Source organism: Sedimentimonas flavescens, assembly GCF_025154035.1.
GTDB classification, from domain to species: Bacteria; Pseudomonadota; Alphaproteobacteria; order Rhodobacterales; family Rhodobacteraceae; genus Rhodobacter; species Rhodobacter flavescens.
On the sequence record NZ_JAOALJ010000001.1, the window covers coordinates 114059 to 169916 of the forward strand.

Consider the following 55858-nt stretch of genomic DNA (forward strand, 5'->3'; position numbering starts at 1 on the left):
CTCGCCCAAGCGCTATTACATGGAAATCCGGCTGCAGAAGGCGCGCAACCTGCTGATGCAGACCGAGATGAGCGTGATCAACGTGGCGCTCGCCTGTGGCTTTGCCTCGCCGTCGCATTTCTCGAAATGCTACCGCGCGCACTACCAGACCACGCCCTACCGCGAGCGTGGAACCTCGGGCGGCGCAGTTGAAGAAATCGAGGGCGACTCTGTCTTCGACGGGATCGATTTCGACGACGAAGATTTCGAATAGTCCAACCCGGCGGGGCGCGGCATCGAAGATTCTTGCGTTGCAGTCGCATGAATCTGCAGAAAATTGCCCAGCCGGTCGATTCCCTGCGTCATAAAGCAACTCAGCCCTATTTTCTTTTGTGATCCCTCGCTCTAATTTTGCCGGGGCTCTGTTCCAACATGGGAGTGAACAAATGAAAAAGCTGCTTCTGGCTACTGCCGCCGCCGCGCTGACCGCAGGTGGTGCATTCGCCGAGGATGTAAAGCTGGGTATCTCGCTGGGCTTCACCGGTCCGCTCGAATCCATGTCGCCGGCAATGGCGCAGGGTGCCGAGCTGGCGATGAAGGAAGTCTCGGATTCGGGCAAGTTCATGGGCGGCGCGGCTGTCGTTCCGGTGCGCGGCGACTCGACCTGCGTTGACGCGGCTGCGGCAACCGCCACCGTCGAACGTCTGGTCACCACCGAAGGCGTGAAAGGTGTTGTCGGCGGCATGTGCTCGGGCGAAACCACCGCCTCGCTGCAAAACGTCGGTATCCCGAACGGCATGGTCATGATCTCGCCGTCGGCCACCTCGCCCGCGCTTTCGACGCTTGAGGACAACGGCCTGTTCTTCCGCACCTCCCCGTCGGATGCGCGTCAGGGTGTCGTGATGACCGAGATCATCATGGAGCACGGCATCAAGTCGGTCGCCGTGACCTACACCAACAACGACTACGGCAAGGGCCTGGCTGACAGCTTCGCCGAAGCCTTCAAGGCTGCTGGCGGCACCGTGACCATCGTCGCAGCCCATGATGACGGCAAGGCCGACTACTCGGCCGAAGTCGGCGCGCTGGCCTCGGCTGGTGGCGAAGCGCTCGTGATCGCGGGCTACATCGACCAGGGCGGCTCGGGCATCCTGCGCGGCTCGCTCGACACCGGTGCATTCGAGACCTTCGTGCTTCCCGACGGCATGATCGGCGATACGCTGCAAAACAACTTTGCCGCTGAATTGGCCGGTTCGTTCGGCCAGATCCCGTCGTCGGAAGGCGCGGGCAAAGAGAAGTTCATCGAAATGGCTTCGGCCGCCGGCTTTGATGGCTCCTCGGTCTACTCGGGCGAGGCCTATGACGCCGCCGCGCTGATCATGCTGGCGATGGCCGCTGCCGGTTCGACCGATCCGAGCGTGTACAAAGAGAAGGTCATGGATGTGGCCAACGCTCCGGGCGAGCCGATTCTGCCGGGCGAGCTGGGCAAGGCGCTTGAGCTGATCGCCGCTGGCACCGACATCGACTATCAGGGCGCTTCCTCGGTCGAGCTGATCGGCGCAGGCGAGTCCGCTGGCACCTTCCGCGAGATCGAAGTCAAGGACGGCAAGATCGAGACCGTGAAATACCGCTGACGCGGCGCGGTTGAAACCGAGGCAGCCCGGAGCAATCCGGGCTGTTTCCTTTGAAAACAAGGCCTAAAATGGCATTCTTCATGTAAAACATGAAGTTAGGGGACTGCATGATCCGGGTTGAAAACCTGCACAAGCACTTTGGCGGCTTCCGTGCCGTCGATGGCGCTTCGCTCGAGATCGCCAAAGGCTCCATCACCGGGCTGATCGGCCCGAACGGAGCTGGCAAATCCACCCTCTTCAACGTGATCGCCGGGGTTCACAAACCGACCTCGGGGCGCGTGACGATGGATGGCGAAGATATCTCTGGCCTCGCGCCGCACGAACTGTTTCACAAGGGGCTTCTGCGCACCTTCCAGATCGCACACGAATTCCCGTCGATGACGGTACGCGAGAACCTGATGATGGTGCCGGGCGACCAGGCGGGCGAGACGCTGTGGAACGCCTGGTTCCAGCGCGGGCGTATCGCGCAAGAGGAAGCAGCGCTTCTGAAGAAAGCCGATGAAGTTCTTGATTTCCTGACCATCTCACACCTCAAGAACGAGAAGGCCGGGAATCTTTCGGGCGGCCAGAAGAAGCTGCTCGAGCTTGGCCGGACGATGATGGTCGAGGCCAAGATCGTCTTCCTCGACGAGGTCGGTGCAGGCGTCAACCGCACGCTTCTGAACACAATCGGCGATGCGATCGTGCGCCTGAACAAAGAACGTGGCTATACCTTCTGCGTCATCGAGCATGACATGGATTTCATCGGCCGCCTCTGCGACCCGGTCATCGTGATGGCCGAGGGCAAGGTTCTGGCCGAGGGCTCGGCCTCCAGCATCATGCAAAACGAGGCCGTGATCGAAGCCTACCTGGGCACCGGCCTCAAGAACAAGGTCAAGGCCGAGAAGGAGGCGCAGGCATGAGTTTCCTCGAAGCTGAGAACATGACGGGCGGCTATGGCGCCGCCGACATCCTGCACGGCTGCACGCTGAAAGTCGAGAAAGGCCAGATCGCGGTCATCGTCGGCCCTAACGGCGCTGGCAAATCGACCGCGATGAAGGCCGTCTTCGGGATGCTGAAGCTGCGCGGCGGTCATGTGAAACTGGATGGCGAAGACATCACCACCCTCTCGCCGCAAGAGCGCGTGCACAAGGGCATGGGCTTCGTGCCGCAGGTCAACAACGTCTTCCCGACCATGTCGGTCGAGGAAAACCTGGAGATGGGTGCCTTCATCCGCCCCGACGATTTCCGCGGCACGATGGAGCAGGTCTATGACCTCTTCCCGATCCTCAAGGAAAAGCGCCATCAGAACGCGGGGGAGCTATCGGGCGGCCAGCGTCAGCAGGTGGCCGTGGGCCGCGCGCTGATGACCCAGCCGAAGCTTCTGATGCTCGACGAACCCACCGCCGGCGTGTCGCCCATCGTGATGGACGAGCTTTTCGACCGGATCATCGAGGTCGCCCGCACCGGCATCTCGATCCTGATGGTCGAGCAGAATGCGCGCCAGGCGCTTGAGATCGCGGACCAGGGCTATGTGCTTGTCCAGGGCGCGAACAAATACACCGACACCGGGGCCGCGCTGATGGCCGATCCCGAAGTCCGCCGCACCTTCCTGGGGGGCTGAGATGGATTTTCTGAACGCGATCGTCGCGATCCTCAACTATGTCTTCGTGCCAGCCACCGCCTATGGCGCGCAGCTGGCGCTTGGCGCGCTTGGCGTCACGCTGATCTACGGCATCCTGCGATTCTCCAACTTCGCCCATGGCGACACGATGGCCTTCGGCACCGCGATGACGATTCTCGTCACCTGGGGGCTGCAAAAGCTGGGCCTGCACTTTGGCCCGCTGCCGACGGCGCTGATCGCCCTGCCCTTCGGCATCGCGATCACGGCGGCTTTCGTGCTGGCCACCGACCGCGCGGTCTATGCCTATTACCGCAAGGTGCGCGCGGCGCCCGTGATCCTCGTCATGGTCTCGGTTGGTGTGATGTTCGTGATGAACGGCGTCACCCGCTTTGTGATTGGCGTGGATGAGATCCAGTTCACCGATGGCGCCCGTTTCGTCATCTCGGCGAAGGGTTTCCGCGAGGCCACCGGCCTGGCCGAGCCGCTGGCGATCCGCACCACGCAGGTGCTGACGGTGGTCCTGGCGGGGCTGGTCGTCTGGGCGCTGTTCTGGTTCCTCAACAAGACCCGCACCGGCAAGTCGATGCGTGCCTTCTCGGACAACGAGGATCTGGCGCTTCTGTCCGGCATCAACCCCAATCATGTCGTCGCGGTGACCTGGATCATCGCCGCCGCGCTCGCCACTACGGCGGGGGTGCTCTACGGCCTTGATAAAAGCTTCAAGGCGTTCAACTACTTCCAACTGCTGCTGCCGATCTTCGCCTCGGCAATCGTGGGCGGCCTTGGCAACCCGCTTGGCGCCATCGCGGGAGGCTTCATCATCGCCTATTCCGAGGTCGCCGTGACCTATGCCTGGAAAAAGGTCGCCACCTACGCGATCCCCGGCTTCGAGGCCGAGGGCCTGATGCAGCTCCTCTCGACCGAGTATAAATTCGCCGTCAGCTTCGCGATCCTGATCATCGTCCTGCTGTTCAAACCCACGGGTCTTTTCAAGGGGAAAGCGGTATGAGCCAACACCAACCCACCGCCGCAAAGGGTGGCGCGCTGCGTGCGCCGCTGTTCTTCCTGATCATGGCCGGGCTGATCGTGCTTGAGGGGATGACCTCGGGCTGGAACGGCGCGCTTGGCATTCTCAACATGGGCCTGATCTCGGCGATCCTCGCGCTTGGCGTGAACATGCAATGGGGCTACGCGGGCCTGTTCAACACCGGCGTCGTCGGCTTCATCGCACTTGGTGGCCTTGCCCCTGTGCTGATCTCCATGCCCCCCACGCCCGGAGCCTTCTCGGCCGGTGGCTGGCAGATTCTGATCGCGCTCTTGATCGCGGTCGCGAGCCTCGTTCTGACCATCTGGCTGAATGGCCGCCTCAAGGGCAAGGCGCGCGCGCTTGGCGTGATCGCCGTTCTTGTCGCGGGCTTCTTCCTCTACCGTGCGGTCTTCGACCCGGCGGTCGAGGCGGTCCAGGCGATCAACCCCTCGGCCCTTGGCTATCTCGGCGGTCTCGGCCTGCCGACACTCTTCGCCTGGCCTGTCGGCGCGCTTCTTGCTGCGGGCGCGGCCTGGGTTATCGGCAAAACCGCGCTCGGCCTGCGCTCGGATTACCTCGCCATCGCAACGCTCGGCATCGGGGAGATCATCGTCTCGGTCCTGCGGAACGAGGAATGGCTGGCCCGCGGCGTTCTGAACGTGAACGGCATCCCTCGCCCCTGGCCCGTCCCCTATGAGATCGCCGTTCAGGAAAGCCCTGCTTTCGTTGAACGCATGGCGGCACTCGGCGTCGATCCGGTGACAGGCTCGACCGTCCTAGTGAAACTGCTCTATACCGGGCTCTTCGTGATCGTGCTCGCGCTCCTGTTGATCGCTGCCCAACTCGCGCTGAACTCGCCCTGGGGCCGCATGATGCGCGCCATCCGCGACAACGAGATCTCGGCCGCCGCCATGGGCAAGAACGTCACCCGCCGCCACCTGCAGATCTTCGTCATCGGCTCCGCTGTGATCGGTCTTGCTGGCGCCATGATGATTTCGCTCGACGGCCAGATGACACCCTCCAGCTACAATCCGCTGCGCTACACCTTCCTGATCTGGGTGATGGTGATTGTCGGCGGCTCGGGCAACAACTGGGGCTCGGTTCTGGGCGGCGTGCTGATCTGGTATCTCTGGATCAAGGCCGAGGTCTGGGGCCCCAACCTCATGGGTATGATCACCGATCAGCTCTCCGATGGCGCAGTCAAACGGCACCTCGTCGATTCGGCGGCCCATATGCGCCTGATCGTCATGGGCCTCGTGCTGATCCTCGTGCTGCGCTTCAGCCCACGAGGGCTGCTGCCAGAGCGATAAGAACGAGCGAAACGGGGGGCCACGCGCCCCCCTTTCCTTTCTTCTTGGCCCAAATACCTCGGGGGTCCGGGGGCAGCGCCCCCGGCCTCTTGCTTTCCGAACTTTCCCCGCCTATTCCCCGCACATGACCCAGCACCAACGCCTCCTCATCATCGACTTCGGCTCCCAGGTCACGCAGCTGATTGCGCGCCGCCTGCGCGAGTTGAACGTCTATTGCGAAATCCACCCGTACCAGAACGTGACCGACGCGTTCCTGGCTGATTTCGCCCCCAAAGCGATCATCTTCTCGGGTGGACCGGATAGCGTCACCCGTGAGGGCTCTCCCCGTCCGCCGAAATCCGCCTTCACGCTTGGCGTGCCGATCCTCGGGATCTGCTATGGCCAACAGGTGATGATGCAGGAACTGGGCGGCCTCGTGGAAAGCGGTCATGGCACCGCCGAGTTCGGCCGCGCCTTCGTGACCCCCGTGGGCACGAACCTCGCCATTCTGGATGGCTGGTTCACCGAAGGGCGCGAGCAGGTCTGGATGAGCCACGGCGATCACGTCTCGCGCATCGCACCGGGCTTCGAGGTCTTCGGCACCTCGCCCGGCGCGCCCTTCGCGATCACTGCGGACGTGAAGCGCAATTTCTTCGCCGTGCAGTTCCACCCCGAGGTGCACCACACCCCGCGCGGCGCGAAACTCTACGAGAACTTCATCCGCCTCGCGGGCTTCACCGGCGACTGGACGATGGCCTCCTACAAGGATGACGCCATTGCCAAGATCCGCGAGCAGGTCGGCGACAAGCGCGTGATCTGTGGCCTTTCGGGCGGCGTTGACAGCTCGGTCGCGGCGGTGCTGATCCACGAAGCCATCGGTGACCAGCTTACCTGCGTCTTCGTTGACCACGGCCTGATGCGTCAGGGCGAGGCGGGCGAAGTTGTCTCGATGTTCCGCGACAACTACAATATCCCGCTGATCGCCGCCGACGAGTCCGAATTGTTCCTGGGTGAGCTCGAGGGCGTCACCGACCCCGAGGTAAAACGCAAGACCATCGGTCGCCTGTTCATCGACGTGTTCCAGAAATACGCCGACGAGATCGAGGGCGCCGAGTTCCTCGCGCAGGGCACGCTCTACCCCGACGTCATTGAATCGGTCAGCTTCTCGGGTGGCCCCTCGGTCACCATCAAGTCGCACCACAATGTGGGCGGCCTGCCCGAGAAGATGGGTCTGAAACTGGTCGAGCCGCTGCGCGAGCTTTTCAAGGATGAGGTCCGCGCCCTTGGCCGCGAGCTTGGTCTGCCCGAGAAGTTCATCGGCCGCCATCCTTTCCCCGGCCCGGGCCTCGCGATCCGCTGCCCCGGCGAGATCACCCGCGAAAAGCTCGAGATCCTGCGTCAGGCCGATGCGGTCTATATCGACCAGATCCGCAAGCATGGCCTTTACGACGAGATCTGGCAGGCTTTCGTCGCGATCCTGCCGGTGCGCACCGTGGGCGTGATGGGCGACGGACGCACCTATGACTACGCCTGCGCGCTGCGCGCCGTGACCTCGGTCGATGGCATGACCGCCGACTACTACCCCTTCACCCATGAGTTCCTTGGCGAGACCGCCACGCGGATCATCAACGAGGTCAAGGGGATCAACCGGGTCACCTATGATATCACCTCGAAGCCCCCGGGCACGATCGAGTGGGAATAAGCCATCAGGCCCGCGTCGCAAGATGCGGGCCTTTTGCTATGGAGGCGCCGATGACGCTGTATCTTTCCGGTCGTCTGATCTGTTCCGACGCAAAGCAGGCCGAAATCGTGCGCGCGCATCTGCCCGAACATATCCGCCTGACGCATCTCGAACCCGGTTGCCAGAGTTTTCAGGTCACCCAGACCGACGATCCGCTTGTTTGGATGGTCGAAGAGGCCTTCACTGATCGCGCCGCTTTCGAAGCGCATCAGGCGTGCACGCGCGTCAGCGACTGGGGCCATGCCACCACGGACATTCCCCGCGAATACGAGATCCGCGAGGATTAAGCCTTCGCGGCTTTCTTCGCCTCGACCACTTTCTCGGCCAGTTCCTTGGCGATGGCAAAGGTGCCCTTGATCTTGTCGTTGTCCGAGGTCCACTCGCGCTGGATCACCACCTTGTTGCCGTTGATCCGGGCCTGACCGCGCTGCGCCTGAAGAAACTCGACCAGCCCCGCCGGGTTCGGGAACTTGTCGTTGTGGAACTGCACCGTCGCCCCCTTCGGCCCGGCATCGAGCCGCGCGATATGGGCGCGTTTGCACATGCCCTTGATCCGAATGACCAGAAGAAGCGTGTTCACCTCTTTCGGCAACGGGCCGAACCGGTCGATCAATTCGGCGGCAAAGCCCTCCAGCTCGACCTTGGTGGTCAGGCCAGACAGGCGCCGATAAAGGCCAAGCCGCACGTCAAGATCGGGCACATAGACCTCGGGGATCATCACCGGCACACCGATATTGATCTGCGGCGACCATTCGCCATCGTCACCCGCCTCGGTCAGCTCACCCGATTTCAGCTTGGAGATCGTCTCTTCCAGCATCGCCTGGTACAGCTCGTAGCCGACTTCCTTGATATGGCCCGACTGCTCTTCGCCCAGCAGGTTCCCGGCGCCGCGCAGGTCAAGGTCCTGGCTGGCTAGGTTGAAACCCGCGCCGAGGCTGTCGAGGCTGCCCAGCAACCGCAGCCGCTTGGTCGCCTGCGGCGTCAGCGGCAGGCGCGGCTTGGTGGTCAGGTAGCAATAGGCGCGCAGCTTGGCACGCCCGACCCGGCCACGGATCTGGTAAAGCTGGCTCAGGCCGAACATGTCTGCGCGATGCACGATCATTGTGTTGGCGGTCGGAATATCCAGACCGGATTCCACGATGGTCGTGGCCAGCAGCACATCGGCCTTGCCGTCGTAGAAAGCGTTCATCCGGTCGTCGAGTTCCCCCGCCGCCATCTGCCCGTGCGCCACCATGTAGCTGACCTCGGGAACATGGGTTTTCAGGAACTCCTCAACCTCGGCCAGATCCGAGATGCGCGGCACGACGTAGAAGCTCTGCCCCCCGCGATAGCGTTCGCGCAGCAGTGCCTCGCGGATGGTGACGGCGTCGAACTCGCTCACATAGGTGCGGATCGCCAGACGGTCCACGGGCGGCGTGCCGATGATCGACAGATCGCGCACCCCGGTCAGCGACAGTTGCAGCGTGCGCGGAATGGGCGTCGCCGTCAGCGTCAGCACGTGGATCTCGGAGCGCATCTCTTTCAGTCGCTCCTTGTGCTGAACGCCGAAGTGCTGCTCTTCGTCGATGACCAGCAGGCCGAGGTTGCGGAACTTCACTCCCTTGGCCAGCACCGCGTGGGTGCCGATGACGATATCGACCGTGCCTTCGGCCAGCCCCTCGCGGGTCTGGTTTGCGGCCTTCGCGGACACGAAGCGCGAGAGCGGGCGCACGGTGATGGCGGTGCCGCGGAAACGCTCGGCGAAGGTCTTGTAGTGCTGGCGCGCAAGCAGCGTCGTGGGTGCGATCACCGCCACCTGCACGCCGGATTGCGCCGCAACAAAGGCCGCGCGCATGGCGACCTCGGTCTTGCCAAAGCCCACATCGCCCACGACCAGACGATCCATCGGGCGGCCCGATCTCAGATCCTCGACCACATCGTCGATGGCGCCCAACTGATCGTCGGTCTCGGTATAGGGGAAGCGCGCGGCGAAGGATTCCCACTCGTGATGCGGGGCCTCAAGGATAGGTGCTGCGCGCAGAAGGCGCTCGGCCGCGATGCGCATCAGACGGTCGGCAATCTGGCGGATACGTTCCTTCAGCTTGGCCTTCTTGGCCTGCCAAGCACCACCGCCCAGCTTGTCGAGCAGTCCCTCCTCATGCCCGTAACGGCTGAGAAGTTCGATGTTCACCACCGGAAGATACAGCCGGTCGCCGCCGGCGTATTCCAGCAAGACACAATCGAGCGGCGCGCCAAGCGCCTGCACCGTCTCAAGCCCCTTGTAACGCCCCACGCCGTGATCGACATGGACCACCAGATCGCCCGGGCTGAGCGAGGTCGCCTCGGTCAGAAAGTTCTCGGCCTTGCGCTTCTTCTTGGGGCGCGTCACGAGGCGGTCGCCCAGCACGTCCTGCTCCGAGATGACGGTCAGCCCGTCGGCCTCGAACCCCTGATCGAGCGACCAGATCGTAAGGTTGACACCCGGTTTGACCTCGCGCGCATCGCGGATCAGCCGTGCGCCGGTCAGGCCCTCATCTTCCATCAGCCCCTTGAGGCGCTCGCGCGCGCCCTCGGACCATGACGCCAGAACCACCGGTCCAATCGCCAGTTTCGCTTCAACATGGTCTTTCAGCGCACTGAAAAGGCTCACATTTTCAAGTTGCCGTTCTGGCGCGAAGTTGCGGCCGATCCGCGCCTCGGCGTTCAGGATACCCGGGCCTGGGGGTGCGGACAGCACCTGCAGGCGCAGCACCCGGCGCGTGGCCAGCGCGGCATCCCAGGCGGCCTCGGACAGATAGAGCAGTTCGGGCGGTGCGGGTTTATAGACGGTATCTACCCTGTCACGACGGGTCATCGCTTCGCGCCGCGTGTCATACTGATCGGCGATGCTTTCCCAACGCGCATCGCGCTGTGGGTCGATCTGGTCGTCAAGCATGATCGATGCCTCGGGGAGGTAATCGAAGAGCGACTCGAGCCGTTCATGGAAGAAGCCGAGCCAATGTTCCATCCCGGCGTGTTTGCGGCCTGCGCTGACGGCTTCATAAAGCGGGTCTTCTGCCCCGCCCGCGCCAAACTCCACCCGATAGTTCTGCCGGAAGCGCGTGATCGAGGCCTCATCGAGAATAACCTCGGAGACGGGAGCGAACTCGACCACCTTAAGCTGTTCGGTCGTGCGCTGCGTCACCGGATCGAAGCGTCGCGCGCCATCGAGCACATCGCCAAACAGGTCCAGCCGCACCGGCCCGGCCTCGCCCGGCGGATAAATGTCGATAATCCCGCCACGCACGGCATAGTCTCCGGGCTCGGACACGGTCGAGGCGGGCGAGAAGCCCATACGCGCCAGAAACTCGCGCAGCGCCTTTTCGTCGATCCGCCCACCGACCTTGGCGGTAAAACTCGCCCCCGCGACCAATTCGCGCGCAGGCACGCGCTGCATGGCTGCATTGAGCGTGGTCAGCAGCACGAACGGCCCCGGCACACCCGTCGCAAGCGCCGCGAGCGTCGCCATCCGAGCCGCCGAGACATCAGGATTGGGCGAGACGCGATCATAGGGCAGACAATCCCAGGCCGGGAAGTTCAGCACAACGGCCTCGGGCGCGAAAAACGCCAGCGCGGCGCGCATGGCCTCCAGCCGCCGGTCGTCGCGCGCGATATGCACGACGGGCCGCCCCCGTGCCAGTTCCTTGGCGATCAGTTTGCCGTCAAAGCCCTCGGGGGCGCCGGAAAGTACAAGATGCTCCATCGCGCTGAGGTATCCGCCTGCTGCCCGGTGTCAAGAGTGCTTAGCCGAAGGTCCAGAGCCGGAAGTTCTGGATCATGCCCCAAAGCGCCGTCACCACGATGGCGAGGATGCCAATCGCCTGAATCTTGAGCCGGTGATAGGCCAGCGCTTTGGCGATATCGTCTGGGTCAGGTTCGGCCTTGAGCGTCGCTTCAAGCCGGCCCGCCGCGCGCAGGCTCAGCAGCCCCACGCAGGCCAGCGGCAACAGGATCAACACCGTCGCCTGCGCGAATTCGGCGCCATAGCCGAAGCCAAGGATCAGCAAGGTTGTCAGGATGAAGGGCACCATAACCGCCAGCAGCATCCCGCCGTCGCGCCAGATGGTCAGAATGCGCGTGACGCTGACGCGGGTCATCGCCACCAGCTCGGCCCCGGCCTGGCCGCCCTTGCGCCGCGCACGCAGCACCATGTCGAAAGGCACGCCCAACACCCAGTGCGAGGCCGACGACCATGTCACCGCCAGCGCGATCCAATACCACAAATTGGAAAAGGAACGCATGTCGATGACGGAAAAGAGCGTATCGAGAATACTCAAAGGCGCCTCTGCCAATTGCTTTGGCCCGACACTAGACCATCGGGCGGGGCAGTCAAATTCTTAGCGCCGCAGAGCCGACGCTTTGACTTGTTCCGGGGCGCGATCCGTGGCACCTCCTTGAGAAGTCAGAGGAGTGAGAGCCATGAATCCGATCCTTCCGCCCTTCCCGCATACCCGCCTGCGCCGTATGCGCCGCACGCAGGCCCTGCGCGATCTGGCGCAGGAAAACCGGCTGAGCGTCAAGGACTTGATCTGGCCGATCTTCATCACCGATGTGCCCGGCGCGGATGTCGAGGTCTCGTCGATGCCCGGTGTTTTCCGCATGACGCTTGATGGTGCGGTGCGCGCCGCCGAAGAGGCCGCCAAGCTCGGCATCCCGGCGATCTGCCTATTCCCCTACACCGACCCCGCGGTGAAGACCGAGACCTGCGAGATGGCCTGGAACCCCGAGAATATCTCGAACCGGGTGATCCGCGCGATCAAGGCCGAGGTGCCCGAGATCGCGATCATGACCGATATCGCGCTCGATCCCTATAACGCCAACGGCCATGACGGGCTGGTGCGCGACGGCGTGATCCTGAACGACGAAACCGTCGAGTGCCTTGTGAAAATGGCAATCGCGCAGGCCGAGGCGGGTGCCGATATCCTTGGCCCCTCGGATATGATGGACGGCCGGATCGGCGCGATGCGCGCGGCGCTGGAGGCTGCGGGCCATTCCGATGTGACGATCCTGAGCTATGCGGCGAAATATGCCTCGGCCTTCTATGGCCCGTTCCGCGATGCGGTGGGGGCGACAGGTGCGCTCAAGGGCGACAAGAAGACCTATCAGATGAACCCGGCCAATGGCGACGAGGCGATCCGCCTGGTTGCCCGCGATCTGGCCGAGGGCGCGGATATGGTGATGGTCAAGCCGGGGATGCCCTATCTCGACATCTGTCGGCGCGTAAAGGATGCCTTCGGCGTGCCGACCTATGCCTATCAGGTCTCGGGTGAGTACGCGATGCTGATGGCGGCGGTGAAGAATGGCTGGCTCGACCACGACAAGGTCATGCTGGAAAGCCTGATGTCCTTCCGCCGGGCGGGTTGCGATGGCGTTCTGAGCTATTTTGCCCCTGCGGCCGCGCGTCTGCTAGCGCAAGGCTGATCGGCGAAGGCTTGCCGCGGCAGTCAAGAACAAGTGACAACGGCCCGTTTGTGCCCTATAAGTTGTGGCCAACGGGCCACGACAAGGCCCGATTCAAGAGCGGAGCAGCATATGACGAACCTTTCCAGACGCAGCGTCCTTGTGCTTGGCGGAGCGGGGCTTGGCCTTGCCGCCTGCGGTAATGGCATCGGCAGCAGCGGCGCCGCGCGGATCGACGCGCGGGTAGATGCGACGCGCGACTACCTGATCCAGAAATACCCCGGCACGCAGGATCTGATGCGCAAGGCCGTGGGGGTGCTTTACATGCCGCTGATCACCGAGGCGGGCTTTGGCATCGGCGGCTCCTATGGCCAGGGCGCTTTGCGGATCAACAATGTGACGGTCGATTACTACTCGGCGGCCTCGGCATCCTTCGGGTTCCAGATCGGCGCACAGCAATATGCCCATGCGCTGTTCTTCATGACCGAGAACGCCCTTGCCGATTTCCGCCGCGCCGATGGCTGGGAAGCCGGGGCGGATGCACGCTACGCCTTGCCCGACCGTGGCGGCGCGATCGGCGCCGATACGACGACCTCGCTCGCGCCGGTCATCGCGCTGGTCTTCGGTCAGGCTGGCCTGATCGCAGGCGCGACGCTGGCAGGCACCAAATACACCCGGATCATCCCCTGATCCGGGCCCCGGGTGCGCGTTCGTCGCGCGCCCTCAGCTTCCGTAGATGATGCGAACGTAGTTCTTGGTTTCGCGATAAGGCGGCACGCCGCCGTATTTTTCCACGGCCTCGGGCCCCGCGTTATAGGCGGCCAACGCCAAGCGCCAGCTGCCGAAGCGATTATACATCATGCGCAGATAGCGCGCCCCGCCTTCGAGGTTCTGGCGCGGGTCATTGGGATTGACCCCCAGATTTGCGGCCGTGCCGGGCATCAGCTGCGCAAGTCCGCGCGCACCCTTGGGCGAGACCGCATTCGGGTTCCAGCCGCTTTCCTGCTGCACAAGGCGCAGGAACAGATCCTCAGGCACGCCATGGCGGTTCGCGGCGGCGCGGGCGACCGGCATATACTCACCCTTGTAGCGCCCGGTGTAGCGCGGCATCGCGCCCGAGATCTCGGTCAGCAGGTCGGATTTCGGCTTGAGGCGCGTCGAGTTCTCATACTGCGTCGCCGCCCGGCTATCGAGCACGCGGGTCTGATTGCGAAACAGCATGGTGCGGGATTTGGAAGAGCTGCCGGACAGTGAAAGCCCCTCGGCATGGGCAACGGAGATTGTAACCGGCGCCAGACTCACCGTCAGGCACACCGCCATCAGACCGGCCAATTTCCGCATTGGTATCACCGCTCTCTGCCCCATTATGCGCGGCATTATACGCAAAAAGCCTTGCTTGGAAAGCGCGCCGTCAATGCCCTCGGCGGAGGCTGGCCGAGACCGCCTAAGGCGAGGGCGGGTCGCCGGTGCACCCGCCTCTTCTGATCGGGCGGACCATGCTCTATACCCGTTGGGACAAATCAGAATCGCCGCGCCTACTGGGACGCGGCCACCAAGGCGGAGGAATTCATGGCCGGCAGCGTCAACAAGGTCATTCTGGTGGGAAATCTGGGCCGCGACCCCGAGGTGCGCAGCTTCGCGAACGGCGGCAAGGTGTGCAACCTGCGCATCGCGACTTCCGAGACCTGGCGTGACCGCAACTCGGGTGAGCGCAAGGAACGCACCGAGTGGCATTCGGTCGCCATCTTCTCCGAACCGCTGGCGAAAATCGCCGAGCAGTATCTGCGCAAGGGCTCGAAAGTCTATATCGAGGGCCAGCTTGAGACCCGCAAATGGCAGGATCAAAGCGGCCAGGATCGCTACACGACCGAAGTCGTGCTGCGCCCGTTCAGCGGCAACCTGACCCTTCTCGACAGCCGCGACGGCGGCGGTGGTAGCCAGGGTGGTGGCGGCTCCTACGGCGGCGGCCAGGGCGGCGGCTATGATGAAGGCCCGTCCTACGGCGGCTCGTCGGGTAGCTCATCGGGCGGTGGCCGCTCGGATTTCGACGACGAAATCCCATTCTGATCGACGAAATTCAAAGGGGCCCCACGGGGCCCCTTCTCGCATCAGTCGAGCTTGCGCAGCCGTGCCAGCAGCGAGGACGTATCCCAACGCCCGCCGCCCATCTTCTGCACTTCCTTGTAGAACTGATCGACCAGCGCCGTCACCGGCAGGCTTGCGCCGGTCTCATTGGCCGTATCGAGACAGATCCCCAGATCCTTGCGCATCCAGTCGACGGCGAAACCGAAATCGTAGCGGTCCGCCTCCATGGTCTTGTAGCGGTTGGCCATCTGCCAGGAACCGGCGGCACCCTGGCTGATCACCTCGACGACGTCCGAAATCGACAGCCCCGCCTTTTCAGCGAAGTGCAGGCTTTCGGATAGGCCCTGCACGAGGCCCGCGATCGCGATCTGGTTGCACATCTTGGTCATCTGGCCAGCGCCCGACTCGCCCAGACGGCGGCAGATCTTGGCATAGGCGTCGATCACCGGCTCGGCCTTGGCGTAGTCATCCACTGCGCCGCCGCACATCACCGACAGCACGCCATTCTCGGCGCCCGCCTGCCCGCCCGAGACCGGAGCATCCACAAACCCCAGCCCGGCGTCTGCCGCAGCCGCCGACAGCTCGCGCGTGACGGCCGCCGAAACCGTCGTGTGATCGACAAAGATCGCGCCCTTCTTCATGCCTGCAAAGGCGCCGTTCTCACCCAGACAGACCGCGCGCAGATCGTCGTCATTGCCCACGCAAGCCATCACGAAATCGCAATCGCGCGCCGCATCGGCGGGCGTGGCCGCCCATTCGCCCTTGTGATGGCGCACCCAGGCCTCGGCCTTGGCGGCGGAGCGGTTGTAAACCGTCACCTCATGCCCCTTTGCCGCAAGGTGACCAGCCATCGGGAAACCCATCACCCCGAGCCCAAGAAACGCAATTTTCGCCACAGTCACCCCTCCGTTATCCGCGTTGAACATTCGCTTAGCCTGACTTAGTAACGCTGGTGCCTGCGCCGTCAACTGCGGTGACCGGTCTGCCCGATAGCTCTTGCCCCGGAACGCGCCATGTTCACCCTGTTCAGATGGATGGTCCGCATCGTCTCGACCGCGCTGCTTTCGGTCATGCTCGGGGGCTTTTTCATCTGGTATTTCGCCTCGCGCTCGCTGCCCGATTACAATGCGACCTACGCGGTTGAGGGCATCTCGGCACCGGTCGAGATCGTGCGCTCGACCGAGGATGTGCCGCATATCTTCGGCGCCTCCGACCACGATGTCTTCTTCGCGCTCGGACTTGCCCATGCCGAGGACCGTCTGTGGCAGATGACCGTGATGCGCCGCACCGTGCAGGGCCGCCTGTCAGAGGTTTTCGGCGCCGACACGCTGAAGACGGACGAGTTGATGCGTCGTCTTGATCTCTATGGTGCCGCGATCGAGTCCGTTTCAGCGCAGGATGCGGATACGCTGGCCGCGCTGGAGGCCTATTCGGCGGGCGTCAATCAATGGATCGAGCTGGTCAACGAGGGCGCGCGCGGCCGTGGCGCGCCTGAATTCTTCCTCTTCGATGCCCCGATCGCCTATTGGACCCCGGCGGATTCGCTTGCGATCCTCAAGCTGCTCTCGGTCCAACTGGAATCCCAGTTCAACGAAGAGGTGCTGCGCGCCCGCGTCTCGATGCTGGGTCAGGACTGGACCCGCGACATCATGCCCGACATGCCGGGGCAAGGTGTGGCCGCGCTGCCCGACTATGCCGCGCTCTTCCCGACCGTACCGCGCAATGTCCAGACCGCTCTGGCCGCGCCCGACGCTATGTCGCCCTTCCCCCCACGCCATTTCGCCGGGGCATCGAACGCCTTTGCCGCCGCGCCTGAGCGTTCGGCAGCCGGTGGATCCCTGCTGGCCAACGATCCGCACCTTGGGCTGACCGCGCCTTCGGTCTGGTATCTCGCGCGGGTCGAGCTTGCCTCGGGCGGGGTCATCGGCGGCACCATTCCGGGCATTCCACTGGTGCTGACGGGGCGCAATGCCGAGCTTGGTTGGGGCATCACCTCTGCCTATGCCGACACGCTTGACCTTTACATCGAAGAGCTGAACCCCGCCGACCCCGAGCGGTACCGCACCCCGGCAGGATGGGAGGCATTCGCGACCCGCCGAGCGATCATTCAGGTCAAGGACGCCGATCCGGTCACCTTGACCCTGCGCTGGACGACGAACGGCCCCGTGCTGCCCGGCGGCCATTTCAACCTGGCCAGCGTTACCCCGCCCGGCCATGTCGTCTCGCTCAATTGGACTGCGCTGTCGCGTCAGGACAGCTCGATGAGCGCGGGGCTTGCGCTGATGCGCGCGCGCTCGGTCACCGAGGCTGCAACGGCGGGCGAGCGTTACATCGCGCCCGCGCAGAACCTGATCCTTGCCGACCAGACCAGCGTCGGCATGGTTGCGATCGGGCGCCTGCCCGCTCGCGATCCGGGCCACGCAACGCAGGGTCGGATGCCCTCGCCCGGCTGGGAAGCCGCGAACCGCTGGACAGGTTTCCTGCCCTATGACGACAATCCGAAGTTCCTGAACCCCGAGGGCGGGATCGTTATCAACACCAACAACAAGACGGTTGACCGCCCGTTCCCCCGCCATGTCTCCTATGATTGGGGCGACAGCCAGCGCGTGTTGCGCCTGACCCGCCTGATGGGCGAGCGTGAGGTCCATTCGCGCGAAAGCTTTATCGCGGCGCAGCTCGATACCGTATCGCCCGCCGCGCGCGGCCTGCTGCCGCTGGTCGGGGCCGATCTGTGGTTCACCGGAGCCCCCGCTCCCGACGGCACGCCCGAGCGGATGCGCCAGCGCGCACTGGAACTGCTTGCCGCCTGGGACGGCGAGATGAACGAGCACCTGCCCGAGCCGCTGATCTATGCGGCATGGATGCGCGCGCTGCAAAACCGCCTGATCCGCGACGAACTGGGGCCGCTCGCCACCGAGTTCACGCAGCTTGAGCCGCTTTTTGTCGAGCGCGTCTTCCGCAACACCGACGGCGCAGGTCGCTGGTGCGATGTCATGCAATCGGCCCCGGTCGAGACCTGCACCGATATCGCCCGCATGGCGCTGGACGACGCGCTGCTGGAACTGCGCGCGAAATTCGGCACCAAGGTGGAAAGCTGGCGTTGGGGCGATGCGCATGAAGCCTTGCAAGACCATCAGGTTCTGGGCCGCGCGCCGCTGCTTGGATGGGTGACAAATATCCGCCAATCGACCTCGGGCGGCGATTTCACCCTGATGCGCGGCATGACCAAGGGGACGGAACCGAATCCCTTCGCCAACGTCCATGCGGCGGGCTTCCGTGGCGTCTATGACTTCGCCGACCCCGACAGCTCGGTCTTCGTGATCGCAACGGGGCAATCGGGCCATCCGCTCAGCCGCCATTATGACGATCTGTCAGTCCTGTGGCGCCGGGGCGAATATATCCCGATGTCGCTTGACCCCGAACTTGCCCGTGCGGCCGCGGCAGGTATTACCCGGCTGGAGCCCGCAGCACCGGCCGAATGATCAGAGCGCTTTGAAGCGATGGCGCTGGCTTGAGGACCAGTTCACCTCAAGCTGCCAGCCCTCTTCGGTCTCGGTCTCGGCGCGCACCACGTTTTGTTCATGCAGCCAGGCGCGGGCACGTCCGCGCTCGAAGGGCAGCTTCAACACCTCGTCGTAGCGTTCCTCGCCCAAGCGGGTTTCGATGGCCGAGAGCAGGGCGTCCAGCCCCTCGCCCGTAATCGCCGAAACCGCTTGAATATCGTTGCGCCTCGCATCCTGCACCAGAAGCGCGTCGCGCATCTGCGGCGAGAGCGCGTCGATCTTGTTCCAGACCTCAAGCAGCGGAACATCCTCATCCACGCCAAGGGATTCGAGGATCTCACCCACGTCGGCAGCCTGCTCTTCGGTCTCGGGGTGGGCGATGTCGCGCACGTGCAGGATGAGGTCGGCCTCCAGCACCTCTTCCAGCGTCGCGCGGAAGGCCGCAACCAATTCATGCGGCAGGTCCGAGATGAAGCCCACCGTATCCGACAGGATCACCTTGCGCCCCGATGGCAGGGTGATGCCCCGCATCGTCGGGTCGAGCGTGGCAAAAAGCATGTCCTTAGCCATCACGTCGGCGCCGGTCATCCGGTTGAAAAGCGTGGATTTTCCGGCGTTCGTGTAGCCCACCAGCGCGACAATGGGGAACGGCACCTTGCGGCGCGCGGCACGGTGCAGCTCGCGCGTTTTCACGACTTTCGAGAGCTGGCGCTTGATGCGGATCACCTGATCGTCGATGGCGCGACGGTCGGCCTCGATCTGGGTTTCGCCGGGGCCGCCGACGAAACCAAGGCCACCACGCTGACGCTCCAGGTGGGTCCAGGCGCGCACGAGGCGCGTGCGCTGATAGCTGAGCGCCGCAAGCTCGACCTGCAACACGCCTTCCCGCGTGCGCGCGCGATCCGCGAAAATTTCAAGGATCAGGCCGGTGCGGTCGAGCAGTTTGACGCTCCATTCCTTTTCCAGGTTACGCTGCTGCACCGGGCTGACAGGGCCATCGACCAGAACCAGATCGACCTCGCCCTCATCCAGGCGCTCTTTCAGTTCGGCCAGCTTGCCGGTGCCGAACAGATGCCCGGCATGGGGCTTGGGCAAGCGCACCACTTCCGAACCCGCGACCTCGATATTGGGAAGCGCGGCCGCAAGCGATACCGCCTCGGCCAGGCGATGCTGGGGCATGCGTCTTGCATCCGCAGCCTTGAGGTCCGGATGCAAGATATAGGCCCGTGTGGGCCGTTCACGCTGGAAGATCGGGTCGCTCAGTCTTCGCCCTCGTAGAGGGAGATCGGCTGACCCGGCATGATCGTCGAAATCGCGTGCTTGTAGACAAGCTGGCTCTGGCCATCGCGGCGCAGGAGCACGCAGAAATTGTCAAACCAGGTAATCACTCCCTGAAGTTTGACCCCGTTAATGAGGAAAATCGTTACCGGAACCTTGGTTTTGCGAACGTGATTGAGGAAAGCGTCCTGCAGGTTCTGTTTATCGGCTGCCATTCTTATTATGCCTTTGTTCTGTCGCGCGTCTGGATGCTTAGCACTCCGTTTGCTCAGTATGCGAAAGAAATGGATAGATTCCACCCCTAAAAACAGTCCGTTACGGACCTATCCGCAGCGTTTGCAGCGTGCTGAGGGCTCGTTTGCGCTATCCGCGCCAAAGCTCGGGGTTGAAGAGTGCGATGATGGCGAGGGTTTCAAGCCTGCCCAGCACCATCGCCAAGGCGAGAATCAGGCGTGTGGAATCGCTCAGATCGGCCCAGTAGAGAGGCGTATCGGCCGCCACCCCCGCCAGCGGGCCTGTATTCGACAGTGCTGCGATCGACAGGATCGTGGCGGGCTCAAAGGTCAGCCCGGTCAGCGACACCGCCATCATCACCACGGCGATGGACATGGCGAACAGCATGAAGAAGATCCAGGCGATATAGGCACCCTCGCGCCGCAGTCGCCGCGCAATATCGCCGCCGCCCGCGATAGAGGCTGGATGCACGAGCTTGTCCAACTCACGCTCGCCATGGCGCAGAAGTGCGTAGACCCGCAGCAGGCGCACGCCGCCCGCCGTAGTGGCCACGCCGCCGCCGGTAATCACCAGCCCCGCCAGGATCAGACCGGGCGTCCCCAAGCCCGACCAGGCGCGGGCGTCATCCCACACCGCGCTGTCAAAGCCCGTCGTCGTCAGAAACGACAGCGAGGTGAACAACCCGCCCCAGATCGACTTCAGGATCGGCCCAAGCGTCGCGGCGGGCGTTGCCACATCCAGCGCCGCGATCCAATGGCGCAGGAAAAGCACCGACGGCACCAGCACCACGAGGCCCGCAGCCAGGCGCAGCTCCGGGTCGTCGCGCAGCCTCTCGGTCGCGCGCAACTCGCCCCCGCCAGGCCAGAAGCGCCGCGACAGCGCCGGGATGAGGAATACAAAGATCAAGAACTCGCCCACAAGACCCGAGGGCGCGGCCCCTACCCCTCCGATCGGCGAAATCCCCGAGGTCGAGAGTGTGGACATTGCATGGCAGAGCGCCACCAGCGGTTCATCCCCCGCCATCAGAAGCGAGAGCCACAGCATCATTGTCAGGCCCAGATAGGCCGGAAACAGGCGCAGCGTGTAGTAGATGATCCGCTCTCCCGCATCCGCGCTGTCATCGTGCGCCGAGGCCGTCGGCATCGGCCCGCCGCTTGCCCCGCCGGAAAAGAACACCTCGAACCCGCCAAGCCGCATCGGCGCGAGCACCGCGATCGCCATCACCAGCATGAAGAACCCGCCAAGCCAGCCTACCTCGGCGCGCCACAGGTGGACCGAGGGAGCAAGACGCTCGGGCATGTAGAGGGTGGCGCCGGTGGTGGTCAGGGAAGACACCATCTCCCACCAGGCATTAGACAAACCGGTGTCGGCAACGGATTCGTTGAACGGAACGGCAAGCTGGATCGGCAAGATCGTGAATGCCGCAAGCATCGCCAGAAGATGGCTGCGCCCCTGCGGTCCGCGCGGGTTCGCGCCCGAGGCAAGCCCAAGCAGGCCCGCTAGCACCAGAAAGAGCACGGCCGAATAGAAGAACGTGCGCGAGGTATGATAGTCGCGCACGATATAGCCATGTACCGCGGGCAACAGCATCGCCAGCGCGCTGATCCCCATCAGGATGATGATCAGCGGCAGATCCTGAAACTGGCGCAACGCGCGGTCCAGCATGGCCGACCTCAGAAGAAGTCGATGGAGACTTGCAGCAGGCGCTCCACCTCGGGGATATCGGCGGCCAGCGCGAAGAGAACGATGACATCGCCCTCTTCGATCTTGGTGTCGCCCGAGGGCTTGATGACCTTCTCGCCCTTCATGACCGCGCCCAGAAGAACCCCCTCGGGGAATTCGATGTCGCGCACCATGCGGCCAGCCAGCGGCGAGGTTCCCATGACCTGCGCCTCGATCACCTCGGCCTCAGCATCGCCGATCGAGTAGATCGCGCGCACCCGGCCCAGACGGATATGCCGCAGAATCGAGGAGACCGTCGTTGCGCGCGGGTTGATGTAGGCGTCGATGTCGAGCGGCGCCATCAGCGGCACCAGCGTTGGGTCGTTCACAAGACTGATCGCCATCTTGCAGCCCGCCTGCTTGGCGCGCACGGCGACCAGGATGTTGGTCTTGTCGTCGTCGGTGACGGCCAGAACCGCGTCGGCGCGCTCGATATTGGCTTCCTCAAGAAGCTCGGCGCTCATCCCGTCGCCATTTAGAACGATGGTGCGTTCCAGTGCGTCGGCGGCCTTTTCGGCCTGCACGCGGCTGCGCTCGATCACCTTGGCGCGGATACGGTCAGTGCGGGCCTCAAGCGCGCGTGCAACGCCCATGCCGACGTTGCCGCCGCCGATGATCACAACTCGTTCTTGCTTCTTCGAGCCCTTGCCGAAGATCTCGAGCGTGCGCGAGACATCCTCGTTATGTGAAAAAACATAGATCTGGTCATTGGCGAACAGCTGATCACCCGGCTCAGGCGCGAACAGGCGCCCCTCGCGACGCACCCCGACCACAAGCGCGCGCAGGGTCGAGAACAACTCGGTCAACTGCCGCAGCGCAGTGTTCAGGACCGGGCAATCCTCATCGAGCACAATCCCGAGCAGTTGGATCCGCCCGCCCATGAAGCTTTCGGTGTCAAAGGTCGTCGGCGCGGCAAGGCGCTGCAGCGCCGCTTCGGCGACCTCGCGCTCGGGGCTGATGATCACGTCAATCGGCAGGTGATCGCGCCGGTAAAGGTCAGAATACTGCGGGGCAAGATAGGCCTGCGCGCGGATGCGGGCGATCTTGCGGGTAATGCCAAAGACCGATTGCGCGACCTGACAGGTGACCATGTTCACCTCGTCGGAATGGGTCGCGGCGATCAGCAGGTCGCAATCGCGCGCGCCCGCGCGTTCAAGCACATCGGGATGCGAGGCAAATCCCACAACGCCTTGAACATCCAGCGTATCCGAGGCGCGCCGGACCAGTTCGGGGTTCGAGTCGACGATAGTCACATCGTTGCGCTCGCCCGCCAAATGCCGCGCGATCTGCCAGCCAACCTGACCCGCGCCGCAAATGATAACCTTCATGGCACTTCTCCGCGCTGCCCCGGTTCGTTCTATGCTTCCGGCTCGGGGCGGTCAATCGCGCCGCCCCGGCGCGGATCAGAAGTCGTCCTCGGTCCCGTCGAGCGTGGCGACGCGCGCGCCCGCCTTGGTCTGCGTGACCACCCCAAGCGATTTGAGCTTGCGGTGCAGGGCCGAGCGTTCCATGCCGACGAAATTCGCGGTGCGCGAGATATTGCCGCCAAAGCGGTTGATCTGGGTCAGCAGGTATTCGCGTTCGAACAGCTCACGCGCCTCGCGCAGCGGCAGGGTCGCCAGCTGGCCGCCAAGAACGATACGCCCCTCTTCGGCCGGGGCGCTATCGCCCGGCAGTTCGCGCGCCTCGATCGGGCCGGTGCCTTCGCCCAGGATCAGAACGCGCTCGATCACATTGCGCAGCTGGCGGATGTTGCCGGGCCATTCCATCGTTTGCATCATCGCCATCGCATCTTCCGACAACTCGCGCAGCGGCAGGCCCTGGGTGCGGTTGAACGCCTCGATGAAATGCTCGGACAGAAGCGGCACATCCTCGCGCCTCTCGGCCAGCGAAGGCACCGGGATCGGCACGACGTTCAGCCGATCATAAAGCTCCTGCCGGAAGCGCCCGGCGGCAATCTCGGCGCCAAGGTCGCGGGTGGTCGAACTGACGACGCGCAGATCGACGCGCACCTTGTCCGAGCCGCCGACGCGCAGGAACTGCTGATCGGTCAGCACGCGCAGGATCTTGGACTGCGTGCCCAGGGGCATCTCGGCCACTTCGTCGAAATAGATCACGCCGCCATGGGCCTGCTCCAGCAGCCCCTTTTCGATCCCGCGCTCTGAAGTTTCGCGGCCAAACAGCACCTCTTCCATCCGTTCGGGCGCGATCGAGGCGGAATTGACCGTCACGAAGGGCGCCGCGGCGCGGTTCGAATGCTGGTGGATATAGCGTGCAGCGGTTTCCTTGCCCGAGCCCGGCTCGCCTGTCAGCATGATCCGCCCGTTCGACTTGGTGACCTTGTCGAGCTGGTCCTTGAGCTTACGAAACGCCACCGAGTTCCCGAGCATCTCGCCCGAGTGCAGATCGCGCCGGCGCAGGCTGGAGTTTTCGCGCCGCAACCGCGAAGTTTCCATCGCCCGCGAGATCACGACCATCAACTGGTCGATATTGAAGGGCTTCTCGATGAAATCATAGGCGCCCTGCTTGATCGCGGCGACGGCGATCTCGATATTGCCATGCCCCGAGATGATGATGATCGGGATATCGGGATTGTCGCGCTTGACCGTCTTGAGAATGTCGATCCCGTCCATCCGGCTGTCCTTGAGCCAGATGTCGAGGATCATCAGCGCGGGGGCCTCGGAATTGATCGCCTCCATGCATTCGTCGGAGTTCGCCGCCATGCGGGTGGCAAAGCCTTCGTCTTTCAGGATGTCCGCGATCAATTCGCGAATGTCTTTTTCGTCATCAACAATCAGAATGTCAGTCATCTCAATTCACCGGGGGCTCGATTCCCCGCTCCTTGATGGATCTATTGGCCGCACGGGCGCGCGGCAGTCTTATTTCGGCAAGTGCGCCGGGATGAGCACCCTCTGAAAACGCGGGCGCATCGGTCAGGACAAGCGTCCCGCCGTGTTCTTCAATGATCTTCTTCACGATGGAAAGCCCCAACCCGGTGCCTTTCGCCCGCGTCGTTACGTAGGGCTCGAACAGGCGCGTCCGCTCGGGCGGCAGGCCAATGCCGTTATCGGCGATGCGGATGGTGACCTGCGCGGGCGTGGCCTCCATGCTCACGCGTACCTCTGGATCATAACCCTCTGGCGCACCTTTTTCATACAGGCTTTCGATGGCTTCACCCGCATTCTTGATCAGGTTGGTTACGGCCTGCGAGATCATCGTGGCGTCGAGCTCCACAATCACCGGCTCTTGCGGCAGATCGGCCACCAGCCGCGCACCGTGCAACGCGCCGTCTTGCAGCAGCACCGCGTCACGCATCAGATGCGCCAGATCATGGTCGCGCCGGTCGGGTTCGGGCATCCGCGCGAAGCGCGAGAATTCATCAACAATGCGCCGCAAGTCATTGGTTTGGCGAATGATAACTCCAGTCAACTGATCAAGAGCCTCTGCATCCTCTCCCTCGGTCAGGCGTCCGAATTTACGCTTGATGCGCTCGGCCGACAGTTGGATCGGCGTCAGCGGGTTCTTGATTTCATGTGCGATGCGCCGCGCGACATCCCCCCAGGCAGCCATGCGCTGCGCCGAGACCAGTTCGGTCACATCATCAAACGCCACCACATAGCCTTCGGGCGCGCCATCGTCGCCACGCCGAACCGCAACACGAACCAACAGGCTTTCAAGCCGGCCACCGCGAGAGACCCGTACCTCCTCCTGCACAACCTCTTGAATTCCTTCGCGCAAGCGGTTGAAAAGATGCGAGAACTCTGGAACAGCTTCGGTCAGTGTTCGGTCATGATCCTCGGATTGCGACATCTCCAGCAGGCGCAGAGCCGAGCGGTTGATGAAATCCACCCGTCCTTCGGCATCAAGGCCGATGACCCCGGAAGTAACCGAAGACAGAACCGAGTCGAACAGGCGTCGGCTTTCCTCGGTCGCACGGTGGTTCTCAACCAGTGCCGTGCGCTGCCCCTTGAGTTGCCGGGTCATGCGGTTGAAAGCAGCGCCGAGCGTCGCGATCTCATCGTCGCCCTCTGCCTCGATCACCTGCGCGTCCAGATCGCCCGCGCCGACACGTTCGGCCGCCGCCGCAAGGCGCCCGATCGGGCGCGAGAGGCGCTCGGCGAACCACAACCCCAACCAGACCGCGGCGAGGATCAGGATCAGAGCGAAGCCGATATAGACAAGGCCGAACTCGAACAGCACCCGCCCGCGCGTGGCCTCAAGCTGTTGGTAAAGCCGCACCGTTTCGCGCGTGTTGTCGAGTAGCGAGAGGATATCGCCATCCACCGTGCGCGACACGTATAGATAGCGGTCGACGAAGGCGCTCAGCTGGATCAGCGCGCGAAACTCGCTGTTGTCCCAGTCTTCGATCAGAACAACGGCGTTCTTTTGCGACTCGACAAGACGTTCCGGTGCGGGTTCCTCGTAGTCGAACAGGTAGCTGCGCTCGCCGCGGGCGACAATCTCGCCCGCGCCGTCGATGATATAGGCTTCCTTCAGGCCGCGCTGGATCGCGCTTTGGCCCGCTACAAGAAACTCGCGCAGATCGCCGTCCGACATGAAGGTTGCGGCCTGTCGGCGCTGGTTGAGGAAGATGGCCAGCGCCTCGGCGTCCTGCACCAGATCACCGCGGTGCTCCTCCTGATAGGCCTCAGCCGCCGTTAGCGAGGTGCCGACCACCTCGCGCACCCGGTCGGAGAACCAGCCCTCAAGGCCGATATTCACCGTCAGGCCCGCGAACAGCGCGACCAGCACGGTCGGGACCAGTGCGATCCCGGCGAACACCCCCGTCAGGCGCAGCGTCAGCCGCGAGCCGGAGGCCCGCGCCCGCCGCGCCGCCAGCATCTGCACCAATCGCATCACGATCAGCCCGGCCAGCAGCAGGAAGTAGATGAAGTCCGCCAGAAGGATCAGCCGCAGTGCGGTCGAATCCGCGCCCTGCCCCATCGGACCCATGACGAAGAAGGTCGCCAGCGCCAACACCGGCCCGAGCACGACCAACCCAAGCGTCACCGCGTTCTGAAAACGCCGTTGACGCCTGAGGCGCACAAGTTGATCCCATGCGGTACGATGCGCGACGGTTCGCAAGACTTCCCCCGGTCCATGAATTTGCGTCGAATCCGGCAGGCGGAATTGCCACAAATCCCTGTTGCAGGTTTACATCAGCTTGCGGCGGCGTGTCACCTGAATATCCAGATCCGTGATCTTCTTGCGCAAAGTATTGCGGTTGATGCCGAGAAGATCAGCACATCTGGCCTGATTTCCACCCGTCGCATCCAGCGCGATTTCGATCAGAGGGGCCTCCATTTCCCGCAAGATCCGGTCATAAAGCCCCGGCGCCGGAAGGTTGCCGCCATGCAGATCGAAGTAGCGCCGCAGGTGCCGCGCGATAGAGGCCGAGAGTTTCTCCCCCTCGCCGATCTGGCGCAGCGGCTCGATCGCGGGTTGGTTGCCAAGCACGAACTCGACCTCGGAGCGGGTGATCTCTTCTTCGGACGAGGTAACGACCAGTCGGCGAATGGTGTTTTCCAGCTGACGCACGTTGCCCGGCCAGGCATAGGCGCGCACGAGCGCCATCGCCTCGGACGAAAAGCGCCGCACGCCAAGCCCGTCGCGTTCGGCACGGGCAAGGAAATGCTCTGCCAGCAGCGGGATATCCTCGACCCGCTCGCGCAGGCTGGGAACCGCAAGTGTTACACCGCCGATGCGATAGAACAGGTCTTGCCGGAACTTGCCGGCCTCCATCAGCGCGCCCAGATCGACCTGTGTCGTCGCCATGATGCGCGGCGCGGAATCGGGCAGCGCATCGAGCATGCGCACGATGCGGCCCTGCGTCTCTTCGTCGTAATCGCCGACCTCATCGAACACGAGGCTGCCGCTCTTGGCTTTCGCCAGCAGCGTCGAGGGGCCATCGGCGCCCTGAAGATCGGCCGCTTGCGCAACCACGAAGGGCAGCGTGCGCCGGTCGGAAAAGTCATGGATGGCGCGGGCGATCAGCGATTTACCCGTACCGCTTTCGCCAAGGATCAGAACCGGCAGATCGGCATTCATCACCCGCGCGACAAGGCGATAAAGCGCCTGCATCCCGGCGGTGCGACCCACCAGCGGCAGATCTCCGCCCTCGGTGCGCGGCTCGGCGGTCTTGCTCACGACCTGCGCCTTACGCTTTTGGTCCAGCGCACGGGCTGCGCGTTTCATCAGATCGGGCAGATCGAAGGGCTTGGGCAGATAGTCATAGGCGTCAGCCTCGGCCGCCTGGATCGCCGTCATGATCGTGTTCTGCGCCGAGATCACGATCACCGGCAGGCCCGGACGTTCCTGCGCAATGCGCGGCAGGGCCTCCAGCCCGTTTCCGTCAGGCATCATGACATCCGAGATGACCAGATCGCCCTTCCCCTCCTCGACCCAACGCATCAGCGTGACAAGCGAGGCGGTGGCATGAACCTTGCAGCCTGCGCGGGTCAGGGCCTGCGTAAGCACGGTGCGGATCGTGCGGTCGTCATCAGCAACAAGAACGGTGCCGTCCATCGGTCAGGTCTCCTTCGGCGCGACAGGCAGTGAAACGCGGAACACGGTGCGACCGGGCACGGAATCCAGGCTGATCCAGCCGTCGTGCTCGGAAATGATCTTTGAAACAAGCGCGAGTCCAAGCCCCGTGCCGTTCTCGCGGCCCGATACGAAAGGCTCGAAGATCGAGTTCGCGATATCGGGCGGAATGCCGGGGCCGTCGTCCATGATCTCGACCTGCAACGGCACCGACTGACCGCCCCCATCGGCGCGGCGCAGACGCAAGGAATAGTCGTAGAAGGTGTGAATGCGTATCGTCCCGGCACCTTTGGAGGCCTCGGCCGCGTTCTTGAGCAGGTTCAGGAAGACCTGCGTCAGTTGGTCGGCATCGCCAAGCGTTGAGGGCAGCGAGGGGTCGTAATCCTCGGTGATCGTCATATGCGCACCAAAGCCCACGGCAGCCGACTTGCGCGCACGGTCGAGGATATCGTGGATATTGACCGACTTCTTCTCCGGCGGGCGGACGTTGCCGAATTGCTCGACCTGCTCAAGCAGCTTCACGATCCGCCGCGTCTCGTCCACGATCAGGTCGGTCAGTTCGAGGTCTTCGCCAGACAGGCCCATGCTAAGCAGCTGTGCCGCGCCCGCGATACCGGCAAGCGGGTTCTTGATCTCATGCGCCAGCATCTCGGCCATGCCGATGGCCGAGCGCGCCGCCGATTTCACCATGCTCGCCCGGCCCAAGCGGTCGGCGATCTCGCGCGGGCTGATCAGCATCAGGATCGAGTTCGGGTCTTCCCCGATAGGCGCGACCTGAAGGTTGCACTGCACCGGGGCCTTCTCGCCCGTGGTCACGTCCACATCGTTGACGAAAAGCGAGGCGCGGTTGTTGCGCACCCGCGCAAATATCTCCTCGAGCGGCGCGGCAATCGCGAGGCGTTCCAGAACAGACTGGCCGCGCAGCGACCGCGCCGAGAGGTTCAGGAAAAGCTCCGCCGCCGGGTTTACCTCGGCCACGCGATCGGTCTCGTCGATCAGCAGCGCCGGAATGGGCAGCGAGTTCCAGATGATACCGGGAGGAGGCAGGTTCATGCCGCGTACCTTTCGCCGAAAGCCGAGCGGATCAGCGCAAGCGTCGCCTCGGGGCTTTGCGACACCATCATCTCGGCGCGCAGCGGCGCCTCGGCCTGATCGGCGTACCAGCCCAGATGCTTGCGCGCGAGGCGCAGCCCGATATCGCGGCCGTAAAAGGCCAGTATGGCCTCGTAATGCTCGGAAATGAGATCGACGAGATCACTACCCATCGGGATCGTCGGTGCCGCCGTGCCGTGAATATCATGCGCAATCTGCGCCAGCCGCCACGGCGCCCCCTGCGCACCGCGCCCGACCATGACACCCGCCGCGCCGCTTTGCGCAAGGGCCATGCGCGCGCTGGCGGTATCGATGATATCGCCATTGGCGATCACCGGCACCTTCACCGCCTCGACCACCTCGCTGATCGCGCGCCAGTCGGCCTCGCCACGGTAAAACTGCATCCGGGTGCGGCCATGGATGACGATCATCCGCACGCCCGCGTTTTCCGCGCGCCGCGCTATGTCGGCAGCGTTGCGGGTCTCGTCATCCCAGCCAAGCCGCATCTTGAGCGTGACCGGCACCTCGACCGCCCCGGCGACCGCGTCAATCAAGCGCAGCGCGTGATCGGGGTCGCGCATCAGGGCCGCGCCCGAGGCCCCACCCGTCACTTTCTTCGCCGGGCAGCCCATGTTGATGTCGATGATTCTCGCGCCCATGTCGGCCACGATGCGCGCAGCCTCGGCCATCGGCTCGGCCTCGCGCCCCGCAAGTTGCACCGAACAGGGCAAGTCCAGCCCTAACTCGCTACGCGCCTTGGCTCGGACCGAGGGTTTAGCCGTCAGCATCTCGCCCGAGGCGACCATCTCGGAGACGACAAGCCCCGCGCCGAAACGCGCCACCATCCGGCGAAACGGCAAATCGGTGATACCCGCCATCGGCGCCAGCAGAACCGGCGGATCGAGGCGGCATTGATCAATGGCGATGCTCACAAGCGCTTCCTGTCGTCTGGAATAGCTTCGAACTATAGGCTCCGCCGGGGAATCACAATTCTGACCGAGCGCAAAAGGCGTCAAAAATACGCACACGCTTAATTATTGTGCGAAACCCCCTCTGTTTTTGTCACAAAGCTGCCATGCAAGGCGCGGATTGCACCAGGCGCGCGCATGACCTAAGCCTGAGGCAGAAGTTCCCGACCGCACCGAGGAGGCACGATGTCGGTTGCAGTGATCATCGTGGCGGCGGGCCGCGGCACCCGCGCCGGGGGCGACGAGCCCAAACAGTGGCGCGACCTGCTCGGCCGCCCCGTCCTGTCACATACCGTCGCGGCCTTTGCGGGCGTCGGGCGTATCCTCGTGGTGCTGCATCCCGATGACATGGCGCGCGGCGTTGCGCTCTTTGGGGGCGGTGTCACTCTGGTTGCGGGTGGCGCCAGCCGGGCCGAAAGCGTGCGCAATGCGCTTGAGGCGCTTGATGGCAGCGGGATCAGCAAGGTTCTGATCCACGACGGCGCACGCCCCCTGATCTCCGCCGAGGTTATCGACCGTGTGCTTGCCGCGCTGGATGCTGGCCCCGCCGCTGCCCCCGCGCTGCCGGTCTCGGACGCGCTCTGGCGTGGGGTTGACGGCGAAGTCGCGGGCACCCAATCGCGCGAAGGGCTGTGGCGCGCGCAAACCCCGCAGGGCTTTCGCTTTGGCGATATTCTGGCCGCGCACCGCGCCCATGGCGGCGATGCCGCCGACGACGTCGAGGTCGCGCGCGCGGCGGGCCTGCCGGTGCAGATCGTTGCGGGCTCGGACGACAATCTCAAGATCACCTACCCCGAAGATTTCACCCGCGCTGCGGCGGTTCTTCGGTCACGAAAGGAGCGCGCCATGGATGTCCGTCTGGGCAATGGCTACGATGTCCACGCCTTTTGCGAGGGCGACCATGTTATCCTCTGCGGGGTCAAGGTTCCGCACTCCAAGGGCCTGCTGGGCCATTCCGACGCCGACGTCGGGATGCACGCACTGACCGATGCGATCTATGGCGCGCTGGCCGAGGGCGATATCGGGCGGCACTTCCCGCCCTCGGACCCTCAGTGGAAAGGCGCGGCATCGTGGATATTCCTCGACCATGCGGTGAAGCTCGCGGCCTCCAAGGGCTACCGGATTTCTAACGCCGACGTTACGCTGATCTGCGAGCGGCCCAAGATCGGCCCGCATGCGCTGGCGATGGCGGCTGAGCTCGCACGGATCATAGGCCTTGCGCCCGATCGGATCTCGGTCAAGGCCACCACCTCCGAGCGGCTCGGGTTCACCGGTCGCGAAGAAGGCATCGCCGCCATCGCCACCGCGACCCTGATCGGAGACTGAGATGCTGCGCTTCATCAACACCTTCTTCTATACCGGGCTGCTGCGCCCCGCGCCGGGCACCTGGGGATCGCTGGCGGCGCTGGCCGTGGGCTGGGGGATCGAGCGATACCTAGGCTTCATCCCGCTGGTGGTCGCGACCATCGCGGTGACGGCGCTTGGATTCTATACCGTGGGCGAGGAGCTACGCGACCGGCCCGGCGAGGACCCCTCGGAGATTGTGATCGACGAGGTCGCGGGCCAGTGGCTCGCCCTGCTCTTCCCGGCGGCGGGGTTCTGGATGCGCGATATGCCGATGGTCTGGCCCGGCGCCGTGGCGGCCTTTGTGCTGTTTCGCCTGTTCGACATCACCAAGCCCTGGCTGGTCGGGCGTGCCGACCGGCGCGGCGATGCGGCGGGCGTGATGCTTGACGACCTCTGGGCGGGCCTCTTCGCGGGCCTCGTGACGCTGGTTCTGGCCGGGCTCTATCACGGGGTGATGCTGTGATGAGCCCCGAGGAGATCCTTGCCGCGGCCCGCGCCAAGGGCCTGCGCATCGCCACTGCCGAAAGCTGCACAGGCGGCATGGTCGCCGCTGCGCTGACCGACATTCCCGGCTCTTCCGACGTGTTCGAGCGCGGCTTCGTCACCTATTCGAACCTCGCCAAGCAAGAGATGCTCGGCGTGACCGAGACCAGCCTGAGTGCCCATGGCGCCGTCTCCGAGGAGGTCGCCCGCGAGATGGCCGAGGGCGTGCTTGCCCATTCGCAGGCCGATCTGGCCGTGTCGATCACCGGCATTGCCGGCCCCGGCGGGTCCGAGTTCAAACCCGAGGGCCGGGTTTGCTTTGGGCTTGCGCAGCGCGGCCTTCAAACACGCGTCGAGACGATCGAGTTCGGCGCGATCGGCCGAGCGAATGTGCGTCTTGGCGCAAGAAATCACGCGCTTGGGTTGCTTGCCGCTGCGCTGAAGCAGGGTTCGTGAACTGCCTATCGTTTGCCACCAGACCGCCCAAAGCGCCTAATCCTTGGGCGTTCTGGTGATCGCATCAATTTTGAGCGCCTCGCGACGGGCATTGCCTCTTTTCTGACCCCAGCCGCCATGCTCCAGCCCGTTCAGGGACGAACGAAGGAGGATTCGCGGATGAATGGGGCTGATACCGCCTGGATCATGGTTGCGACGGCGCTGGTGCTGCTGATGACGCTGCCGGGGCTGGCGCTGTTCTATGGGGGGCTGGTGCGCGCGCGCAACGTGCTCTCGATCTTCATGCAGTGCTTCGGGCTGGCCGCGCTGATGAGTGTGCTGTGGCTGCTTGGCGGCTATTCCATCGCCTTTGGCGAGGCGAATGCCTGGTGGGGCGGGCTTGCGCGCTTCGGGATGCTGGGTGTCGGCCCGGACACGCTCAAGGGCACCCTGCCCGAGATCTTGTTCTTCGCCTTCCAGATGACCTTCGCGATCATCACCCCCGCGCTCATCATCGGCGCCTTTGTCGAGCGTGTGAACTTCGCCTTCGTCATGCTGTTCTCGGCCCTGTGGATGTTCCTTGTCTATGCGCCGGTGACCCACTGGATCTGGGGTGGCGGCATCATGTCGGACGGCGGCATCTGGGGTGAGGTCGGCACGCGCGACTTCGCAGGCGGCATCGTCGTGCACGAGACCGCCGCTCTGGCCGCGCTGCTGCTGGCCATCATGATCGGCCCGCGCCGTCACCGCACCACCCCGCCGCATAACCCCGGCATGGTCTCCATGGGCGCGGGGCTGCTCTGGGTCGGCTGGTTCGGCTTCAACGGCGGCTCGCAGCTTGCCGCCGATGGCGGTGCAGCGATGGCGATCACCGTGACGCATATCTCGGCGGCGGCGGCTTCGCTCAGTTGGGCCGCGTGGGAGCGCATCAAGTTCGGCCGCTCGTCGCTGGTGGGTATCGTGACCGGCACCATCGCGGGCCTTGCCTCGATCACGCCGGCCTCGGGCTTCGTTGGCCCGCTGGAGGCGCTGGTTATCGGCACCGTCGCGGGCATCCTGTGTCAGGAAGCCGTCGTCCTGATCCGCGAGCGCATCCGCATCGACGATACGCTTGACGTCTTCGCCGTGCATGGCGTGGGCGGCATCTTCGGCACCATCATGGTCGCCGTGTTCGGCCATGGCAGCTATGTTGCGCAACTGGGCGCGCTGGTGATGGTTGGCGTCTATACGCTGGCGCTGACCTGGGTCATTGCCAAGGGCGTCGCGCTGATCTTCCCGATGCGCGTGGACAAGGAAGCCGAGACAAACGGCCTCGACCTTTCGACCCATGGCGAGCGCGCCTACGATATGAACTCGTGATCTGAAACGAAGAAGGCTGCCCACTGGGCGGCCTTTTTCTGGCGCGGGGATCAGGCGCCCTTGCCATACAGCGATATGGCGCGCTCTTCGAAGGCCCGCACGATGCGGCGCATCGCCTCGTCGAAGACCACGCCGATGACCTTTTGCAAGATCGCGTTGCGGAATTCGAAATCCACGAAAAACTCGACATTGCAGCCGCCCTCGGGGCGGTCGGCAAATTGCCACCAGCTCTTGAGATACTTGAACGGCCCGTCGAGATACTCGACCTCGACGCGGTTTTCCTCGGGGTGCAGCGTCGCGCGCGAGCCGAAGCGTTCGCGGAACACCTTGAACGAGATCACCAGGTCGGCCTCGATCACCTCCGACCCCGGCTCGGGCCCCGGCTTGCGAGAGCGCACACGCGCCGCCGAGTTCCACGGCAGGAACTCCGGGTAGCGAGCCACATCCGAAACCAGATCATACATCTGGCGCGCCGAATAAGGCATGACGCGCTTTTCGGAATGTGTCGGCATGGCGCTCCTTCCCAAGGTTCCCTTTCGCCCCTTGTTGCGATAAAGCGGGCAAGTGTTCAAGGCCCCGATCCGAGGAGTTACCGGATGTCGCAACGCCCCTATGTGATTGATCAGATGATCTCCGCCAAGCGTATCGCCGCGCGCGTCGAGGCGCTGGCCGAGGAAATCACGCAAAGCTTCAAGGGAACCGACCGTCTTGTCGTTGTGGGCCTGCTGCGCGGCTCCTTCGTGTTCATCGCTGACCTCATCCGCGAGATCGACCTGCCCTGCGAGGTCGATTTCCTCGAAGCCTCGAGCTACGGCAACGAGACGACCTCATCGCGCGAGGTGCGCATCCTGAAAGACCTGCGCGGCAATATCGGCGGGCGCGATGTGCTGGTGGTCGAGGATATCGTCGATACCGGCCACACGATCTCGAAGGTGATGGAACTGCTGCGTGACCGCGGCCCGCGCCGGATCGAGTGCTGCGCCATGCTCGACAAGCCGTCGCGGCGCGAGGTCGAGGTGCGCGCCACCTGGACCGGCTTTGAAATCCCCGATGAGTTCGTCGTGGGCTACGGCCTCGATTTCGCGCAGGGCCACCGCAATCTGCCCTTCATCGGCAAGGTTACCTTTACCGAAGAAACCAAGGCATGAACCTGATCTGGCTGGTGCGGATGTCGAACTGGGTTCGGCATCCACCCTCCAAGCGCAGGCTCCGGATCGTTCTTGCGGTCGCGCTGATCGTGATCGCGATCGTCGGGCTGGAATGGGCCGGGCTATGGCCCGACTGGGCACAGATGGAGCGCCCGTCCCGCCGCCTGCCCTGATCTTACTCGCCCTCACCCGCCAGAAGCGGTGCGAGCCGCTCGTCGATGACGCGCTGCGTGACGGGGCCCGCAAAGCGGAAGATCACCTTGCCCTCGCCATCGACCACGAAAGTCTCGGGCACGCCGTAGACGCCCCAGTCGAGCGCCATGCGGCCCGCGCGATCCGCGCCGATGCGGGCGTAAGGGTTGCCGAGTTCTTCCAGGAATCCCAGGGCATTGTCGGGCTCATCCTTGTAGTTCACGCCCAGAACCGTCACGCCATCCTTCGACAGCGCCTCAAGGTTCGGATGCTCGACCCGGCAGGGCGCGCACCACGACGCCCAGAAGTTCACAAGCTTGATCTCGCCATCGCGCAGGTCAGCATCGGTGAAGGGCTCAAAACCCGCCATCGGCGTCAACTGTACGGGCGGCGCGTCCTTGCCCGCCAGTGCAGAAGGAAGCTGCTTGGGATCTTCGCGGCTCATCCCCCAGACGAACATGCCCGCGAGAGCTGCAAAGATCACCGGCGGCAGAAACATCAATGGCTTAGCCATTTTTCTTCATCCGTTCTTCCTGGCGCTTGAGCGCCTGTTTGACTTTGCTGCCCCGCCAAAGGGTCAGTGCCACCAGAACCGCCATCGGCAGGATCGTCCCGACGTAGGAAAAGATCACCGTGGCCGCATATTTTCCCAGATCAGGTATCATGCCATGCGCTCCCTCTGCTCAAGCGCCTTCAGACGGCGCGCGCGGATCTCGGTACGGGTGCGCAGCAGTAGTAGCGCGACAAAGAACAGAACGAACCCCGCAATACACAGCAGAAGCGGGAACCAGTAGACATCCGAGATATTCTCTTCCTTGTCGAGCGAGAGCGTCGCGCCCTGATGCAGGCCTTGGTTCCAGAAGTTCACGGCATAGCGGCTGAGGATCGCGAAGACCGAACCAACAAGACAAAGAACGCCGGTCAGATCGGCAGCCGTGTCGGGATTGTCGATGGCTTCCCACAGCGCGATATAGCCCAGGTAGAACAGGAACAAGATCAGGAACGAGGTCAGGCGCGGATCCCACTCCCACCAGGTGCCCCACATCGGCTGGCCCCAGATCGCACCGGTCACCAGCGCGATGAAGGTCATCACAAGGCCGATGGGCGCCGCGGCCTTGGCCGCCAGCGCCGAAACGTGGTGGCGCCGGATCAGCCAGATCAGCGAGGTCACCAGCATCATCACCCAGATGTTGATCGCCATCATCGCCGAGGGCACGTGGACGTAGATCACCTTGACGGATTGCTTGAAATTCTCGGCCTCGGGCGTCAGGAAGAAGCCCCAGTAGAGCCCCACGACAAGACAGACCGCGGCAAGCCCCGTCACCCACGGCAGAACGAGGGACGAGGTCTTCATGAATTTGACGGGGTTGGCGTATTCCCAGATCGACATTGGGTCTTGCTACTTTCCTGTTCGTTCGCGCTCAAGTCACTATTGCGTTTGCCACGAAATGCAACGCGGCAGATTGACGAGGGTCAAGCTAGCGAAGATTCACCCGGATCGCCGCAGCCGAGGCAAAAGGCACCACCGCGATCGTTGCAGCCGTGATCCCGGCGAGCATCAAAAGCGGCATCTGCGTATCCATGCCCGAGGCGCCGCGCCTGACCAGCTCGGCGCCAAAAATCAGCGTGGGCACATAAAGCGGCAGCACCAGCAGCGACAGCAAAAGCCCCCCGCGCTTGAGACCCACCGTCAGCGCCGCACCGAAAGCCCCCAGCACCGACAGCGCAGGCGTGCCAAGGAGCAGTGATACTACAAGCCAGAAATAGGCTGGCCCCGGCAGGTGCAGCAGCACGCCAAAGACCGGCGCCGCAAGAACCAGAGGCAGGCCCGTCGTGATCCAATGGGCGAGCGCCTTGATCGTCACAACTCCCTCCAGCGGAACCGGAGCCGTGGCCAGCAGGTCGAGCGAACCATCCTCAAAATCCAGCGCGAAGATCCGGTCGAGCGAGAGCAGGCAGGCCAACAAGGCGCCAAGCCAGAGCACGCCCGTCGCGATGCGCGCCAGCACGTTGCCCTCGGGGCCGACGCCAAAGGGCACCAGCGTCACCACGATCAGAAAGAACGCGAGGCCGAGGCCAAAGCCGCCCCCTGCCCGCACCGCAAGCCGCAAATCCCGAAGCAACAGCGCGATCATGTGAAAGCCTCGTCGAACGAGCCCTTGTAGCCGCCCTCCTCGGGAGGGAGCGCCTTGAAGGGGGTAAGATCGAGCACGGCGGCCTCATGCAACCCAAGATCGATATGCGTCGCCATCAGTGCAGCCCCGCCCTTGGCAAGATGATCGCGCACCGCATCGGCAAAAAGCGCAACCGAGGCCGCGTCGAGCGACACAGTCGGCTCATCGAGAACCCAGACCGGGCGCCCGGTCACCAGCAGCCGCGCAAGGCCCAGACGGCGCTTTTGCCCGGCAGACAGGCTCATCGCCGGGCGTTCGGCCAACTGGCGCAGGTTCATCCGGTCAAGCGCATGGTCGATCGGGCCGGTGCCATAGACCGACGCCCAGAAGCGCAGGTTCTCGGTCACGCTGAGCGTGGATTTCAGCCCGTCGGCATGGGCCGCATAGGCCATCGTCTCGGGCGGGATAGAGATCGAGCCCGTCAACGCCGGTTGCAGTCCGGCAAGGGTGCGCAGCAGCGTCGTCTTGCCGATCCCATTGGGGCCGCGCAGAACCAGCGCATGGCCTGCCGCAAGCGTGAATCCAAGCCCCTCAAGCACAGGCAGCCCGCCGCGCGTCACGGTCAGGTTCTCGACAGCCAGCAGGGTCATCCGGCGCCGCCTTCGGGCATCGCGATAAGCGCTGCGGCCACGCGGCGGCCCTCGGACAGAAGCACATTGTAGGTGCGTGCGGCCGAGGGGGTTGCCATCGGCTCGCACATCACGCCCACGGCCTCAAGCTCGCGCACGAAGTCCTTGGGCAGGAAGGCAATCTCGGAGCCGGTGCCGACGAACAGCACATCGACCTTTCCCGAAAGGGCCAGGAGCGGCACGCGCTCGTCATATCCGGCCCAGGGCGTGACGCTGCCCGCCTCGACGACGATCCCGCCCCAATACACCTGCCCCGCGACCCGGAAGAACCCCGGACCGTAGCCATCCACCGGCAGTGAGGCGCCGTATTCGGCCTCAGTTATCGGCATCAGCAGTCCCCTCGGTGAAGAACTTGGCAGACGGATCGGCTGGCTTCTTGTCGCGATCGATCCCCAGGAACAGAACGATGTTCTTGGCGACATAGACCGACGAATAGGTGCCGATGATCACGCCCCAGGTCATCGCGAAGACAAAGCCACGGATCACGTCGCCGCCGAGAACCAGAAGCGCGATCAGCGCAAGCAGCGTGGTGCCCGCCGTCAACACGGTGCGCGACAGGGTCTCGTTGACCGAAACGTTCATCACCTCGCGCAGCGGCATGGTCTTGTACTTGATCAGGTTCTCACGCAGGCGGTCAAACACGACGACTGTGTCGTTGATCGAATAGCCCAGGATCGTCAGAAGCGCGGCGATGATCGTCAGGTCGAACTTGATCTGGAAAAGCGAGAAGATCCCGACGGTCACGGTCACGTCATGCACAAGCGCGGCGACGGCCCCGACAGCGAACTGCCATTCGAACCGCAACCAGACATAGATCAGGATCGCGGCCGTAGCACCCAGGATCGACCAGATAGCCGTCCAGATCAGCTCACCCGAGACCTTGGGGCCTACGGATTCGGTCGAGATGAACTTGACCTCGGGGTCAACGGTTTTCAGTGCGGCTTCGATCTGGCCGATGACCTCGGGGGTGATGGCCTCATCACCCTCCTGCGCCTGAACGCGGATCGAGGCGACGTGCTGATCGTCTCGGAAGTTCGGATCGAAGACCTGGGTGATGGCCACATCGCCCATATCAAGTGGCTGCAGAGCGCCGCGGTAGGCCGCGACGTCCAACGGCTGAACCGACTCGGTGCGGATCGTGGTGCCACCCTTGAAGTCGATACCGAAGTTGAGCCCCATCACCACCGAAACGATGATCGAGGCCACGACCAGGAACACCGAGAAACCGAAGGTCGCCCACTGGTATTTGAAGAAGTCAAAATTGGTGTGATCGGGAACGAGTTTGAGCCGGAATGCCATGACGCGCTCTCCTTACAGAACCAGTTGTTTCGGACGACGCCGGGCGAACCACAGCGTGACCATGAGACGTGTCACCCAGATCGCGGTGAAGACCGAGGTCACGATGCCGATCAGCAGCGTCACAGCAAAGCCGCGCACCGGACCCGCACCCAGCACGAACAGGATCAGACCGGTGATGAAGGTGGTCACGTTCGCGTCCACGATCGCCGACATGGCCTTTTCATAGCCAAGCTCGATGGCACGCGCAGGGCCCTTGGCGCTGCGCATCTCCTCGCGGATACGCTCGAAGACCAGCACGTTGGCATCGACCGCGGTGCCCATGGTCAACACGATGCCCGCGATACCGGGAAGCGTCAGCGTGGCGCTGATCATCGACATGAAACCAAAGATCAGTGCGATGTTGATCAAGAGCGCAATCGACGCAAAGACGCCGAACAGCCCGTAAGACGCGACCATGAACCCCACGACGGCTACAAGCCCAACCATCGCAGCCACACGGCCCGCGTCGATCGAGTCCTGCCCAAGCTCTGGGCCGACGGTGCGTTCTTCAAGGAAGGTCATGCCCGCCGGCAGCGCACCCGCACGCAACAGCAGCGCAAGATCGGTTGCCTCCTGCACGCTGAAGCGCCCGGTGATGATGCCCGAGCCGCCCGCGATATGCGCCTGGATCGTCGGCGCCGAGATCACCTTGCCGTCAAGGACGATGGCGAAGGGCTCGCCGATATGGTTGGCGGTGTAATCGCCGAAAGACCGCGCGCCGGTGGCGTTGAAGCGGAAGGCCACGGCGGGATAGCCGTTCTGGTCGGTGTCGGGGCGTGCGTCGGTCAGTTCATCCCCGGTCACGACCGGAACCTTGTCGAGCACGTAGTAGACGCCCTGCTCATCGGCGGCAGGCAGGATCTCGTTGCCCGAGCCGGGGTTGGCGTCGGGGTTCGAGCCACGGCTGATCACCGGCTGGAAGGTCAGCTTGGCGGTGGTGCCGATCAGCGCCTTCAATTCGGCGGCCGAGCCGATACCGGGCACCTCGATCAGGATGCGGTCAGTGCCCTGACGCACGATGGTCGGTTCACGCGTACCGGCGGCGTCCACGCGACGGCGCACGATTTCAAGCGACTGCTGCATGGTGCGGTCGTCGGTCGCGACGCGCTCGACCTCGCTCAGACGGATGACGATAGTGTCGCCCTGCCCCGTCACTTCGATGTCGTTCTGACCGACCCCGGTCAGCGTCACCACCGGGCTTGCCAGCGTTCGCGCGATCTCGACCGCGCGGGCAATTTGCGACGGCTCGCCGATCTGGATGCGCAACTCGTCATCGGGCGAGGGCGCGCGGCGCACGGCGCCGATGGTGGCGCGCTCGGCTGCAAGCGCCCTGCGCGCCTCGGGCCAGAGCGAATCCATGCGCGCCTTGTAGACCTCTTCGACCTTCACTTCGGCCAGAAGATGCGCGCCGCCACGCAGATCGAGGCCGAGATTGACCAGCCCCGAGGGCAGCCAATCCGGCCAGCCAGCCCTGGCCGCAGCCTGCGCATCGGTCATGGCCCCGGAATCGGTGAAGGCCTTGACGGCATCGTTATGCGCCTCGACGCGCGGGTAAAACAGGTTCGGCGCCGCCATGGCCAGCCCCAGAAGGCAAAGACCAATGATGACAACGCGCTTCCAGAGCGGAATCTGTAGCATGGCGGCGAGCCTTGATTAACCGGCGTTAGCAGCCGGTTCGGTTTTCGAAAGAACCTGCACGACGGTCGATTTGATCACGCGCACCTTGACGTTCGGCGCAATCTCGACCTCAAGCTCGCCGTCTTCGCGCACATGGGTCACCTTGCCGATGATGCCGCCCTGGGTGACGACCTGATCGCCACGGCGCAGCGCCTCGACCATCGCCTTGTGCTCTTTCGCGCGCTTCTGCTGCGGGCGAATGAGCATGAAATACATGATTACGAAGATCAGGATCAGCGGCAGGAACTGGCTGAAAGCGGCAGCGCCACCGGCCGGAGCGCCTGCGGCCTGAGCAAAAGCGGGGGTTGCGAACATCTTGTGGTCCTCTCGTTAGGGCCTGGGGGTCATGCCCCCGGTTTTCGGCGCGCACCCTAGCCGCCGCCCCCCGGCTTGGCAAGGCGCGACGGGGTCCATCACGCCGACGTCACGCGACCGGCAGCGCGCGCTCGACCAGACGCACGAAAAAGCTCGCTCCGACCGGCGCGATCTCGTCGTTGAAATCATAGGCCGGGTGGTGCAGCCCCGGCCCCGGCCCGGTGCCAAGGAAGAGGTAGGCGCCGGGGCGTGCCTCGAGCATGTAGGAGAAATCCTCGGCCCCCATTTCGCGCCCGGCGTCGTCCAGCACCGCGTCGGCCCCGGCGATCTCGCGCGCGACCTCGGCGGCGAAACGGGCTTTGGCGGCGTCATTCACGGTGGGCGGGTAGCCCCGGTCGTAGTCGATCTCGACCGCAACACCATAGGCCGCGGCGTGGCCCTCGACGATCTCGCGGAATCGCCGCTCGGCCAGATCTCGCACCTCGGGGTGGAACGAGCGGATCGTGGCGCAGAACCAGCCCTCTTCGGGGATGATGTTGTTGGCGGTGCCGACGTGGATCTGCGTCACCGAGATAACCAGCTCATCCATCGCGAAGGCGTTGCGGCTGACGATGGTTTGCAGCGCGCCGACCATTCCGGTGATCGCCACGATGGGATCGACGCATTCATGCGGGGTTGCACCATGGCCGCCCTTGCCGCGCACAGTGACCCAAGCGGTGTCAACTGCCGCCATCAGCGGCCCCTGCGTTGTGTGGAAATGGCCGAAGGGCACGTTGGGCGCATTGTGGATGCCATAGACCTGCTCGATCCCGAAGCGATCCATCACGCCTTCCTTCACCATCACTTCACCGCCGCCGCCATCCTCTTCGGCGGGCTGGAACAGAAGCGCCACAGTGCCCGCGAAGTTGCGCGTCTCGGCCAGGTATTTCGCGGCGCCCAGAAGCATCGTCGTATGCCCGTCATGGCCGCAAGCATGCATCTTCCCGGGATTGAGCGAGGCGTGCTCGGCCCCCGTAACCTCATCAATGGGCAGCGCATCCATATCGGCGCGCAGGCCGATCACCGGCCCCGGCGCGCGGCCCTTGATCAAAGCCACGATCCCCGAGGTGGCGATCCCTTCGTGAATCTCGTCTACGCCGAATTCGCGCAGCCGATCGGCCACGAAGCCCGAGGTCACGGGCAGATCGAACTCAAGCTCGGGATGCTGGTGCAGGTAGCGACGCCACTCGGTCATCTCGGGGGCAAGGGCGGCAATGCGGTTGATCACGGGCATGGTGGACTCTGCGGGTTGGGAAGCGATACTGACCGAAGAAGACTCCAACACGAAGGCGAGCGCAATGCCCAAACCGACGGATTTGATCATATTCGACGAAACAGGCGATGTGCGGGACCAGTTTGCGCGGCTTGTGGCCATCATGGAGTGCCTGCGCGATCCGCAAACGGGCTGCCCCTGGGATATTGAGCAGGATTTCGACACGATCGCCCCCTACACGATCGAAGAGGCGCATGAGGTCGCCGACGCGATCGAGCGCCGCGCCTGGGGTGAGTTGCAGGGCGAGTTGGGCGATCTGGCCCTGCAGGTCGTCTATCACGCGCAGATGGCGGGCGAAGCCGGGCATTTCGACATTCTCGGTGTGCTGAAGTCGATCAACGACAAGATGGTCTCGCGCCACCCGCATGTTTTCGGCGCGGAAAGTCGCGACAAATCGGCCGAGCAGCAGACCGAGGACTGGGAAAAGATCAAGGCCGCCGAACGCGCGGGCAAGGATGAGCGCGGTGTGCTTGATGGCGTGGCCCTTGGCCTGCCCGCGCTGACCCGCGCGCTCAAGCTGCAAAGGCGCGCTGCGCGGGTGGGGTTTGACTGGCCCTCAACCGCTGAGGTGATCGACAAGATCGTCGAAGAGGCGCAGGAGCTGAACGAGGCACGCACGACCCTTGGCGCCGACGAGATCGCCGAGGAATATGGCGATCTGCTCTTCGTGATGGTGAACCTTGGCCGCCACCTCGGGATCGACCCCGAGGCCGCCCTGCGCGCGACCAACGGCAAGTTCACCCGCCGTTTCGCTCATATTGAAAGTGAGCTTCGTAAACTCGGCAAAGCCCCCGCCGACAGCGATCTGGCCGAGATGGACGCGCTGTGGAACGACGCGAAGGCGCGCGGCCTGAAGTGACCTAGAGCAGCGCCTTGCGCAGCATGTTCAGCGCCACAAGGATCAGGAAGGCGGCAAAGACCTGACGCAGGAGCTTGGGGTCCAGCCGGTGCGCCAGCGCGGCGCCCCAGGGGGCGGTGATCGTCGTCGTGGCGATCACCACAAGAAACGCCGGAATGTTCACCGCGCCCACGCTGTAAGGCGGTGCGGTGGCCACGGGGGTCAGCAGGAAGGCGATAGCCGAAGGCAGCGCAATCGTGATGCCGAAGCCCGCCGAGGTCGCAACCGCGCGATGGATCGGAACCCCGTGCAGCGTCAGCATCGGCGTGCCGATCGAGCCACCCCCGATCCCCAGAAGCACAGAGATGAAGCCCATCAGAGGCCCGAACCAGACCCGAAACCCAAGCCCCGGCAAATGATCCGATAGCCGCCAGCTCGCCTTGCCGAGCATCATGTAAAGCGCGATCAGAACCAGCATCACGCCGAAGATGATTTGCAGTGTCTGCGTGCGCAATTGCGCCACCACGAGCACGCCGACAACGGCCCCGATTGCGATCGGCGGCGCCCATTGCTTGAGGATCGTCCAGTCCACCGCGCCCTTGCGATTGTGCGCCATGACCGAGCGCGCCGAGGTGACGATGATCGTCGCAAGCGACGTCGCGACGCAGACCTGCATCAGCTGGTCCGAGCCATAGCCAAGCCCGCCGAACAGGTAAAAGAAGGCCGGAACCAGCACGATCCCGCCGCCCACGCCCAGAAGCCCGGCCAGAACGCCCGCGAAGGCGCCCACCGCGATCAGGATCGCGATCAGCGGCAGCAAAGTTTCCATATGGGTCATCCTAGGCCCTCCTGTCGGCGCAGCCTTACGCGACGCGCATGACCTCTGCCAAGGCCGTATCGTAAAGCCCAAGACCGGCGCCATCGCGCGTGGCCCCTTCTGACAGAACCCGCCGCCAGTTACGCGCACCGGGGCGACCATGGAACAGGCCAAGCATGTGGCGGGTGATCTGGTGAAGACGTCCGCCGTCTTGCAAGTGGTTCGCGATATAGGGTTTCATCGCCTCGGCCACGGCGAACGGATCGGAGGGCGCGCCCGCACCCCAGATCTCGGCATCAGCCGCACTGAGGATGTTCATCGGCTCATGATAAGCCGCACGGCCGATCATCGCGCCATCAAGCCCTGCATCGATCTGCGCACGCGCAGCCTCAAGCGTCGCAAGCCCACCGTTGATCGACAGGTGCAGATCGGGAAACTCGGCCTTCATCCGATGCACAAGCGGATAGTCGAGCGGCGGGATCTCGCGGTTATCCTTGGGACTGAGGCCCTGAAGCCAGGCCTTGCGCGCATGGATCGTGAAGCGGCGCACACCCGCACCCGCCACCACGGACAGGAAACGCGGCAGAACCTCTTCCGGGTCCTGATCGTCCACGCCGATGCGGCATTTCACCGTCACCTCGACATCCGAGGCCGCGATCATCGCCGCGACGCAATCGGCCACAAGCTCGGGCGTTTTCATCAGCACGGCCCCGAAGGCACCCGATTGCACCCGATCCGATGGGCAGCCGCAGTTGAGGTTGACCTCGTCATAGCCCCAGTCACGGGCGATCCGCGTGGCCTCGGCAAGCTCGGCAGGATCGGAGCCGCCCAGTTGCAGGGCGACGGGGTGTTCCTCGGCATTGAAATCCAGCAGCCGCGCGCGCGGGCCGTGGATGATCGCGGGGGCGGTGACCATCTCGGTGTAAAGCAGCGCATTGCGCGAGATCAGCCGGTGGAAATAGCGGCAGTTGCGGTCTGTCCAGTCCATCATCGGCGCAACCGAAAGGCGGGCCGAACGCCGGCAGGCGTCGAACCCTGTTGTGGAGCTGTCGTGCTGGGTCATCGACACCCTGTCCTCTTGCGTGCTGACCGGTCCCCTGCGGGACAAGAGAGCCGCTCCTTAGTGCAATTCGGACAGGGCGTCCACCGGCTCGGCGCGCGTCAGCCGGGCGCGTATTCGGCGTAATAGCCGCGGTATCGCGACAGGCGGCGGTTCGAGCGGTCCATGCTGAGGACCGACAGGACCGGAAGCGCCCCATCGCCGGCCTCGGTCAACTGGCGCAGCGCCTCGCGCGTCTCGGCCTGCGCTGTGGCGGCGTGGCGCACCGCCATGATCGCGGCATCAGCATGCCCGGCAAGGTATTGCGTATCAACGACGGGCAAGAGCGGCGCTGTGTCCATCACGATGACATCGAAGGCCTCGCGCGCCGTCTCGAGCACCTCGTCGAAGATCTCCGAGCGCAGAAGTTGATCGGTAGGTTGCTCAGGCCGCCCCTGCCCCAGAATGGCGACGACCGGCGATCGCGGGTCTTTGCGGCACAGTTCTTCGCCGCCGGTCAGGGCCTGCGCGTTCTCGATATAGTCGAGCAGCCCGAGTTCCGGGGTAAGCCCCATGTGCCGCGCCAGCGTCGGCCGGCGCAGATCGGCGTCGATCAACAGGGTGCGCTTGCCGCCAAGCGCATAGCTGCGCGCAAGCGCGAGCGCGACCGCCGATTTCCCCTCGCCCGGCACAGCCGAGCAGACAAGGATCACCATGGCACCAGAGCGCCGATGCGGCACCTGCTCAAGCGACAGGCGCAACCGCCGGAACGCCTCGGTATAGGCCGAGAAGGGAGCATCAAGCACCATATCGGCCACCGAACGCTGCCCGCTGCCCAGATCGACCCAAGGTATTGTCGCGGCCAGGGGCACGGGCAGAACTTCGGCCAGTTGCTGCGAGCTGTCGATCCCCGCCACGAAATAGCTGCGCGCCAGTGCCGCGGCGAGGCCCATCCCAAACCCAAGGATCAGCGCCGCCGCGAGAACCAAAGGCACATTGGGCGCGACCGGATCTTGTGGCGTCAGCGCCTCCGAGACGATCCGGCTATCGGCCACCTGCACGACGGCCTGCGCCTCCAGATCGCGCATCCGGGCGAGCAGCGCCGCATATTGGCGCTGTGCGATCTCGGCATCTTGCTGGAGGCCATAGATCGCGCTGAGCGTCTCGGGCGAGAGGCCTGAGCGCAGCACCTCGCGCCGCAACTCCTCGCGCAGGTCGCGCGATTGCGCGGCGAGACGGGCGACCTGAGTTTGCAAATCGGTGACGGCGGAAGCCCCCTGCTGTGCCAACTGCCGATCCAGCGCAGCCAGTTCTTGTCGCAACACGACCGAGCCCTGATCGGCATCCGGCGCAGCCTCTAGGCGCGCCTGGACCGCCGCACGCTGTGCCGCAAGCGATGCCACCCCCTCGTCGCCGAGCTGCGCGGACAGCTGCGCCCAATCCTGCACCGAAGTGGCCGTATCGGCGCGCTGATAGGCCAACTCATGCGTGGCGCGCTGCGCCTCGGAGGCGGCAAGCCGGTCGGCCAGATCCATCAGCGCCATGTTCCCGGTCTCGGTCGCGATCTCGGCGATTTCGCGCTGGAGGTAGGCGTCGATCGCGGCCTCCGACCCGGCCAGCGCCTGCTGTGCGCGGTCAAGCTGCGCCTGAAGCAGATCCCGCGCCCCGAGGGCCCGCGCTACCTTCGCATCGAGTTGCAGCGCGATATAGGTTTGCGACAGGGTATTGGCGAGCCACGCAGCCTTTTCGGCCTGTTGCGACTCGGCCGAGACCTCAAGGATCAAGGTCTGGCCCCGGCGTTTTCCGGAAACCGCTTTCGCGAACCGCTCCAGCGTCTGCGCAGTCAGGGCAACGGGGTCATCGACGCCCTGCCCCCGCACCCCAAGCGCGAGCCGCAGCTTTGCGATCAGGCTCAGGCGCGGGCCAAACTCCGGGTCGCTCATCAGCCCGGCCTCGCGGATCGTTGCCAGCAGAACCTTGTCCGAGTGCAGGATGGCGACCTCACTCTCAAGCCGCGCATAGTCCGAGGCTGAGTCGCCCCGCGCCTCGGCGCCGTCGAGCAGGCTTCTCTGCCCGGGCTCCACCATAACCAGCGCGGTCGCCCGGTAGATCGGAGTCGCAAGCAGAAGATAGCCAACGCCAAGCCCGAAGATCAGCGCCGTCACACCCGCGATCAGCCGTACCTGCCCAAGAAAGAGATCCACGAGCGCCCTCAGCTCGATCAGTTCGCTTCGCGATCCCGCCATTCTGTCCCCCGGCCTGCATCCTGAGGGAGTATGGCACCGCGATTATAGCAAATACAATCTAAACGTGTGTGCCGCGCGAAATCCGGTGACGCGCGTCATCGCGTGGGTAAGCTTCGGACGCCCCAATCGCGCCAATAAACAAAAGCAGCAGTAAATTTGCCTCGATCTCATAGGCGAAATCGAAAAGAGAATGCAGCGCGGCAAGGCTGATCGTCGATATCGCCGCCACAACCGTTGCGCGATTACGAAACGAACTGCGCAGAAGCCGCGAGAATACCAAGATGCCCGCAAGAAACGGCATCGTTCCAATGAGCAGCCCCGCCTCGGCCCAGGATTCGAGATAGCTCGAATGGGCATCGGTAAAAACGAACGCATCATACTGAGCGCGAGAGCGGGTCATCTCATGGGCCTGGGCAAAACCGTCGAGCCCGAAGCCGCTCAGCGGTCGCTCTGCGATCAGCCGCAGCGTATCGGCGTAGAGACCCCACCGAACCGCGATGTCACCACGCCAGGCGAAACCGCGCTCCAGCAGCGGCGCGCCAAACGCTGTAAGGGCAAGCGCCGTGAGCACCGCAAGCACGCCAACCATAGACCGCGGCGCACCCATCAGCAGGGCCGCAAGAGCCGCCGCCGCCATGCCCAAACCAACGCCCAACCGGGAATTCGTGGAGATCAGCACGGCCATGATCACTACCATCCCAAGCAGGTAGCCAAGGCGCGCCAAGCCTTTACCGCGCCAGACCTCGGCCAGCAGAACGGTCCCCAGCACCAACCCCATGCCAAGATAGGCAGCATAGGCGTTGCGACCCACAAAAGCCCCTGTCGCGTCGCCCACATAGGCAAGTTTCTCTCCCCAAAGCGCGGCATCCCCGAGGTATCGCAGGGCGATGAGCCCCCAGAGCGCATGGGCACAGACCCCGAAAAACAGCGGTGGCATCATCCGCCGACCCAGTCCGGGGCGCGAGAAGGCCTCAAGCGCCAGCATGAAGAACCCGACATTGGCCGTCATGCGAACCACGGCCAACAGGGTTGCGCCGGGGTCGATCGAGACGGGCTGCGAAAGCCCCAGGGTCTGCGCCACCCCCCAGAGCGGTTGTGCCATCGCAATTGCGATAACACCGAACCAACCCCGCAGCCCGCTTCCGATCAGCACACCACGCCGCGAGAACCAGATGACACCCAGAAGGCCGAGTCCGCCGCCAAGCATCAGCCAGATGACGGGCCGGTTGGAACCCGCCGGAAGCGGCGCCGTCAGAACCAGCAGCAGCAAGATCCACGCCAGGATCACACGTCCATCGCGTCGGACCGCCATTGCGCCCTGGGTGCTGCCGGTGATTGCCAGATCGGAGATGGCCATCGTCATTCCCCTCGCGCCATGGCGGCGTCGAGCCGTCGGATCTCGGCAATCAGGCGCTCAGCATCTGACGCGGGAATCGTGGCGGCACTTTGGCTGATCGCGGCGCGCAGCGCCGGATCGCGCGTATATGCTCGCGCCAGCCACAGCCGCGTTTCGGGTGTGCTTGCCAGGCGCACGAGCGCCCGATCAAAAAGCTGCCGCCCCGTCTCGGGCACTGGCTGAAGGCGCGCCAACAAAACCACCCTGCGCTGATCCAGCCATGCGGTGTTCGGCGCCAAGATTTCGCTCGACAGCGAGGCGTCGAGCGCTTGCGCAACCTGCCCCTGCGCCATCATCGCCTCCGCGCGCAACTGATGCGCCGCCGCATGGCTCGGCACCCGCTCAAGACGCCGCGCCGCCAGCGCATCGCATCCCGACAAGAGCTCCCGGCGCGCTTCCATCGTGAACAGCGGCCCCGCCGCTTGATCGAGCGCGGCAAAACACCCCGCGATCTGGCGCCTGACCGTATACTGACCGCGACCGGGCTGAACCGGGGTTCCGGACAGAAGGTCCGAGATCAGCCTGGTTTCATCCGAGCGACGCAGCGCGGTGGCCTCTGCGGGAAGCAGAACGCTCGCCGTCACGAGAAGGGCCGCGAAGCCGCCGATCAGTACCGCGCGTATTCCCCAGCCAAGCCCCTGCCCCGACATCGCCGCACCTTTCTCTTGCCCGGTTGGATCTGCGTGCTATCGTCACTCTACCTTAGGTAGTGTTCTGTTGACCATGCGCTTTCTTGCTTCGATGATTCTGGCCTGTGTCGCCTCGGTCGGGCTGAGTGCGGCCTCGACGGCGTTTGACGTTCGTTCGGTTGCAAACGCATGCCACTCAGCGGACTGCCCCGCAGTGGTCGCAGACAGCCTTGCCGCGCTGAGCAGGTCTGGCGCCGATCAGGCCCGGATCGACGAATTTGTCGCCGCGATGGCTGGAGAACTCCTGACGCTTGTCCAGACCAACCCCGACCTGAGCGCGCCCATCTCTACCGCGCTTGATCTGGCCGCCAGCCGTGCAACGCCGGGTTCCGCCCTCGCGCGCGATTTAGCCTTGCTCGCGCAGCTGATCGCCGATGGCCATGCCAATTCCCTCTCCCTGACAGCCTTCAACGGTGCCGCGCAACCGTTGAGCACAACCGCCCCAACCGCTGGCAGAAACGGATCGGAGAGTTAGTCGATCTGGTCGGGGCATTCCGCGACGCCAAGTCGGATAAGCTCCTCCCCCGTCACATATCTATACGTAATCGTATGAAATCGAGCGCTTAGAAGAAACCATTCACGCAACGGTTCAGGATAGCGGCGGGCCATCAGACCGCTGAGGCGTTCGAACTCGGCCTGCGGCAACGCAATCGTCCCGAACTGCGTCGTTGGGCCGTGGAACCCGAAGATCGCCGCCTTTCCGACACAGGTCTCTTCAAGCCCAAGGTAGAGCGTGCAGGCCGAGAGGCAGCGCCCCTCGGGGATCGCTACGGCTCTTCCCTCCTGTCGCAAGGTCTCGACGCGGGCGAGCCGTGCCTCCAGCGGTCCTCCGCGATCCTCCCGGATCACCAGGTGCGGCGGCTGCGCAAGGGCTGGTACTGCGGCGAGCAGGCAGAACAGCAGAACCTCGCACATGGAAGATTTGAAAGCGCGCAGCACGTTGAACACGGATCTTGACGGCATCGCCTCTGTGCCTCCCGACTGGATCGTTTCAATCGGGGTAGCCCGCTTGCATTAATATCGGCTTAGCGAGCGGCGCATCGCGCCGTTAACCTATTTTCCATTTACAACCTATGGGCGTTTTTGCTTACTCAACCTTGGCGCGAGTCGTGAAATCCACTCTGCCAATGCCGGAACCCAGAAGAACAGGAAGGCCAATTGCCCATGTCAGACCTGTTTCTGTCCGAGATCAGCCCGCCCCGCGCCGAGGCAACGCAGCGGCGCGGCCTATACCGGAACGGCGGCAAGCGGTGCTTCGACCTGGTCTTCTCCCTGCTGTTGCTTGCGCTTTGCGCGCCGCTCATCGTGCTGTGCTGGGGGCTTGCGCGGCGCGACGGCGGTCCGGGGTTCTTTCGCCAGCGCCGCATCGGGCGCAACGGGCGGGTCTTTGACTGCCTCAAGATCCGCACGATGGCGCCAGACGCCGAGGCGACGCTGCTCAAGCTGCTGGCGAGTGACCCCGCGCTTGCACTGGAGTGGGCGCATTATCAGAAGCTGCGCCGCGATCCACGCGTGACACGCCTTGGCCATTTGCTGCGCGCGACGAGCCTTGACGAGTTACCGCAACTTTTCAATGTCTTGCGAGGCGATATGAGCCTTGTCGGCCCACGCCCGTTCCTGCCCTCACAAGAGGCCGATTACCGTGCCGCAGGCGGGCGCAACTATTACCGCCTGCGCCCCGGGATCACCGGCCCCTGGCAGCTTGAGGCGCGCGGAACATCCGGTTTCGCGGCGCGCGTCCGCTTCGACGAGAGCTACCTGACAGACCAATCCCTGCTGCGCGATTTCGTGATGATTCTGCGCACGGCCCTCGTGCCGCTGCGCGCGAATGGTAGCTAGATGACGATCAGGAAAAGCTGGTGCCCGAGGCGAGACTCGAACTCGCACAGTATTACTACCGGAGGATTTTGAATCCCCTGCGTCTACCATTCCGCCACTCGGGCCAGCGATCACGGTCTAACCGCCCGAAAGGCGCAAGACAAGGCCCTACGCGCGATCACAGATTGCGCGAGGCGAAGGTGTCGCAGGCCCGCAGATCGCCCTTGTCGAAGCCGGTCGCAAACCAGCGCTGACGCTGCTCGGAGGTGCCGTGGGTGAAGCTGTCGGGCATGGGCCGCCTGCCTGCGTTGCGTTGCAGCGTGTCGTCACCGATTTTCGCCGCCGCGTTCATCGCCTCGGCGATATCGCCCTTCTCGATCGAGCCGAATTGCTCGGCGGCCTGCCGCGCCCAGATCCCCGAGAAGCAATCGGCCTGAAGCTCGATCCGCACCGAAAGCGCGTTGCTTTGTGCCTCGCTTGAGCGCGCGCGAACGGCGTTGACCTGATCGAGGATTCCTAACTTGTCCTGCACATAGTGCGCGACCTCATGGGCCACCACATAGGCCGCCGCGAAATCGCCGCCCGCGCCCAGTTGGCTCGACAAGGTGTTGAAGAAATCGGTGTCCAGATAGACCTTCTTGTCCACCGGGCAGTAGAACGGCCCGGTCGCCCCGGAGGCATTGCCACAGGCCGAAGGCGTCACCCGGGAGTAAAGCACCAGCGTCACCGGCTGATATTCGCGACCCAGATCGTTGGTGAAGATATTCGCCCAGACCTCTTCTGTGTCTGCCAGCGTGACAGAGACGAAATCGCCCATCGCGCGGTCCTGTGCCGTCAACTCGCCCGAGGTCTCATAGGCCGGGCCCTGATCGAGCAGCGGCGTGACATCGACGCCAAGAAAATATCCCAGAAGCAGGATCGCAACCGCGCCGAGGCCAGTTACGCGTCCGACGCCCCGCACGGTACTCCCGCGACGGTCTTCGATGTTGGCGCTGCCGCGCCGCCCCTGCCACTTCATCGCAAAATCCTCCACCGATCACGAAACAGAGATTACCCACTCGAGTTCCGGCGCGACAGAGGTTTTCGGCCGCTCGGCGCTTGACGTTGCCGCCCTGCCAAGCGATGCGTGGGGCACGACAGCGAGGACAGACATGATCCGAGGCCTTTACGACTGGACGATGGGGCTGGCCAGCCACCGTCACGCAATTTGGGCGCTGGCCGCCGTGGCCTTCATCGAAAGCTCGGTCTTCCCGATTCCGCCTGATGTCCTGCTGATCCCGATGGTGCTGGCAATGCCCTGGCGCGCGTTTCAGTTCGCGGCCGTGGCCACTGTTGCCTCGGTTCTGGGCGGGTGCCTGGGCTACTTGATCGGTTACGGCTTCATGGACGCGGTCGGCCATCCAATCCTTGAGTTCTACGGCAAGTCGGGCCAGTTCGACGAGCTGGCGCAGCGCTTCAACGAATATGGCGGTTGGGCGGTGCTGATCGCCGGGGTCACACCCTTCCCCTACAAGGTGATCACCATCTTCTCGGGCGCGACGCATCTGTCGCTTCCGCTATTCATCGGCGTTTCGATCCTTGCGCGCGCCTTGCGCTTCGTGATCGTCGCCGCGCTTTTGTGGAAGTTCGGCGCACCGATCCGCGACTTCATCGAGCGCCGGCTTGGCCTCGTCTTTACCGTCTTCGTCGTCGGCCTGCTCGGCGGCTTCTATGTGCTGAGGTATCTGTGATGCATCTGCCCCTTTCGCCGCGAGAGATCCTCGCCTCGCCCCGCCTTCTGATCGGCCTTGCAGCCGCGGGATCGGCGTCCGTGTTGATCGGCGCGCTGCTGTTTCAGGCCATAGGCTTCGCGCCCTGCGATCTGTGCATCCTGCAACGCTGGCCGCATCTGGTGGCGGCGGTTCTGGGCGGAATGATGCTGCTATTCAACCTGCCCCTCGCGCTGGCGTTCTTCGGTGCGCTCGCCGCGCTGACGACCTCGGTTCTGGGCTTCTACCATTCTGGCGTCGAACGGGGCATCTTTGAGGGCCCCGATACCTGCACATCGAACGGCATCGCGGGGCTGTCGCCCGCAGATCTGCTGGCCCAGATCGAGGCCGCGCCGCTGATCCGCTGTGATGAGATCGTGTGGTCCTTCATGGGCATCACAATGCCCAACCTGAACGCGGTGTTCTCGCTCGTCTTCGCGGTGATGTGGGTCCTTGCCTATCGCGCGGCCAAGCGCGGCGCGTAAGCCCAGAGGGCAGCACGGCAGGCCGGGGCGCCCCGCGGGGCGGTTCTCGATTGCACCCCAAGCCTTGACTGCGCTATAAGACGAGCAACAAAATCTAGAAGAACGAGACGCGCGTGACCGATACTCCTGATATGCCGGAAGCCCTCGACGAAGGCCCGAAGCGCCCCCATTACGACGGGCCGACGGTGTCGATCGCCGAGGAGATGAAGACCGCCTATCTCGATTACGCCATGAGCGTGATCGTCAGCCGTGCGATTCCCGATCTGCGCGATGGTCTGAAGCCCGTGCACCGGCGCATCCTGTATGCGATGCACGAGACCGGCAACACGCATGACAAGTCCTACCGCAAGTCAGCCCGACCGGTCGGCGACGTCATGGGTAAGTACCACCCCCACGGCGACGCGGCGATCTATGACGCGCTGGTGCGCATGGCGCAGGACTTCTCGATGTCGTTGCCGCTGCTGGATGGTCAGGGCAACTTCGGCTCGATGGACGGCGACAGCCCGGCGGCCATGCGCTACACCGAGGTGCGCATGGACAAGCCCTCGGCCTTCATGCTGGCCGATATCGAGAAAGAGACGGTCGATTTCCAGGACAACTACGACGGCAAGGACCGCGAGCCGACCGTCCTTCCGGCGCGCTTCCCCAACATGCTGGTCAACGGCGCGGGCGGTATCGCCGTCGGCATGGCGACCAACATCCCGCCGCACAACCTCGGCGAGGTCGTCGATGCGACGCTGGCCCTGATCGAGAACCCCGACATGTCCTCCGAGGCGATCATGGAGATCGTGCCCGGCCCGGACTTTCCCACCGGAGCCCAGATCATGGGGCGCGGCGGTGCGCGCAAGGCCTACCTTGAGGGGCGCGGCTCGGTCATCATGCGCGCCAAGACCCATATCGAAGAGATCCGCAAGGATCGCTTCGCCATCGTCGTCGACGAGATCCCCTATCAGGTCAACAAGGCCTCGATGATCGAGAAGATCGCCGACCTCGTGCGCGAGAAGAGGCTGGAAGGCATCTCCGGGATTGCCGATGAATCCGACCGCGTCGGCGTGCGCGTCGTGATCGAGCTAAAGCGCGATGCGACGCCCGACGTTGTGCTCAACCAGCTTTACCGCTTCACGCAGCTGCAAACCTCGTTCGGCTGCAACATGCTGGCGCTGAATGGCGGCCGCCCCGAGCAGCTGACCCTGCGCGACTTCCTGACCCATTTCATCACCTTCCGCGAGGAAGTCGTTGCGCGCCGCACGGCCTACGAGCTGCGCAAGGCGCGCGAGCGCAGCCATATCCTCTGCGGTCTGGCCGTTGCGGTTACGAACGTTGATGAGATCGTGGCCACGATCCGCTCGTCGAAAGACCCGGCAGAGGCGCGCGAGCGCCTGATGACCCGCCGCTGGCCGGCGCATGACATCGCCGAATACCTGCGCCTGATCGACGATCCGCTGCATCCGATCAACGAGGACGGCACCTACAACCTGTCGGAAACCCAGGCCCGCGCGATCCTTGATCTGCGCCTTCAGCGCCTGACGGCGATGGGCGTGCAAGAGGTAACGCAAGAACTGGCCGAACTGGCTGGCAAGATCCGCGAATACCTCGAAATCCTCGGCTCGCGCGAACGCATCATGGCGATCATCTCGGCCGAGTTGCGCGAGGTCAGAGAGCTGTTCGCCGTGCCGCGCCGCACCGAGATCGTGGACTGGGCGGGCGATCTGGAAGACGAAGACCTGATCGAGCGCGAGGACATGGTCGTCACCATCACCTCGGGCGGCTACATCAAGCGCACGCCGCTGGCCGAGTTCCGCGCGCAGCGCCGCGGCGGCAAGGGTCTGGCCTCGATGCAGACCAAAGAGGACGACGTCGTCACCACCCTCTTCGTTGCCAATACCCACACGCAGCTTCTGTTCTTCACCACCGACGGGATGGTCTACAGCCTCAAGTGCTGGCGCCTTCCGCTGGCGGGGCGCACCTCCAAGGGCAAGGCGATCGTCAACATCCTGCCGATCCCGCAGGGCGTCACCATCGCCGCTCTTATGCCCGTCGACGCCCCCGAGGCCGAATGGGATGGCTACCAGGTCTTCTTCGCCACATCCGAGGGCGATGTGCGCCGCAACGCGCTGTCGGACTTCGCCAATGTGATGCGCAACGGCAAGATCGCGATGAAGCTACCCGAGGGCGTCAGCCTCGTGAACGTGCGCATGTGCACCGAGGCCGACGACGTCATGCTGGTAACCGAGCGCGGTCGCGCGATCCGCTTCCCGGT

Annotated in this window: 55 protein-coding genes and 1 tRNA gene (2 of these 56 cut by a window edge); 24 read left to right on the plus strand and 32 right to left on the minus strand. The window is 64.1% G+C overall.

Going from position 1 to position 55858, the window contains the following annotated elements:
- The 8 genes from N3C64_RS00530 to N3C64_RS00565 all read left to right on the plus strand — a co-directional run.
- Positions 1 to 253 carry the end of a GlxA family transcriptional regulator gene (locus N3C64_RS00530; RefSeq protein ID WP_260010709.1) on the plus strand. Its footprint begins 842 nt before the window's first position, so only the last 253 of its 1095 coding nucleotides appear in the window; its start codon lies off the left edge, out of view; its stop codon occupies positions 251 to 253.
- Positions 254 to 425: 172 nt separating this feature from the next.
- The gene (locus N3C64_RS00535) at positions 426 to 1610 is read left to right on the plus strand and encodes an ABC transporter substrate-binding protein (protein ID WP_260010712.1); all 1185 of its coding nucleotides are present in this window, start codon (positions 426 to 428) and stop codon (positions 1608 to 1610) included.
- A 107-nt stretch (positions 1611 to 1717) separates the two neighbouring features.
- On the plus strand, positions 1718 to 2512 hold the full coding sequence (locus tag N3C64_RS00540; RefSeq protein ID WP_218629061.1) for an ABC transporter ATP-binding protein: 795 nt from the start codon (positions 1718 to 1720) through the stop codon (positions 2510 to 2512).
- On the plus strand, positions 2509 to 3213 hold the full coding sequence (locus N3C64_RS00545) for an ABC transporter ATP-binding protein (RefSeq protein WP_218629062.1): 705 nt from the start codon (positions 2509 to 2511) through the stop codon (positions 3211 to 3213). The genes N3C64_RS00540 and N3C64_RS00545 overlap by 4 nt, the downstream gene beginning before the upstream one ends.
- A gap of 1 nt (position 3214) precedes the next feature.
- The gene (locus N3C64_RS00550; RefSeq protein ID WP_218629063.1) at positions 3215 to 4222 is read left to right on the plus strand and encodes a branched-chain amino acid ABC transporter permease; all 1008 of its coding nucleotides are present in this window, start codon (positions 3215 to 3217) and stop codon (positions 4220 to 4222) included.
- Complete coding sequence (locus N3C64_RS00555) at positions 4219 to 5550, plus strand: branched-chain amino acid ABC transporter permease (RefSeq protein WP_260010715.1); 1332 nt, start codon at positions 4219 to 4221, stop codon at positions 5548 to 5550. Before N3C64_RS00550 ends, N3C64_RS00555 begins: the two co-directional genes overlap by 4 nt.
- 124 nt (positions 5551 to 5674) lie before the next feature.
- A complete protein-coding gene (guaA, locus tag N3C64_RS00560) occupies positions 5675 to 7231 on the plus strand; it encodes a glutamine-hydrolyzing GMP synthase (protein WP_260010718.1) in 1557 nt (518 codons plus the stop codon).
- 50 nt (positions 7232 to 7281) lie between these two features.
- On the plus strand, positions 7282 to 7557 hold the full coding sequence (locus tag N3C64_RS00565) for a putative quinol monooxygenase (protein ID WP_260010721.1): 276 nt from the start codon (positions 7282 to 7284) through the stop codon (positions 7555 to 7557).
- Here the strand turns inward: N3C64_RS00565 and mfd are convergent.
- Positions 7554 to 10991 (minus strand): transcription-repair coupling factor, encoded by a 3438-nt coding sequence (mfd, locus tag N3C64_RS00570; RefSeq protein ID WP_260010730.1) that lies wholly within the window; start codon positions 10989 to 10991, stop codon positions 7554 to 7556. The two genes, N3C64_RS00565 and mfd, sit on opposite strands and share 4 nt — an antisense overlap.
- A 40-nt stretch (positions 10992 to 11031) precedes the next feature.
- Positions 11032 to 11565 (minus strand): component of SufBCD complex, encoded by a 534-nt coding sequence (locus N3C64_RS00575; protein WP_260010731.1) that lies wholly within the window; start codon positions 11563 to 11565, stop codon positions 11032 to 11034.
- Positions 11566 to 11707: 142 nt separating this feature from the next.
- Here N3C64_RS00575 and hemB point away from each other — a divergent pair, with 142 nt between their 5' ends.
- The gene (gene hemB, locus N3C64_RS00580) at positions 11708 to 12709 is read left to right on the plus strand and encodes a porphobilinogen synthase (protein ID WP_218629068.1); all 1002 of its coding nucleotides are present in this window, start codon (positions 11708 to 11710) and stop codon (positions 12707 to 12709) included.
- Between the two features lie 111 nt (positions 12710 to 12820).
- Positions 12821 to 13378 carry a lipid-binding SYLF domain-containing protein gene (locus tag N3C64_RS00585; RefSeq protein WP_218629069.1) on the plus strand — a complete coding sequence of 186 codons (558 nt, stop codon included), beginning with the start codon at positions 12821 to 12823 and terminating at the stop codon, positions 13376 to 13378.
- A gap of 33 nt (positions 13379 to 13411) precedes the next feature.
- Here the strand turns inward: N3C64_RS00585 and N3C64_RS00590 are convergent, their stop codons facing one another.
- On the minus strand, positions 13412 to 14029 hold the full coding sequence (locus tag N3C64_RS00590) for a lytic transglycosylase domain-containing protein (protein WP_218629070.1): 618 nt from the start codon (positions 14027 to 14029) through the stop codon (positions 13412 to 13414).
- Positions 14030 to 14257: 228 nt separating this feature from the next.
- Here N3C64_RS00590 and ssb point away from each other — a divergent pair, with 228 nt between their 5' ends.
- Positions 14258 to 14755, plus strand: coding sequence for a single-stranded DNA-binding protein (gene ssb, locus N3C64_RS00595; protein WP_218629071.1), 498 nt, complete (start codon positions 14258 to 14260; stop codon positions 14753 to 14755).
- A gap of 41 nt (positions 14756 to 14796) precedes the next feature.
- Here ssb and N3C64_RS00600 read toward each other — a convergent pair whose 3' ends face one another.
- Positions 14797 to 15669 (minus strand): NAD(P)-dependent oxidoreductase, encoded by an 873-nt coding sequence (locus N3C64_RS00600; protein ID WP_260010733.1) that lies wholly within the window; start codon positions 15667 to 15669, stop codon positions 14797 to 14799.
- A gap of 117 nt (positions 15670 to 15786) precedes the next feature.
- Here N3C64_RS00600 and N3C64_RS00605 point away from each other — a divergent pair, with 117 nt between their 5' ends.
- Positions 15787 to 18255, plus strand: coding sequence for a penicillin acylase family protein (locus N3C64_RS00605; protein ID WP_260010735.1), 2469 nt, complete (start codon positions 15787 to 15789; stop codon positions 18253 to 18255).
- Here N3C64_RS00605 and hflX read toward each other — a convergent pair whose 3' ends face one another.
- The 9 genes from hflX to dusB form a co-directional block, all read right to left on the minus strand.
- Complete coding sequence (gene hflX, locus N3C64_RS00610) at positions 18256 to 19539, minus strand: GTPase HflX (RefSeq protein ID WP_260011770.1); 1284 nt, start codon at positions 19537 to 19539, stop codon at positions 18256 to 18258.
- Complete coding sequence (gene hfq, locus N3C64_RS00615) at positions 19536 to 19769, minus strand: RNA chaperone Hfq (protein WP_107323454.1); 234 nt, start codon at positions 19767 to 19769, stop codon at positions 19536 to 19538. The genes hflX and hfq overlap by 4 nt, the downstream gene beginning before the upstream one ends.
- 148 nt (positions 19770 to 19917) lie before the next feature.
- A complete protein-coding gene (locus tag N3C64_RS00620; RefSeq protein WP_260010742.1) occupies positions 19918 to 21453 on the minus strand; it encodes a TrkH family potassium uptake protein in 1536 nt (511 codons plus the stop codon).
- Between the two features lie 8 nt (positions 21454 to 21461).
- The gene (trkA, locus tag N3C64_RS00625) at positions 21462 to 22838 is read right to left on the minus strand and encodes a Trk system potassium transporter TrkA (protein WP_218629075.1); all 1377 of its coding nucleotides are present in this window, start codon (positions 22836 to 22838) and stop codon (positions 21462 to 21464) included.
- Between the two features lie 75 nt (positions 22839 to 22913).
- Entirely contained in the window at positions 22914 to 24320 is a 1407-nt protein-coding gene (gene ntrX / locus N3C64_RS00630; protein WP_260010745.1) for a nitrogen assimilation response regulator NtrX, read from the minus strand.
- A 1-nt stretch (position 24321) separates the two neighbouring features.
- Positions 24322 to 26595, minus strand: coding sequence for a sensor histidine kinase NtrY-like (locus N3C64_RS00635; RefSeq protein ID WP_260010746.1), 2274 nt, complete (start codon positions 26593 to 26595; stop codon positions 24322 to 24324).
- 69 nt (positions 26596 to 26664) lie between these two features.
- Positions 26665 to 28035: a response regulator gene (locus tag N3C64_RS00640; protein ID WP_260010749.1), complete on the minus strand. Its 1371-nt coding sequence runs from the start codon at positions 28033 to 28035 to the stop codon at positions 26665 to 26667.
- 3 nt (positions 28036 to 28038) lie between these two features.
- Entirely contained in the window at positions 28039 to 29106 is a 1068-nt protein-coding gene (locus N3C64_RS00645) for a two-component system sensor histidine kinase NtrB (RefSeq protein WP_260010751.1), read from the minus strand.
- Entirely contained in the window at positions 29103 to 30077 is a 975-nt protein-coding gene (gene dusB / locus N3C64_RS00650) for a tRNA dihydrouridine synthase DusB (RefSeq protein ID WP_260010755.1), read from the minus strand. Before dusB ends, N3C64_RS00645 begins: the two co-directional genes overlap by 4 nt.
- A 222-nt stretch (positions 30078 to 30299) precedes the next feature.
- Here dusB and N3C64_RS00655 point away from each other — a divergent pair, with 222 nt between their 5' ends.
- The 4 genes from N3C64_RS00655 to N3C64_RS00670 all read left to right on the plus strand — a co-directional run bounded on the left by N3C64_RS00655 (position 30300) and on the right by N3C64_RS00670 (position 33737).
- Entirely contained in the window at positions 30300 to 31439 is a 1140-nt protein-coding gene (locus N3C64_RS00655; RefSeq protein ID WP_260010757.1) for a bifunctional 2-C-methyl-D-erythritol 4-phosphate cytidylyltransferase/2-C-methyl-D-erythritol 2,4-cyclodiphosphate synthase, read from the plus strand.
- Position 31440: 1 nt separating this feature from the next.
- Entirely contained in the window at positions 31441 to 31923 is a 483-nt protein-coding gene (locus tag N3C64_RS00660; protein ID WP_260010759.1) for a phosphatidylglycerophosphatase A family protein, read from the plus strand.
- The gene (locus N3C64_RS00665) at positions 31923 to 32399 is read left to right on the plus strand and encodes a CinA family protein (RefSeq protein ID WP_260010761.1); all 477 of its coding nucleotides are present in this window, start codon (positions 31923 to 31925) and stop codon (positions 32397 to 32399) included. The genes N3C64_RS00660 and N3C64_RS00665 overlap by 1 nt, the downstream gene beginning before the upstream one ends.
- A gap of 159 nt (positions 32400 to 32558) precedes the next feature.
- Positions 32559 to 33737, plus strand: coding sequence for an ammonium transporter (locus N3C64_RS00670; protein ID WP_218629084.1), 1179 nt, complete (start codon positions 32559 to 32561; stop codon positions 33735 to 33737).
- Between the two features lie 50 nt (positions 33738 to 33787).
- On the opposite strand, the gene N3C64_RS00675 is transcribed toward N3C64_RS00670, so the two are convergent.
- Positions 33788 to 34249 (minus strand): type II toxin-antitoxin system RatA family toxin, encoded by a 462-nt coding sequence (locus tag N3C64_RS00675; RefSeq protein WP_218629085.1) that lies wholly within the window; start codon positions 34247 to 34249, stop codon positions 33788 to 33790.
- 84 nt (positions 34250 to 34333) lie between these two features.
- Between N3C64_RS00675 and hpt the strand changes: the two genes are divergently transcribed.
- Positions 34334 to 34885, plus strand: a complete 552-nt coding sequence (hpt, locus tag N3C64_RS00680; protein ID WP_218629086.1) for a hypoxanthine phosphoribosyltransferase — start codon at positions 34334 to 34336, stop codon at positions 34883 to 34885.
- Positions 34882 to 35058, plus strand: coding sequence for a hypothetical protein (locus tag N3C64_RS00685; RefSeq protein WP_218629087.1), 177 nt, complete (start codon positions 34882 to 34884; stop codon positions 35056 to 35058). The genes hpt and N3C64_RS00685 overlap by 4 nt, the downstream gene beginning before the upstream one ends.
- Positions 35059 to 35060: 2 nt before the next feature.
- On the opposite strand, the gene N3C64_RS00690 is transcribed toward N3C64_RS00685, so the two are convergent.
- From N3C64_RS00690 to N3C64_RS00735, 10 genes are all read right to left on the minus strand, one after another.
- Complete coding sequence (locus N3C64_RS00690) at positions 35061 to 35591, minus strand: DsbE family thiol:disulfide interchange protein (protein WP_218629088.1); 531 nt, start codon at positions 35589 to 35591, stop codon at positions 35061 to 35063.
- Positions 35584 to 35742 carry a heme exporter protein CcmD gene (gene ccmD, locus N3C64_RS00695; protein WP_236021058.1) on the minus strand — a complete coding sequence of 53 codons (159 nt, stop codon included), beginning with the start codon at positions 35740 to 35742 and terminating at the stop codon, positions 35584 to 35586. The genes N3C64_RS00690 and ccmD overlap by 8 nt, the downstream gene beginning before the upstream one ends.
- Positions 35739 to 36467 carry a heme ABC transporter permease gene (locus N3C64_RS00700; protein ID WP_218629089.1) on the minus strand — a complete coding sequence of 243 codons (729 nt, stop codon included), beginning with the start codon at positions 36465 to 36467 and terminating at the stop codon, positions 35739 to 35741. Before N3C64_RS00700 ends, ccmD begins: the two co-directional genes overlap by 4 nt.
- Positions 36468 to 36555: 88 nt before the next feature.
- The gene (gene ccmB / locus N3C64_RS00705; RefSeq protein ID WP_260010764.1) at positions 36556 to 37212 is read right to left on the minus strand and encodes a heme exporter protein CcmB; all 657 of its coding nucleotides are present in this window, start codon (positions 37210 to 37212) and stop codon (positions 36556 to 36558) included.
- Complete coding sequence (gene ccmA, locus N3C64_RS00710; RefSeq protein ID WP_218629091.1) at positions 37209 to 37841, minus strand: heme ABC exporter ATP-binding protein CcmA; 633 nt, start codon at positions 37839 to 37841, stop codon at positions 37209 to 37211. Before ccmA ends, ccmB begins: the two co-directional genes overlap by 4 nt.
- Positions 37838 to 38209: an Mth938-like domain-containing protein gene (locus tag N3C64_RS00715; RefSeq protein WP_260010766.1), complete on the minus strand. Its 372-nt coding sequence runs from the start codon at positions 38207 to 38209 to the stop codon at positions 37838 to 37840. Before N3C64_RS00715 ends, ccmA begins: the two co-directional genes overlap by 4 nt.
- Positions 38196 to 39179, minus strand: a complete 984-nt coding sequence (gene secF / locus N3C64_RS00720; RefSeq protein WP_260010768.1) for a protein translocase subunit SecF — start codon at positions 39177 to 39179, stop codon at positions 38196 to 38198. Before secF ends, N3C64_RS00715 begins: the two co-directional genes overlap by 14 nt.
- A gap of 12 nt (positions 39180 to 39191) precedes the next feature.
- Complete coding sequence (secD, locus tag N3C64_RS00725; RefSeq protein ID WP_260010770.1) at positions 39192 to 40856, minus strand: protein translocase subunit SecD; 1665 nt, start codon at positions 40854 to 40856, stop codon at positions 39192 to 39194.
- Positions 40857 to 40871: 15 nt separating this feature from the next.
- The gene (gene yajC, locus N3C64_RS00730) at positions 40872 to 41210 is read right to left on the minus strand and encodes a preprotein translocase subunit YajC (RefSeq protein WP_218629095.1); all 339 of its coding nucleotides are present in this window, start codon (positions 41208 to 41210) and stop codon (positions 40872 to 40874) included.
- Between the two features lie 109 nt (positions 41211 to 41319).
- Entirely contained in the window at positions 41320 to 42483 is a 1164-nt protein-coding gene (locus tag N3C64_RS00735; RefSeq protein WP_260010773.1) for a M20 aminoacylase family protein, read from the minus strand.
- 64 nt (positions 42484 to 42547) lie between these two features.
- On the opposite strand from N3C64_RS00735, the gene mazG reads away from it, so the two are divergent.
- Positions 42548 to 43381, plus strand: coding sequence for a nucleoside triphosphate pyrophosphohydrolase (gene mazG / locus N3C64_RS00740; protein WP_260010775.1), 834 nt, complete (start codon positions 42548 to 42550; stop codon positions 43379 to 43381).
- A gap of 1 nt (position 43382) precedes the next feature.
- Here mazG and N3C64_RS00745 read toward each other — a convergent pair whose 3' ends face one another.
- From N3C64_RS00745 to N3C64_RS00765, 5 genes are all read right to left on the minus strand, one after another.
- Positions 43383 to 44198 (minus strand): sulfite exporter TauE/SafE family protein, encoded by an 816-nt coding sequence (locus N3C64_RS00745; protein ID WP_260010777.1) that lies wholly within the window; start codon positions 44196 to 44198, stop codon positions 43383 to 43385.
- Between the two features lie 25 nt (positions 44199 to 44223).
- Positions 44224 to 45240: a tRNA dihydrouridine(20/20a) synthase DusA gene (gene dusA / locus N3C64_RS00750; RefSeq protein WP_260010779.1), complete on the minus strand. Its 1017-nt coding sequence runs from the start codon at positions 45238 to 45240 to the stop codon at positions 44224 to 44226.
- 98 nt (positions 45241 to 45338) lie between these two features.
- Positions 45339 to 47462 carry a GumC family protein gene (locus tag N3C64_RS00755; protein ID WP_260010781.1) on the minus strand — a complete coding sequence of 708 codons (2124 nt, stop codon included), beginning with the start codon at positions 47460 to 47462 and terminating at the stop codon, positions 45339 to 45341.
- Between the two features lie 58 nt (positions 47463 to 47520).
- Positions 47521 to 48819: an O-antigen ligase family protein gene (locus N3C64_RS00760; protein WP_260010783.1), complete on the minus strand. Its 1299-nt coding sequence runs from the start codon at positions 48817 to 48819 to the stop codon at positions 47521 to 47523.
- A gap of 2 nt (positions 48820 to 48821) precedes the next feature.
- Positions 48822 to 49508 carry a tetratricopeptide repeat protein gene (locus N3C64_RS00765; RefSeq protein WP_260010785.1) on the minus strand — a complete coding sequence of 229 codons (687 nt, stop codon included), beginning with the start codon at positions 49506 to 49508 and terminating at the stop codon, positions 48822 to 48824.
- 67 nt (positions 49509 to 49575) lie between these two features.
- Between N3C64_RS00765 and N3C64_RS00770 the strand changes: the two genes are divergently transcribed.
- Positions 49576 to 50022, plus strand: coding sequence for a hypothetical protein (locus N3C64_RS00770; RefSeq protein ID WP_260010787.1), 447 nt, complete (start codon positions 49576 to 49578; stop codon positions 50020 to 50022).
- Here the strand turns inward: N3C64_RS00770 and N3C64_RS00775 are convergent.
- On the minus strand, positions 50019 to 50510 hold the full coding sequence (locus N3C64_RS00775) for a hypothetical protein (protein ID WP_260010790.1): 492 nt from the start codon (positions 50508 to 50510) through the stop codon (positions 50019 to 50021). The two genes, N3C64_RS00770 and N3C64_RS00775, sit on opposite strands and share 4 nt — an antisense overlap.
- A 201-nt stretch (positions 50511 to 50711) precedes the next feature.
- Between N3C64_RS00775 and N3C64_RS00780 the strand changes: the two genes are divergently transcribed.
- A complete protein-coding gene (locus tag N3C64_RS00780) occupies positions 50712 to 51386 on the plus strand; it encodes a sugar transferase (RefSeq protein ID WP_260010792.1) in 675 nt (224 codons plus the stop codon).
- Positions 51387 to 51404: 18 nt separating this feature from the next.
- On the opposite strand, the gene N3C64_RS00785 is transcribed toward N3C64_RS00780, so the two are convergent.
- Positions 51405 to 51490 (minus strand) — tRNA-Leu (locus tag N3C64_RS00785).
- 53 nt (positions 51491 to 51543) lie between these two features.
- Positions 51544 to 52383, minus strand: coding sequence for a KPN_02809 family neutral zinc metallopeptidase (gene ypfJ / locus N3C64_RS00790; RefSeq protein WP_218629106.1), 840 nt, complete (start codon positions 52381 to 52383; stop codon positions 51544 to 51546).
- A gap of 133 nt (positions 52384 to 52516) precedes the next feature.
- On the opposite strand from ypfJ, the gene N3C64_RS00795 reads away from it, so the two are divergent.
- From N3C64_RS00795 to gyrA, 3 genes are all read left to right on the plus strand, one after another.
- Positions 52517 to 53095 carry a YqaA family protein gene (locus tag N3C64_RS00795; protein WP_218629107.1) on the plus strand — a complete coding sequence of 193 codons (579 nt, stop codon included), beginning with the start codon at positions 52517 to 52519 and terminating at the stop codon, positions 53093 to 53095.
- Complete coding sequence (locus N3C64_RS00800; protein WP_260010795.1) at positions 53095 to 53598, plus strand: disulfide bond formation protein B; 504 nt, start codon at positions 53095 to 53097, stop codon at positions 53596 to 53598. Before N3C64_RS00795 ends, N3C64_RS00800 begins: the two co-directional genes overlap by 1 nt.
- Positions 53599 to 53711: 113 nt before the next feature.
- On the plus strand, positions 53712 to 55858 hold the 5' portion of the coding sequence (gene gyrA, locus N3C64_RS00805) for a DNA gyrase subunit A (RefSeq protein WP_375546084.1). It continues 589 nt past the right edge of the window; only the first 2147 of its 2736 coding nucleotides appear in the window; its start codon is at positions 53712 to 53714; the stop codon falls past the right edge of the window.

Bases quoted from the DNA above. Each gene is read 5' to 3' on its own strand.
- N3C64_RS00620 (WP_260010742.1), bottom strand. From the start codon at position 21,453: ATGCTGGACCGCGCGTTGCGCCAGTTTCAGGATCTGCCGCTGATCATC.
- N3C64_RS00540 (WP_218629061.1), top strand. From the start codon at position 1,718: ATGATCCGGGTTGAAAACCTGCACAAGCACTTTGGCGGCTTCCGTGCC.
- yajC (WP_218629095.1), bottom strand. From the start codon at position 41,210: ATGTTCGCAACCCCCGCTTTTGCTCAGGCCGCAGGCGCTCCGGCCGGT.
- N3C64_RS00760 (WP_260010783.1), bottom strand. From the start codon at position 48,819: ATGGCCATCTCCGATCTGGCAATCACCGGCAGCACCCAGGGCGCAATG.
- N3C64_RS00605 (WP_260010735.1), top strand. From the start codon at position 15,787: ATGTTCACCCTGTTCAGATGGATGGTCCGCATCGTCTCGACCGCGCTG.
- dusA (WP_260010779.1), bottom strand. From the start codon at position 45,240: ATGACCCAGCACGACAGCTCCACAACAGGGTTCGACGCCTGCCGGCGT.
- N3C64_RS00795 (WP_218629107.1), top strand. From the start codon at position 52,517: ATGATCCGAGGCCTTTACGACTGGACGATGGGGCTGGCCAGCCACCGT.
- N3C64_RS00765 (WP_260010785.1), bottom strand. From the start codon at position 49,508: ATGTCGGGGCAGGGGCTTGGCTGGGGAATACGCGCGGTACTGATCGGC.
- N3C64_RS00685 (WP_218629087.1), top strand. From the start codon at position 34,882: ATGAACCTGATCTGGCTGGTGCGGATGTCGAACTGGGTTCGGCATCCA.
- N3C64_RS00640 (WP_260010749.1), bottom strand. From the start codon at position 28,035: ATGGACGGCACCGTTCTTGTTGCTGATGACGACCGCACGATCCGCACC.
- hfq (WP_107323454.1), bottom strand. From the start codon at position 19,769: ATGGCAGCCGATAAACAGAACCTGCAGGACGCTTTCCTCAATCACGTT.
- ccmB (WP_260010764.1), bottom strand. From the start codon at position 37,212: ATGATCGCGCTGTTGCTTCGGGATTTGCGGCTTGCGGTGCGGGCAGGG.
- N3C64_RS00675 (WP_218629085.1), bottom strand. From the start codon at position 34,249: ATGCCGACACATTCCGAAAAGCGCGTCATGCCTTATTCGGCGCGCCAG.
- ccmA (WP_218629091.1), bottom strand. From the start codon at position 37,841: ATGACCCTGCTGGCTGTCGAGAACCTGACCGTGACGCGCGGCGGGCTG.
- N3C64_RS00780 (WP_260010792.1), top strand. From the start codon at position 50,712: ATGTCAGACCTGTTTCTGTCCGAGATCAGCCCGCCCCGCGCCGAGGCA.
- mfd (WP_260010730.1), bottom strand. From the start codon at position 10,991: ATGGAGCATCTTGTACTTTCCGGCGCCCCCGAGGGCTTTGACGGCAAA.
- guaA (WP_260010718.1), top strand. From the start codon at position 5,675: ATGACCCAGCACCAACGCCTCCTCATCATCGACTTCGGCTCCCAGGTC.
- ssb (WP_218629071.1), top strand. From the start codon at position 14,258: ATGGCCGGCAGCGTCAACAAGGTCATTCTGGTGGGAAATCTGGGCCGC.
- mazG (WP_260010775.1), top strand. From the start codon at position 42,548: ATGCCCAAACCGACGGATTTGATCATATTCGACGAAACAGGCGATGTG.
- N3C64_RS00535 (WP_260010712.1), top strand. From the start codon at position 426: ATGAAAAAGCTGCTTCTGGCTACTGCCGCCGCCGCGCTGACCGCAGGT.
- N3C64_RS00715 (WP_260010766.1), bottom strand. From the start codon at position 38,209: ATGCCGATAACTGAGGCCGAATACGGCGCCTCACTGCCGGTGGATGGC.
- N3C64_RS00690 (WP_218629088.1), bottom strand. From the start codon at position 35,591: ATGGCTAAGCCATTGATGTTTCTGCCGCCGGTGATCTTTGCAGCTCTC.
- N3C64_RS00660 (WP_260010759.1), top strand. From the start codon at position 31,441: ATGCTGCGCTTCATCAACACCTTCTTCTATACCGGGCTGCTGCGCCCC.
- N3C64_RS00555 (WP_260010715.1), top strand. From the start codon at position 4,219: ATGAGCCAACACCAACCCACCGCCGCAAAGGGTGGCGCGCTGCGTGCG.
- N3C64_RS00655 (WP_260010757.1), top strand. From the start codon at position 30,300: ATGTCGGTTGCAGTGATCATCGTGGCGGCGGGCCGCGGCACCCGCGCC.
- ypfJ (WP_218629106.1), bottom strand. From the start codon at position 52,383: ATGAAGTGGCAGGGGCGGCGCGGCAGCGCCAACATCGAAGACCGTCGC.
- N3C64_RS00565 (WP_260010721.1), top strand. From the start codon at position 7,282: ATGACGCTGTATCTTTCCGGTCGTCTGATCTGTTCCGACGCAAAGCAG.
- N3C64_RS00545 (WP_218629062.1), top strand. From the start codon at position 2,509: ATGAGTTTCCTCGAAGCTGAGAACATGACGGGCGGCTATGGCGCCGCC.
- N3C64_RS00645 (WP_260010751.1), bottom strand. From the start codon at position 29,106: ATGAACCTGCCTCCTCCCGGTATCATCTGGAACTCGCTGCCCATTCCG.
- N3C64_RS00745 (WP_260010777.1), bottom strand. From the start codon at position 44,198: ATGACCCATATGGAAACTTTGCTGCCGCTGATCGCGATCCTGATCGCG.
- N3C64_RS00755 (WP_260010781.1), bottom strand. From the start codon at position 47,462: ATGGCGGGATCGCGAAGCGAACTGATCGAGCTGAGGGCGCTCGTGGAT.
- N3C64_RS00775 (WP_260010790.1), bottom strand. From the start codon at position 50,510: ATGCCGTCAAGATCCGTGTTCAACGTGCTGCGCGCTTTCAAATCTTCC.
- ntrX (WP_260010745.1), bottom strand. From the start codon at position 24,320: ATGACTGACATTCTGATTGTTGATGACGAAAAAGACATTCGCGAATTG.
- N3C64_RS00665 (WP_260010761.1), top strand. From the start codon at position 31,923: ATGAGCCCCGAGGAGATCCTTGCCGCGGCCCGCGCCAAGGGCCTGCGC.
- trkA (WP_218629075.1), bottom strand. From the start codon at position 22,838: ATGAAGGTTATCATTTGCGGCGCGGGTCAGGTTGGCTGGCAGATCGCG.
- hpt (WP_218629086.1), top strand. From the start codon at position 34,334: ATGTCGCAACGCCCCTATGTGATTGATCAGATGATCTCCGCCAAGCGT.
- secF (WP_260010768.1), bottom strand. From the start codon at position 39,179: ATGGCATTCCGGCTCAAACTCGTTCCCGATCACACCAATTTTGACTTC.
- N3C64_RS00670 (WP_218629084.1), top strand. From the start codon at position 32,559: ATGAATGGGGCTGATACCGCCTGGATCATGGTTGCGACGGCGCTGGTG.
- N3C64_RS00585 (WP_218629069.1), top strand. From the start codon at position 12,821: ATGACGAACCTTTCCAGACGCAGCGTCCTTGTGCTTGGCGGAGCGGGG.
- N3C64_RS00590 (WP_218629070.1), bottom strand. From the start codon at position 14,029: ATGCGGAAATTGGCCGGTCTGATGGCGGTGTGCCTGACGGTGAGTCTG.
- N3C64_RS00800 (WP_260010795.1), top strand. From the start codon at position 53,095: ATGCATCTGCCCCTTTCGCCGCGAGAGATCCTCGCCTCGCCCCGCCTT.
- ccmD (WP_236021058.1), bottom strand. From the start codon at position 35,742: ATGATACCTGATCTGGGAAAATATGCGGCCACGGTGATCTTTTCCTAC.
- secD (WP_260010770.1), bottom strand. From the start codon at position 40,856: ATGCTACAGATTCCGCTCTGGAAGCGCGTTGTCATCATTGGTCTTTGC.
- N3C64_RS00550 (WP_218629063.1), top strand. From the start codon at position 3,215: ATGGATTTTCTGAACGCGATCGTCGCGATCCTCAACTATGTCTTCGTG.
- N3C64_RS00735 (WP_260010773.1), bottom strand. From the start codon at position 42,483: ATGCCCGTGATCAACCGCATTGCCGCCCTTGCCCCCGAGATGACCGAG.
- N3C64_RS00700 (WP_218629089.1), bottom strand. From the start codon at position 36,467: ATGTCGATCTGGGAATACGCCAACCCCGTCAAATTCATGAAGACCTCG.
- hemB (WP_218629068.1), top strand. From the start codon at position 11,708: ATGAATCCGATCCTTCCGCCCTTCCCGCATACCCGCCTGCGCCGTATG.